Here is a 52,388-nt window from a genome sequence, read left to right as displayed (position 1 = left end):
TTGAGATAATGCTGGCTCACCGGTCGAAATGACGATGAGCCTTTAACTGCCCTGCACACAAAAAAACTGACAGGCCCTCGTAGGGTGTTTTACGCAATAGATTCCAAATTTGCCGACCACTTTTTGATTCACTTTTATGCCAGCATTTTGCTGCTCTGCGCGAGCGTTCCTCCTCTGGGAAATAGCAATTCCGGCCACGTCGCATCACTGCGCGACGTGGTCTTTCTTTCGGTTCGACGAGGAACTCCAGGGAAGGTAACCTTGACCTTCAGGTAGAAGTATTCCTCGTCGCAGCAGCCGCAGGTCCCCACACTTGATCACTTTGATGGCCTAATGACGCGCACAGATTCATGCTAATGTAGCGTGCAGCATTCCTAGCCGACTCTAAACTTTGGAGGTCAAATTGCTTCGCCGCAGTTTTGTTGCCCTTGCCGCAGCCGCTCTTGCCGCTTGCGCCGCGTCCTCCATTGATCCACAGACGAAGGCCTCGATCGGCTCCGTCTACGTGGAACCTGTTCAGCTATCCAAGGCTACGGTCTTCGGCCCAAATGCACGCGAGGTGGATACAGTTTCTGGAAAGGTGCCCGCAACGGCGTCGGAGGCCATCTCCCGTATCCAGCACGTACTGGACACGCAAGCCAACCTTTCTCAGTTGATTGAACGTCAGGCAAAGCAAGACCTGGCTATCAGGGGATATCGCCTAACGGATGATGCCTCGCATGCCACGGCCAAGCTGAAGATCACAGTGCGTCATGCGTTGAGCGTCCCTGTCGGCGCCAACGATGTCAGAGGGATAGCAATGAGCGTCGGTACCGAGATGGTGCGGGTATCGGATGGCAAGCAACTGTTTCTAGCCGGGGCAAGTCAGATTAAGGATCCTGGAACGAAGGGTGTTCGTCTGATGCCCTACGCGGAATGGTTCACGAACGAGGGTTTCCTCGTCGAACAGTACCGCTTGGTCGCATGGCTACTCACGGCCCAGACGCTTGAGGGCCTTTAAGGTATTTCCTTATGCAGAAATCACGCTCTTCCCGTAGCGCTTGAATGGTGAGCGCGGCGTCCATGGTTCGCTGCATGCCGATCCAGATCGTCTTGGCGCCGGGCTCGCCATCGCTCTTACGCCCAAGGAACCCTACTGCGCAGTAGCTTCCTTGTAAATAGTGGAATTGTCCGCCCACTCTTTAGAGCTCTCACAATTTCAAGCTTCCATTCGAAAGCGACCTTTCTCTGATTATCGACAGACAAGGGGCACCCCGCGTCATTATGCGGGGCGTTTCGCGATCGCTCAGGTCGATTGCGCCTTCCAGTCCGTTCCGTTCGTGAAGGCCGATGAGTGCTCTATGGATCTCCGAGGCAACCGTCGCTTCCCGGCAATTCTGAGTCTATTGCCTCCAGATCCTCGATTACCGAAGTGGCCGAGCGGATGACTGTTGTATCTGGGAAGCTGCCGTTGGCGATGCGCACGGCCCAGTGGCAACATTGGGTCGAGGGTGTGTGAAAACGTCTCGATCACCTAGACTGGATCAACGCATTCAGATTGGGGGACCGGATGAAGCGATTCATAGAGGGAGAAGGCCGCAAGCAAGCTACGCTGCTTCCAGAATGCCTCGATGATTTCATCGCCGAGGATAACCCCGCTAGGATCATCGACGCGTTTGTTGAAGAGTTGGATCTCGAGTCGCTCGGGTTCGAAGGTGCCAATCCTTCGATTACAGGTCGCCCCTCATATCATCCTGCCGTCCTGTTGAAGATATACATTTATGGCTACCTCAACCGGGTCCAGTCCAGCCGCCGTCTAGAACGCGAATGCCAACGCAATATAGAGCTGATGTGGCTGACCGGCCGACTGGCGCCGGACTTCAAGACGATTGCAGACTTCCGCAGGGATAACAGCACGGGCATTCGCAATGTCTGCCGTCGTTTCGTAGTTCTGTGCGGCGATTTAAAGTTGTTCTCGCAGGCCTTGGTCGCCATCGACGGTAGCAAGTTCAAGGCAGTCAATACTCGGGACCGCAATTTCACTGCTGGCAAGGTCGACAAGCGCCAGCAGCAAATCGAGGAAAGCATCCAGCGGTATCTGAGCGCGCTGGAGACTGCGGATCGCACGCAGCCGGCGGAGATAGAACTCAAGACAACTCGACTGCGCGAGAAGATTGCGCAACTGCGTCAGCAGGTGCATAGCCTTGACCAGATAAAGCAAGAGCTCAAGACGCTGCCAGATGGTCAGATCTCGATGACCGATCCAGGATGCGCGCTCGATGGCGACAAGTGGCAAGGGCTCTGGAATGGTCGGCTACAACGTACAGATGGCCGTAGATGCAAAGCACCATCTGATCGTCGCTCATGAGGTCACCAATATTGGCAATGATCGGGCGCAACTCAGCTCGATGGCTCGAGCCGCTCGCGATGCGATGGGTAAGACCAGGCTTAAAGCCATAGCTGATCGTGGCTACTTCAGTGCGCAGGAGATCAGGGCGTGCGCGGATACGGGCATTGCTGCCATCTTGCCCAAGCCAACGACGTCCAGCGCGAAGGCGGGAGGTCGATTTGATAGGGCGGACTTCATCTACATTGCCCGAGACGACGAATATCAATGTCCCGCCGGCGAACGTGCGATATACCGCTTCACCAGAGAAGAGCATGGACTGCAGTTACGCCGCTATTGGAGTAGTGCTTGTCCTCAGTGCACCATGCGGTCTCAATGCACGCCGAGTCCGTACCGGCGCATCTCCAGATGGGAGCATGAGGCAGTGCTGGAGGCCGTCCAGCCGCCGGCTCGACAAGACGCCGGATGCAATGAAGGTTCGCAGGCGAACCGTCGAGCATGTCTTCGGAACCTTCAAGCATTGGATGGGCTACACGCACTTCTTGACGCGCACGCTACCGAATGTAGGAACTGAAATGAGCCTGCATGTTCTGGCGTACAACCTGAAGCGCGTCCTTCGAATTCTCGGGTTCTCGAAAACAATGAAGGCCATGCGCCTGGTGGGTGCGTAAGCACCCAATTGCGCCCAAAAAATGGGGCTGACGACCACGCTCAGGGGCCCATTAGCGCTGTTCGCACCCGTTCCGACGCCGCCCACGACCGGATTAGCCGAAAATTCGCTAAGACAGGCTACGCCCCGGAGGGGACGCGCATTGGTGCGATTCGAGAGACGTTTCCACCGGCCTCGGTCGGGAAGAGACGCCCCTATAGCCCAGGCCAAGGCCCCTTCTTGGGCCAGAAGCGCCCGTGCCGGCGCTCTCACCACCGCCGCTACCGAAGAGCAAGCCGCCGGATGCTTGCATGTGGGCGCCGGGACTCGTTCGCCGATGGTCTCCACCCGCGGGCCGGCACCGTCCGGACCCGCGCGGACGCAACTGGCAACGTGGCTCGGGAAGTACTATCCTCCCATGGGCTAAGGTAAGGAGGCCAAATGTCGCAAGGTTCTCGGCATTTTCGCAAAGCGAATCTTACTGTACTCTGCATGGCAGGCGTGCTCGTTTCGTGTACCACACCGAGGATATCGGCTCCGCCCGAACTCCAACCCACCGACGCGCGTGGAACGATCGCGGTGCTGCACGCATCCGGTGTACAGATTTATCAGTGCAAGCGTGCGAACGACGGCCGGTTGTTATGGAGCTTTTTGGCCCCGGAAGCAACCCTGAAGGATGACACCGGACAACTCGTCGTCAAACACTACGCTGGGCCAACCTGGGAAGCGCCTGACGGCAGCAAGGTGACCGGCAAGGTATTACGACAGACGCCCAATGCTCAGGAGCCGGACAGTATTCCACTCTTGCTATTGCAGGCAACGAGCACCGGCGGAACTGGCCTGCTTGCGAGGACGCGTTACGTGCAACGGCTGAATACGCTAGGCGGACAAGCCCTCCCTCAGGCCTGCACACAGGAGGGACTGGAGAATCGCATGCCGTATCGGGCGGACTACGTCTTCCTGGAATAGCCAAGGTGACGCTGGCAGATACCGTGCCGGTTTAATACTTCCCGCTGGCGGTGGCCTGCTGGTTGTAAGGAAAGGCACTCCCCACTCTGGCACAGCGATGCCGTTTCATGATGAGGGGGCACGCCTATCTGCCTCGCTTCCCAGATCTGAATGGAACCGCTCCCGCTTCGTGGGGGCGGGGGCGCGTTCATTCCATCTTTTTCTCCCTCTCAAGTAAGCGGACGATCGGGTAAGTCAGTGGATGCTTGGGCAGCCATCGGAAGGCGGATTTCGTACAACATCGTGTGCCACGAAACTTGGAGAAATGAGCGTGCACACGGTTGTGAAATTTGACTCCGACGGGCTTCGCCTGGCCGGAGCCCTGCATTTACCCCCCGATCTTGCCGCAGGCGAGCGACGTCCCGCTATCGCCGTGCTCCATGGGTTCGGCAGCAACAAGGACGACGGCATGGTGCAGTTGGCAACGCGCCTGTTTTCGTCGCTGGGCTATGTGGTCCTGCGCTTCGACATGCGGGGCTGCGGTAACAGCGAAGGTGCGCGCGGCAAGGTACTATGCGAGGACCAGGTGAGCGACACCCGCAACGCGGTCAGCTACTTGCAGAGCCTGCCCGAAGTGGAGCCCGCGAAGATTGCTGTGATGGGTCACAGCTTCGGTGCGGCCGTGGCGGTCTATGCGGCTGGCGTTGACCCTCGCATCGTGGCCTGCATCTCATCGGCCGGATGGGGCGATGGGGAAGTAAAGCTGCGTCAGCAGCATGCCGGTTCGGCCGCCTGGCAGCGCTTCGAGGCAATGGTGGAAGAAGGCCGTGCCCGGTTGGCCACGGGCCAGTCGATGCAGGTCTCGCGCTTTGACATCGTGCCCATTCCCCCCGAGATGCGCAGCAGTCTGCCTGCGGGAAGCTTCATGGAGTTCCCGTTCGAGGTGGTCGAAAGCATGCTGCGCTTTCGGCCGAACGCAGTGGTCGGCAACATTGCCCCGCGTCCGCTCCTGCTGCTGCATCCGGCGGACGACTCGGTCACCCCTACAGACCAGTCGATCGGGCTGTTCCGCAACGCCAGGATGCCGGCCGAACTGCATCTGTTCTCGGAGATCGATCATTTCATCTTCTCCGATGACAACCGGGCCGTCCTGAACCTGGTCACGGACTGGCTGCACAAGTTCTTCCCGGCCCGCCAGGCGTCTTTGGGGGCCGCATGACTGCGCGCCCCTCGACCATGATCAGCGCAGCCGGGCTGCAAGCCTTCGCACAGGCACTACTTGCATCGGCCGGGCTGCACGAACCTGGCGCCTCACTGGTGGCGGAGAGCCTGGTATGGGCTGACCTGCGCGGTTCGCCCGGACATGGGGTTTCGCGCATCCCGCAGTACACTGCGTGGCTGGCCTCGGGCGACATGAATGGCCAGGCACAACCGCGCCCGGGGCTAAGCCTGCCAGCCCTGACCGTGGTCGAGGGCGATCGCTGCGCCGGTGCGCTGGGCATGCGCATTGCCGCCGGGCAAGCTATCGCCGGGGCGCGCCAGGCCGGGGCGAGCCTGGTGCTCTTGCGGGAGACAACGCATACCGGCGCGCTCGGCTTTCACACCGCGCATGTGGCCAGTGCAGGAATGTTTGCCATGGCAATGGCCGCTTCGTCACCGCTGATGGCCTACCATGGCGCCTCGGTGGCGGGCGTCTCAACTGCTCCGCTGTCCATGGCCTGCCCGGGGCTAGGCGAGCCGATCGTGTTCGACATGGCTTCGGGAGCCGTTGCCTTCGGCAAGCTGATGCAGGCTCGGGCCACCGGCCGGCCGCTCGAGCCGGGCTGGGCCATCGATGCCATGGGTAATCCCACCACGGACGCGCGCCAGGCGACAACGCCGCTGCCACTGGGCGGCCCGAAAGGGTCGGGCCTCGCGCTGATGGCCGAGATCGCCTGCAGCCTGCTGACCAACCATCCGATCCTGGCACCCACGCTGCTGGCCCCCGCTGCCGGTCATCGCCACACGCAGAACGCGTGGTTGCTCGTGATCGATATCGCCCAGGTGGTGGACCCTTCCCTGTTTCAAGCGCAGTTGGCCGAGCTCGCTGGGGCCATCCACAACCTGCCGGCCTCTGTCGAAGGTCCTCCGCGGCTGCCGGGAGAACGCGGCTACGCCGAAGCCCGGGAGCGCGGCGCGAACGGGATTGCCTTGGCGCCTGTGACTGCTGACGCGCTGGAGGCACTTGCCAGCCAGGCTGGCATCCGCGCCCCCTGGGCGTAGCGTGGCCGGAAAGTCACCTGCAGGCGCGCCGAGGAATCGTTAGCAACGCCCTGCCCGTTCCCCTTCCCGTGTGGACCTTGTTTCACGTTCGGCCGAATCGACGGGACTGCACTGTCTTTCCCTTGACGGCTGCCACACACATGACATAATCCTGACCGAATGCAAACGTTTGCACTTTTTTGGGGGTTATCGAGTGATTCGCCGAAGCGTGTGGAACTGACGGGTCCTCTGTCTCCTGTACGACTTCTTCGGCATCGATTGGTCGGGCGCCGGTTGACTGAGAGTGAAATCGCGCTCCGCCACCTGCAGCGCATCGGCACGATTCCCCCTTGGCTTGCTTGAGGAGACAACTTGCATGGCAAAGGACCGCCAGATACGCATCGTCCACGGCAGCTTCGGCCGTGCCACCCTCCATCGGATATCGGGGCCGCTCGTCGCGCATGCGCATGCGGAGTTCCATCTGATCTTCAAGATCGGCGGCACAGATGCGACATTCAAGATCGACGGCCAACCGGCGACACTGACCGACGGCTGCGCGCTGCTGATCAATCCCTGGTCGACGCATGCGAAGAGCGCTAAGGAGGGCTCGCCTTCGCTGCTGCTCGCCTTGCTGCTGGAGCCGGAATGGCTCGGGCGCACGCTCGGCGTCGACAATCCTGCCGGCGGCCTGCACTTCAGTAAAGCGCTGGTGCGCATGGATGCGGATACCGTCACATCGCTGACGGCGCTGGGTACCTGCCTGGCTCGGGATCTGGCCGACGATTCGGCAATTGGCTCGGCAGATTGCGAGGCCGCCGTCGCGAATCTGGCGCGCAGGGTGTCGGCCTGCCATCTTCAGCGGCGGTCGATGACCGAAGTGCTGGCAAACACCAGGCCGCTGGACTACCGGATCAAGCGCGCGACCGAGTACATACGCAGCCACGCCGGGGAAAACCCCAACGTTAAAACGGTCGCCAGCGCGGTGGGCATGTCCCGCAGCCGGCTCTTCCACCAGTTCAAGGCCTGCATGGGCATCTCGCCGCAGCAATACCTCGACTGGATCCGAATCGGCATCGCCACACGCCTGCTGGCGGAACGGCATGCCAGCATCGGGGACGTGGCACACCAACTCGGATTCAGCGCGCAAGGACACTTCACGCGCTTTTTCGTCCAGCACCTGGGGCTTAGCCCGTCGGAGTTCCGCCGCACCGGCATGCCGGGCGGCGCGCACGGCGACTGAGGCGCCCCACGCCGCCCGGCATCCGCTGCCGGTCAGCCGCGCAGCGAGCGCGACAGCTTGTCCTGGATGACCGCGTCGAATACCGCCTTGGGCAGCATGCCGTGCACGGTCTTGGCCGGAATCGACGTGTAGTTGCTAGCCGTCTGGTTGGAGTACTGCGTGATGCGGAAGTCCGAGGTGATACTAGCGAGCGAGTACACGTCATGCGGATCCATGCCGGTCGCCGCGCTCACCCAGTTGAGCATCTGCCGCAGGCAGGCGACCAGCGCCTCGTCGAGATTCTTGCCGAAGCCGAGAATGATCCAGTGGCTGGGCGTCTCCGCCATCGGCAGGGCCAAGGGCCGCTGCTTGTGCAGGAAATACTGGATCTGCATGTCCTCCATCGCGGTTTCGATGGCGGTCTGATTGACCACGCCGTCGCCTTGGGCGGCATGCGAGTCGCCGGTCCAGATCATCGCGCCCGGCCGCTGCACCGGTAGGAACAGTGACGTACCCTCAACCAGCTCGCGCAACACGAGATTGCCGCCATACGGACCGCTGAGGATGCCACTGACCGGTTCGTCGCCGGCGGGCTGCACCGCCATCACGCCCTGGAATGGCGCCAGCTTGATGCGGATACCCGGCGCGAACTCGGTGTACTGCCGGCTCTCGTCAAACTTGAAATAGCGCAGGTACGGCTTCGCAAAGTCGTTCGGCAGTGCACCGACCCCTTTTGGTGCCGAGTTCCATCCCCAGCCGATCGGGCGCAGCTTGACCATGCGGCACTCCACCACGTCGCCGGGCATCGACCCGCGCAGTTCCACTGGCCCGACGTTCGAGTACGGCCCTTGCGGAAATCGCTTGCGCACGGGTTCGCGATCCTCGTAGCTCATGCCGTACGAGGCGCCGTTGGCCCAGTTGACCCAGGTATTGGGATACATCACTAGGTCGCCCGACTCGATGCTGGCGACCGGCGCCGCCTTGGGGTCGAGAATGCCGACGCGCACGGTCTCGGTGGCGGACTCGATCCGGTGGATCTTGCCCGGTTTGACTATGGGGAGCGAAGCGGCGTCCGATGCAGCAAGCGGCGTGTTCCGCCCCGCCGTCACCTGCGCCGCCGCCTTCAGCGACGCGGCTCCCAGGCCGAGGGCGCCGGCAGCCTTCAGCCAATGTCTCCTGTCGATCATCATCGTTTTGGTTCCTTTCGATTGGGCCGTCCGCGGCACCACCCCGCTGGACGGCGAAATGCAGCACATCAGTTCAGTGCAGTTGCGCCACATACTGCGCAACTGCGACGATCTCCTCGTCTGTCATCAACGGCACCAGAAGGCTCATCAACTTGCCGGGACCGCCACGCGTGCCGGATCTCCACGCGTGGAGTTGCCTGACCACGTATTCCGGCTGCTGGCCGGCAATGCGCGGAAAGTCGGGCGCGATGCCTTCCCCTTTCGGCCGATGGCATGAAATACAGGCCGGCAGCCGATTGGACGGATTGCCCTTCCAGTAGATGGCCTTGCCCGCCTCGACCAGGTGCGGCAAGGCGGCCTGTCCGCGCGCGGGTGGCTGGCGACTAAAGTAGCGCGCCACCTCGCGCATCTCCGTCTCGCTCATGCTCTGCACCACGGCGGCCATCCTGGCGTCCTGGCGCAGTGCTGGCTCGCCGGCACCGGCCTTGAACTGCCGCAGTTGCTTGAACAGGTAGTCTGCGTTCTGGCCCGCCAGGCTGGGATATTCCTTCTGCGTGCTCTGGCCAGTGTTGCCGTGGCATGCCGCGCAGACCTGCTCCACCATCAGCCGCGCGGGCCGTGATTCGCCTGCCTCCGGTGCCGGTTGCGCCAGCGAAGGCACGGCCAGCGCGCACAACGCGAGCATGCAGGCAGACAGCCGGCGGCGCTCCATGGGATGTTTCACGTCGGAATTCTCACAACAAGGCATTGCCCGACCTAGTTCAGGTAGCCACCGGTCTTGGCGACGATCTGGCGCGCGCGCTGCGTTTCGCTGGTCAGACGGGTGCTCAGGCCGGTCACGCCGGTCTGGCTGAAGGCGGTGTCAACACTCAGGCCGGTCAGCTTGGCGCGGATCCCGGCATCGCTCATGATGGCGTGGATCTCGCCGCGCAGCCGCTCGACCACGGGCGCCGGCGTGCCCTTGGGGGCAAACACGCCATACCAGACGGTAGTGTCGTAGCCGGGAATACTCTCGGCCACAGTGGGCACGTTGGGCAGAGCCTTGAGCCGGCTCGCGGTGCCGACGGCCAGTAGCTTCAGCTTGCCGGAGTTCACATGAGGCATGTACTCCAGCAGCGGTCCCGTCGCCAGGTCGATGTGGCCGGCGATCATGTCGTTGATCGTCGGGCCGCTGCCCTTGTAAGGAATATTGGTGATGTCGACACCGGCCATCGTCTTGATCATTTCGAGCGGATAGCTGGTCGGGCCGCCATAGTTGATCTTGCCGGGATTCGCCTTGGCATAGGCGATCAGTTCGGGGACGGACTTGTATGGCGTGTGCGGGTTCGTAACCAGCACCAGCGGTGACTCGCCCAGCGGCGCCACAGGTACCAGGTCGCGCGTCACATCGTAGGGCAGCTTGCGGTAGAAGGCAGCGTTGACCGCGTGGATGCTGTTCAGGATGCCGATCGTGTGACCGTCCGGCGCCGCGCGCACGAGCGCCTCCGCGCCAATATTGCCGCTGGCGCCCGGCCGGTTCTCCACCACGACTGGTTGTCCCAGCGCGTTCGACAGGCGCTGCGCCAAGGCCCTGGCCAGCACGTCGTTGATGCCTGCCGGCGGAAACGGCACGATGAAGACGATAGGCTTCGAAGGCTTCCAGCTGGCCTGTATATTCGTGTCCGCTGCCGCTGCGTTGGCGGCGACGGGCCGCAGGCCTGCGACAGCCACGGCGAGTGTGGCGGTGATGGCCGCAGTGATGGCGGCAAGCGTGGCCACGCGCCGAGGGGCGGTCAGGAATGACGGAGGCTTCCGGCTTTGCATTGACTCTTGTCTCCTTGTGAATCGCGATGCGTGGGCGACAGGGTCAGCCCGGGCTCATACTCTACTGATTCGGACACAAGGCGCTTCCCCATTTGGGGAGCCGTTTACCAAAACGTCCTCCGTTCTGCGGTATTGCGGTACGCTGGCCGACGATCGCAGACGCCGCACGGCGCCTGCTTACCGGATTGTCCAAGAACTTGACAGGCACTCCGCTCGCGCCGCAGCTCCTCATGCAATATGGAGCGCCACATCGACGACCGGAGGAAACGCAATGCATTACAACCAAGACGGCGCCGTGGTCACCATCGGCAACGGCCCGAACCATGTCATCGCCTTGCACGGCTGGTTCGGCCATGCACGCGGATGGGGGCCCTTTGTGGACGTGCTCGACGGCGACCGCTTCACCTACGCCTTCATCGACTATCGAGGCTATGGTTCCCGGCGAGGGATCCAGGGCAGATTCGACATGCGGGAGATCGCCGCCGACGTGCTGGCGCTTGGTGACGAACTGGGATGGCAGCGCTTCTCGCTGATCGGGCACTCCATGGGAGGCAAGGCCATGCAGGCCGTCGCCATGCTGGCCCCTGCACGCGTCACGGCCATGGTCGGCGTCACACCAGTACCGCCTACGCCTGTGCCGTTCGACAAGCCAGCACGCGCTCTGTTCGAACGTGCCGCCGGCGAGCTCGCGGCAAGAATCGCGGTCCTCGACAATTCGACGGGCAAACGCCTGAGCCGGCATTGGGTGGAAAAGATGGTCCGGGCCTCGACGCAGCATGCCGATGCCGACGCGTTTGCCGCCTACTTCCGGGCATGGGCCGACACCGACTTCTCTGCTGAAGTTGCCGGCACCAGCGTTCCCACGCTGCTGCTGGTCGGTGAGCACGACCCGTCGCTGACTGCTGACATCATGGAGCAGACGTACGGCAAAGCATTCCTCGATCTGGCCATCGACGTTATCCGCAACGCAGGACACTATCCGATGGACGAGACGCCGGTGGACCTCGCCACGCGGATCGAGCGCTTCCTGTCGGACATCCAGAGCCGTAGTGAGCCCTGACGCCCTGGCGTGCCCCCACAGCGCGCCTGCCGGTGTCATACGCCGGCAGGCGCGACCATGACGCAAGCATGAACGATGCGCCCAGGCGCATGCACCACTCAGGGTGCCTCAGTCGCACCGATCGCGGCCACGCCGCGGCGCCCGATCTCCTCGTCCACGTCCGATGGCCCCCCGCTGACGCCGACGGCCCCGACCAGCCGGCCACCGACGTAGATGCCCAGGGAACCTTGCGACGGAAAGACCGGCCCGCCATAGACCAGCGAACTCATCTGGCCGAAGACGATGGGATTGGCCTGATAGCGCTTCACGAGCTCGGCGCCGGAGGCGCCTCCCGTTGCCGCCGAGGCGATGGCTTTGCCGCGCGCGACGTCAAAGGTCGCAAACGGGGCGCCATCCATTCTCACGCCGCTGAGAAAGTGGCCGGAGACGTCGACCACGACGATGCTGACGGCAAGTTTTCGGTCCTCGGCAAACCGTTTGGCGGCATCAGTAAGCCGGACCGCGGCGTCCGCGCCCAGGGTCTGCAGCTGGGTTACGCCTGCCGCAGATGCGATCGGCGCGCAGAACAGATGCAGCCCGAAGGCCACGGCGAGAGTAAAGCGCTTCATGGATTCTCCTATGCTTGACGGGATCGCGGCGCGCCGGCACCTGGCCGGCAACGGCGACCGGCCGGTGCGCACGTCCGTGCGCACATCAGAAGAGATGGCGCATGCCCATCATGACCCCGCGCGGGTCGGACACGCTGCTTGCCGTGACCTCATTGGGGATGTTCGAGAATGTGTAGTTGGCCTTGTTCGTGTTCCAGATCTTGCTGGCGTTGGCATAGAGCGTTGTGCGCTTGGACATCGAGTACTGGTAGCCGATCGAAGCCTGCTGGCCGCGGTTCGGCGTGCCGACCGATTGCTGCATGCCGTATGCCAGCAGTACCAGTCCAGCGCCTCCCACGGGAATGGTCGTGCCGACGTGGAAACCGCGGTCCTTAAGAGTCGCCTGCCCTGGCACCCATCGCGTGGCCTGGCGTACGTTGGCGAACAACTTCACCCAAGGGAATTCGTAGGTGGCGCCGATCGCGCGCTCGTCGCGGTCGGCATCCGTTACCGCGCCGATGCTGTAGGTGCGTTCGTAGGCAAGGCCCAGCCACAGCGGACCGCGAGCATAAGTTAGCCCGCCGGCCGCCAGCCGGTCGGCGTCGCGTGGCGCGCTGGTCCGCTCGGCGCCGAATGAATAGATTACGCTGCCCTGCAGCCCGGCAAGTTCGGGACTTTCGTACCTGATGGAATTGTCTGCGCGCGCGGTCAGGCTGCTGCCTGCGGGGCCGCCGTTCTGCAGGCGACCGAGCGGGCCATACGGCGAGAAGCCGAAGGCCGACGCCTGCCCTTCGATGTAGTAGATCGGCGTGTTCTGCCGGCCAAGCGTCAGCGCACCCCAGTCCTTGCTGCTCAGGCCGACCCAGGCCTGGCGGCCAAACAGGCGTCCTCCCTGCTGGGCGGTGCCGCTGTCCAGTGCAAGGCCGGTCTCCAGTGTAAATACCGTGGACAGTCCCGGCGCCAGTTCCTCCTTGCCCCGCAAGCCCCAGCGCGATTGATACAGCCCGCCGTCCTCGACCCGCGCGACATGATTTGCCCCGGACTTGACATACTCGGTGTAGAGATCGGCTACGCCAAAAATGGTCACCCCCGATTGTGCCGCCGCTATGCCCGGCACCGCTGCCACCGCCACTACCAAGAGCGCTCCCATTCTTTTCATGCGTTTCTCCTCGCTGTTCCGTCCTGTTTGACGATATGGTTCTTGCACGGTCTTGCACCGGCGCAGCAAGGGTATGGGTTCGCGCTGGGAAAGCGCTAACCCAATCGTCCCGCCAATTGGAAAGGTGTCCGGAATGCGGAACCGGGGCGGGTCAGGAGGGCAGGTTCACGCGCAGGGTGCGGGGGGGACAGGCCTGGAAGTCCGCGGGGAGCGCTGGCGGATTCGGCAAGCCGATGGAGAGGCGCAGCGGGAAGGTGGTAGGAACGCAGTAGGCTGGCCGGGCTGAACCCGGCCTCGCATGAAATCGCCCTCCCCCAGCGGGCGCCAACCGTCCTGGCAAGTGTCGCGGCCGGCTGGCGGCTGGGACGCCGCGCCGGAAACGCGCTACAGGTTTCGACTGAACTCGTAGTTGTAGGGATCGCTGTTGAAACGATGCGTATTGTCGGCACCCATCTGCGGGCCGGCGCAACCGAACATGCTTAGCGTTAATCCGCAGAGTATTGCGGCAGCCAGGAATCGGATCATGATGCACCTCGCGTCGAAATCGTCCGCCAGGGTACGGCGGAAGCGTGAGTTGAGTCTATACCACCCCACGAAGGTGCCTTTCTGAATCGAACGGGCCATTGCCGGCAAGCGTGGGCGTGGCAGCTTTTCCCGACATGGCGCGTTTCCAGCAGGAAGCCTTGACCGGGGGCACGGTGCTGCTAACGCTGTTTCCAGCGATTCTGGCTCCGCCTTTTCGTCGCGAAGCTCACGATGCTTAGCGGCTGCGAACGTGTAGTTCGCAGCCGCTAATATCGCGCACGCTAGCTCATGATCGGTGCCATCGCAGTTTCGATTCTGAATAGCTGGCTCCCGGTGATCATGCTACCGAGAGCCTGACTGAAGCGGGGCTCCTGCACTCCGGAAATGATGTATTGCCACCTGTAAGCGGCAAGCAGGCCGATGCGCACGGAATCTTTGTCAGCCATCGACAGCGATCGTGGGCAGATCATCGCAAAGTAGTCTGCGTCCGCATTAGCCTGAGTTTGCAGAATGCCGTCCACGGCGGCGACCAATTCGATCAGATCGTTGACAGCTGCGTCACGTTCTTCAGGCGAAAGCCTCGCATCTTCGCGTTGCCATTCGATTTCATCGAGAATCGCGTGCTGTGATTCCTCGCGCCAGTGATAGAGAAAGACGTCTTTCCATAGTTCAGAGGAATTCATGTCGCCGTCGATGCTGCCTCGATAGTGCGCGAGCACGAAGAGTTCGATGTGACAGGTTAGAGCGAGCACTGCCCAGGTGGACTTTGCGAGGACGAACGAGGCCACACTATTTGCGTCCGGCAAGAACGAATAACCAGCTGGCATGCCTTCGGCGCACATGCGCTCGATGCGGCGAAATAGCTCCTGATGCTTGATTTCCTCATCACTGAACCGGACAAGTGCTTCAAGCGCGCTCTGATCGCCGAGTCGGTATGGGCCGCTCATCTCCAGTACCTTCGCCGCGATGAAGCGTTCGACGAGACCGAACATGTTCGCGTACGTACGGCCCTGAATCTGGCTGAGCAGACGCTGCTCGTCGTGACCGAGAAAGGCGAGAGAATCGACCTTTGATAGAGCGTCTGGCAAAAACTTCTTCGTGAAATCGAAGCTTCGGCCGCGAATTACGTCGCGGTCGATGTCCCAGCGGACGCGCTTGGATGCAGCGATGCACTTGGCGTAGCGGTTGGTAGTAGTCACCCTATGCCCATCAGTCATGATTTCCATTGAAACGCTCCTTCAATACGTCACACGTCCCGTGGCCGCCGCGAGCGACGACTATCCTTCCACCTTGCACGGTTCGAACGCCGGGCGGCGGTTTGAGGCACTGGGTACGTGATCTGCCGCCTGGCATACGTGTTGGTGCCGCCCGGATTTCCCATCCTTTCGAACGGGTAAGCCACGTTTGGAGTACGGCAACATCACGATTCCAACTATCGTTGCCTGACGTCATCAATCCGTGAACTGCGGGCGGGGTCGCGTAAAAACGCCGTAAAAAAAATTCTCATGAAAGCGGCCGCATCTTGCCGGGTAGCCTGCACATGAGGCCGGATTCGAGTCGGCAACCAAGCCTATGCCTACCCCGACCCATTTCAGGACGAGGTGAACCTGAAGAAGTGACCTGCAAAAGACCGGTGGGAGGGCAGTCTTCATTGATGCGTGAAAGTCGCGCCGGGCGGACTAGACTTTTTGAGAGCGACGCTTCACCTCACGCACGACATGGCCCGGCTCAAGATAGAAGTCCTCGGAGGCTTGCAAGTCCGGCTTGCCGGACAGCATGGATCGCTCGCTTTTCCCACCAGGAAAAGCAAGGCCATCCTGGCCTACCTTGCCCTGTCGCCGGGGATGCTGCGGTCGCGAGAGCAACTGGCAAGCGTGCTTTGGGAGCGCAGTGCGGAAGAGCAGGCAAGGGCCAGTTTGCGGCAGACTCTGTCGAGCTTGCGCCGGGTCCTGCCGAACGCGCCCCCAATCTTGAACGCGGAGCCGGATGCCATATGGCTTGACGGACAGTTCGTGGAAGTCGACGCGCTGCAATTCACGAGCCTCGCGACTGAACGATCTCCTGACTCCCTGTCGAAAGCTGTTGCACTCTATCGGGGCGCCCTACTCGATGGTTTCAGCCTTCGTGAAGAACCGTTCGAGCAGTGGATGATCATCGAGCGTCGCTGGTTTCATGAACGCGCCGTGGAAGTGTTCACCGAACTCGTCGGCCATTACGAACAATCTGGCGAATTTGATCGTGCAATTGCGACGGCAAGCAGAGTATTGGCCTTGGACCCGTCACTCGAATGGGCCCATGCGCTGCTTATGAGGCTGTATGCGAGGACGGGACGCCGGAACGCTGCTGTCCGCCAGTACCAGGAATGCGTCCGAGTGCTCAATACCGAACTCGGCATTGCCCCGGCCGAGAGCACTCAACGTCTGGCTGCTCAAATCCAGCAGGATTCAGGCGGAGCTAGAGAGCCTGCAGGTCCGGCCGTGGCTGTCGGGGAACCGGCTAAGCAGTCCGGGATTGCGTCGCGCGCTGGCTACGCAGCGGATAGCGCAACGGCATTCCCGGCGGAGCGCAAGCACCTGAGTGTGCTCTGCGCCCGCGTGCGCGAACCCATCAGCGTCATCGATCAGGAGACGGCACTTGAGCGCGTCGACGCTGTATTGAAGGCAATGGTCGACTCCGTTCAGCGATTCGGCGGCCTCGTCACCCAACTCAGAAGCGATGGTGTCACAGCACTATTTGGAGCGCCCGTCGCACACGAAGAGCATGCGGTGGAAGCCTGTTATGCAGCGCTCGCGATGCGCGCACGCATTTCGGCACTCATTGAGCGATCCCTGGATGTGCGAATTGGCGTACATTCCGGCGAGGCTGTCGTCCGGACGATTGGCGACGAGGGGTCGCAGCACTATGACGCGCTCGGCTCCGTACCGCAGATCGCGAATCAGATCGATGTCGCGCTCGCGGCCGGAGAGATCGGCGTGAGCGCGGACACGGCGAGATGTGCCGAAGGGTTCATCGAACTTTCGGATCTTCGCGCGAGATCGCTTCCTGGTGCGACGCCCCCCCTCGAGATCTTCACGCTGGGGACAAAGTCCGAGTTGCGTCTTCGCTGGAACGCTCGTACCGTACGCGGCCTCACGCATTTTGTCGGCCGCGACACAGAGATGGCCAGTTTGCAGGGGATGCTTGCGCGTGCCGGACACAGCGCTGGCCAGGTATGCGCCGTCGTCGGGGAACCGGGCGTGGGAAAGTCTCGCCTCGTGCATGAGTTTGTCAACTCGGAACAGGCGGCCGGGTGGACAAAATTCGAAACGGGCGCGACATCGCGCGACACGAGCGCGATCTATCTTCCCCTGGCCAATCTGCTCCGGACGTGGTTCGGCATCGGGACGCATGACACACTGGATGGGGCCGCCGAGAAGCTTCGTCGCGGCGTCGACGCGGTCGACCCGGCGCTCGCCTGGACGTGTCCTGCGCTGGCTGCAATGCTGGACCTACCGCCGGATGATCCGCAGTGGGACATGGCGACTCCGCCGCAAAGGCGCAAGCGCACACTCGAAGCGATTGCCTCTCTCATGATCCGAGCGAGTGAGCACCGCCCATCGATCCTCGTTGTCGAGGATCTGCACTGGATCGATGACGGCACGCAGGCCGTGCTCGATCATCTCGTCGACTTCATCGGTGCGTCACGCGTGATGCTTCTCGTGACCCATCGACCCGAGTATCGGCACACATGGTCTGGCAAGAGCTATTTTGCCCAGCTGCACGTGGACAGTCTCGGCACCGAAGGCGCGAAGCAGCTGCTGCAGTCGCTGCTCGGCGACGGCAGCGAGCTTTCCGCCCTTAGGCGTCACCTGATCGAGCGCACGGGATGCACACCGTTTTTCCTGGAAGAATCCGTTCGTGCGCTCGCAGATTCGGGCGCACTGGTTGGCCAAAAAGGCGCATACCAGATGGCGCGAACGATAGACACGTTCGATATTCCATCAACCGTGCATGCAGTTCTCGCTTCGCGGATCGATCGCCTGTCCGCGCAGCAGAAGGCCCTTCTGCAGATGGCGGCCGTGATCGGCCATGAATTTCCCGTCGATCTTCTTGAGCCGATAGCCAATCTCGATCGCGAGCGGCTACTCGATCTGCTCGCCGATCTGCAAGCGGCTGAATTCCTCTATCAGACCCGCTTGTTGCCGCATCAGCAATATACCTTCAAGCATGCGCTCACGCATCGAGTCGCATATGCAAGCGTACTCAAGGAGCGAAGACGCCCTATTCACGTGCAGCTTGTGGGCGTCATCGAGCAACTTTACACGCAACGTCTTGACGAGCATGTCGAACTCCTCGCGCATCACGCGCTTGCTGGCGAACTTTGGGACAAGGCTGTTCACTATCTGTACCAATCCGCGGGCAAGGCGCTGCAGCGGTTCGCGTATCAGCAGGCCGTTGATCACCTGAACAGAGGGCTCGAGATCATCCGGATGTTGCCTCGTTCTCCTGCGCTGCTCAGGCAAGAGCTCGAGTATCAAAAGGTCCTTGGCGTGACCATGATGGCAGCGAAGGGTTGGGCGGCAAAAGAAGTCCTTGACGCGTATACGCGAGCAAGGGCGCTCTGCGAGGAGCTTGGAGACGAGAGCGAACTGTTCACCGTACTGCGGGGAGAAGGACAGTATCGGATGATCCGTGGTGAGTCAGAAATCGCCCGCGAACTTGGTAACCGGTGCACAGCTCTGACCGCGGGCTCGCATGATCCCGGGATGCAAATCGAGACGCATCATCTTTTCTGGACGAACAGCTTTTTCATGGGGGAATATGCTGCTTCAGAGTTTCATAGCAGAAGCGGAATGGTCCTTTACGAGCGAGAGCGAGACCACCCGCTGACATTCAAATACTCTGGACATGATCCTGGTGTGTGCTGCCGGTGCTTCACCGCGCTGGTTCAGTGCCTGCGTGGATACCCGGACAAATCACTGGCGATCTGCGACGAGGCGCTGGGGCTCGCGCAAGAACTCCGTCATCCACTGACGACCGCTTTGACCTATTGGGCATGCAGCTTCGCGCATATCTTGCGGGGCGAGCCTGAACTGGCGAAGCAGTGGGCTGCACGGGAAATTGCAGTTTGCGATGAGTACATGCTGCCCTTGCTGCTGTCGCAAGGTAAGTTTCAGCTGGGTTGGTCGCTGGCGCAAATGGGCGATCTCGACGAAGGCATAGAAAGGATGCGGGAGGGAATTTCAGCAATCAGCGCAACCGGTGCGGAAATGGGGCTGCCATACTTCAATGCGCTGCTTGGCGAGGCGCTTGGCTGCGCGGGCAAACCAGAGGCAGGGCTCGTCGAGATCGATCGGGCGCTCGCCGCTGTCAATCGTCACGGCGGACGCTTCCAGCTATCGGAAATGCTGCGCCTGAAAGGCGAATTGCTTGCGACTCGGCACCCCATGCAACGAAACGAAGCACTAGCGACCCTTCACGAGGCAATCGCCGTTGCACAAAGACAGGGCGCGGGTCTTCCCGGGCTTCGGGCGGCGATCAGCCTTGCCCGTCAGTTGGCAGCAGCGGGCGACATTCAGCATGCATGCGCCGTGCTACAGCCCGCCTGCGACAGCATTAGGGAAGGAAGTGACCTCACCGATGTGCGCACCGCGCAGACGCTCCTGGCTGAACTGAAGAATCGCTAGCGCAAGACACTAAACTTCGCTACACCGGCTGAACGATTCCATCAAGCTGTTGCATCGACCGGTTGAATCTGCAGTGGGGAAGCGCCACCCAAACCGAAGATGCAAAGGCCGCTCCCCGCCCAAAGCAGCATTCGCCTACGAAGTGGAACGCTTCAATCGCATCAACACTGAAAAGCTGTCCGCCGGATGCACCGTCGCCGTAACCTCGAAGGTCTGCCCGTCGGCGTCCAGATAGCGCCGGACGATTTTCAATACCGACGCACCCGGTTCGAGCCTCAGCGCCTTCGCCACGGTTTCGTCGGCGAGGGTCGACGCGCTTACGTCCTGCTCGATCTCGGCGATCTGCCGCCCGTAGCGCGACTCGATCAGCGTGCTGACAAGTGTGTCCGGCGACGCGCGCACCATGTCGCCAATGTCCGTGTAGGCAGGATCGATATAGACATCTGTCCAGGCTATCGGCATATCGGCGCGGCCATCGCGACCATCGTTCAGGCGCACGCTCGAGACACTCCATTCCTGCGATTCCCGCCGCCAGCACCGTTGTCGACTCCGCCCTCTTCCGCGATGCCTTTGGCACGAAGAAGATGCGCCAGATCTTCTCCGACGGTGCGCTGGTGCAGCGCTATATCGACGTCGAGGTCGCGCTGGCCAAGGCCGAGGCCCGGGCAGGCGTGATCCCGGCGGAGGCGGCCGAGGCCATTGCCCGCGAATCGCGCATCGAGCGCATCGAGCGCATCGACTTCGACCACATGCGCGAGGAAACCGACATCGTCGGCTACCCGATCCTGCCGCTCGTGCACCAGCTCGTGGCAATGTGCGGGGAGGCCGGACGCTACGTGCACTGGGGCGCCACCACGCAGGACATCATGGACACCGCCGTGGCACTCCAGGTGCGCGACGCGCTCGACAGCATCGACGCCGACATCCGCGAGCTGCGCGCCATTCTCGCCGATCTCTCGGCCAGGCACCGCAACACGCCGATGGCCTGCCGCACCCACCTGCAGCAGGCGCTGCCGGTGACGTTCGGCTACAAGACCGCCATCTGGCTGGCCATGTTCGACCGCCACCAGCAGCGTATCGCCGAACTGCGCCCGCGCGTGGCGGTGGTGGAGTTCGCCGGCGCGGCCGGCACGCTGGCGTCGCTGGGCGGACAAGGCGACAACAAGGGCTTCGCGGTGCAAGAGGCGCTGGCTGTCGAGCTGGGCCTGGGGGTGCCCGCCACCACCTGGCACGTGGCGCGCGATGGCTTCGCCGAGGCGGTCAACCTGCTGGCGCTGGTCACCGGCTCGCTGGGCAAGATCGCGCTCGACATCATGATCATGGCCTCGACGGAATTCGCCGAAGTCTACGAGCCCTTCGTCAAGGGCCGCGGCGCGAGCAGCACCATGCCGCAGAAGCGCAACCCGATCTCGAGCGAACTGATGCTCGCAGCCTCGAAGGCGGTGCGCCAGCACGCGGGCCTGATGGTCGACGCGATGGTGCAGGACTTCGAGCGTGCCACCGGTCCCTGGCACGCCGAATGGATCGCCATTCCGGAGAGCTTCATCCTCACCTCGGGCGCGCTGCACCAGGCGAAGTTCGCGCTGGGCGGGCTGATCGTCGACGAAGCCCGCATGCAGCACAACCTCGGCATCTCGCGCGGCCTGATCGTGGCCGAGGCCGTGATGATGGGCATGGCCCCGTACATCGGCCGTCAGCAGGCCCACGATGTGGTCTACGACGCCTGCCGCGCCGTCAACGAGAGCGGCGGCAGGCTGGCCGACGCGCTCGCCGCGCTGCCGGAAGTCACGAAGCACTTCGACCGCGCCGCCATCGAGCGCATGACCGACCCGGCGAACTATCTCGGTCTCGCGCCGCAAATGGTCGACCGCGCCCTCGAATTGTCCCGCAAGGTAGCCTGACACAGGCCCACGGTGGAGGAAGACATCATGCACAACGAAACCATCCAGACTCCCGCTGTTCCGCCCGCACCGCCTGTGGCCCCGCGACTACCCTGGTACCGCAAGCTCGGCATGCAGGTGCTCGTCTCACTGATCCTCGGCATCGCCGTCGGCTTCGCGTTTCCGAAGTTCGCCTCGCAGCTCAAGCTGCTGGGTGACATGTTCCTGTCGCTGATCAAGGCCGGCGTGGCGCCGCTGGTGTTCCTTACCATCGTCCACGGCATCGCCTCGGCGGGCGACGTGAAGAGCGCCGGGCGCGTAGGCTGGCGGTCAATCCTGTACTTCGAGGTGATCTCCACCATTGCGCTGGTGGTCGGCATGTTCGCCGGCAACCTGCTGGAGATCGGCACGGGCATGTCGCACGTCGCCGGCACGCCGCCACGCCGGTCACGGCCAAGACCGCCGCACCGCAGGGTTTCCTCGAGTTCATGATGCACATCGTGCCCGACAACTTCGTCGGCGCCTTCGCCAAGGGCGAACTGCTGCAGGTGGTGGTGCTCGAGGTGATGGTGGGCATCGGCATCCTCGCCATTCCCGAGGCACGCCGCGCGAAGATCAACGACGGCCTCGCCTCCATCTCGGAAGTTCTCTTTTCATTCATCAACCTGGTGATGAAGCTGGCGCCGATCGGCACCTTCGGCGCGGTGGCGTACTCGGTGGGCAGCAACGGCGCCGCCGTGCTGGTCGCGCTGGCGCAGTTCGTGGTGAGCTTCTATGCGGTGGTGGTGCTGTTCATCGCCGTGGTACTCGGCATCGTCGCGAAGGTGGCGGGCTTCAGCCTGTGGCGCTTCCTGCGCTACATCAAGGACGAGATCCTGATCGTGCTGGGCACAGCGTCGTCGGAAAGCGCGCTGCCGCGCCTGCTGATCAAGCTCCAGCGCCTGGGCTGCGCCAAGCAGACCGTCGGCCTGGTGCTGCCGACCGGCTATGCGTTCAACCTCGACGGCACCTCGATCTTCATGGCGATGGGCGTGATGTTCATCTCGCATGCTTACGGGGTGCCGGGTCGTTCGTGGTGTTTGCGGCCACGGTGACGTCCACCGGGATGCTGCCGGTGGAAGGGCTGGCGGTGATCTTCGGGCGTATACCGCTTCCTGTCGATGGCCATCGCCACTTGCAACACCATGAGGGCTCGCTGTGCTGTCGCTCGCGGCCGCGGCCGCTTCATTCTACGTGCTGCGCCACGAAGTCGATCGGATGTCGGACAGTGCGTTGCAAGAAACGGCGCAGCGCCTGTTGCCGCTCGCTATCATGGATATCGTCGGGCGCGATGCGGATGGCGATGACGATGGCAGCCGCCGTATCGCAGCCGTTCGCCCGCACGACGAATTGCTGACCTACGCGGTTCGCGATGACAGGGGCAGGCTTCTGCTGCGATCGCACGACGCCGATATCGCCATCTTCCCGCCTGACCTGAAAGCGGGCTTCACTTCTACGGCGTCGCACCGGATTTACGCCGAACCGGGCTTGCAGGGCACGATCTCCCTGATCATCGCCGAGCCGCTCGCCACGCGCCGGCATGCAGTGATTGAAGCCGCGCTCGCGGTCGCCAGGGTCCTCATCCTGTTTCTGCCGGTGGGCCTGTGTGGCATCTGGCTGATTGTCCGCACCGGGCTACGGCCAATCCGGCGTTTCTGCGGCAGCATCGCTGCACGCGGCCAGAACGACCTGACACCGCTCGAAAAGAAGGAACTGCCGACGGAGGTCGCTCCGGTTGCCGACGCGGTCAATGACCTGATGGCTCGCCTGGAGCGCGCGCTGGCTGCGGAGCGTAGCTTCACTGCCAATAGCGCACACGAGTTGCGCACCCCGATTGCCGCAGCCCTCGCGCAGACGCAGCGCCTCATGGCCGAAATGCCTTCCGCCGCCATGCGGGAACGCGTGCAGAATGTCAAGAGAGCCCTGCACGCCCTGTCGCGGGTCAGCGAAAGGCTCATGCAACTCGCGAAGGCCGAAAATGGACGCGTGCCCGGGGACGCGCCGCAGGATCTGCGCCCGGTACTGGAGCTTGTCGTCGAGGATTTTCGGCGCGTTGCATCTGCGAAGCCGATCCAGCTCGACCTGCCCGACCAGCCCGTGCCGTCGTGGATCGATCCGGACGCATTCGCCATAGTCGTGCGCAATCTGGTTGAAAATGCGCTCAAGCACGGTGCGCCCGGGAGACCGGTGGGGATTGTGCTGTCGGTCACCGGTACGCTCAGTGTAAGGAATCAAGGACCAGTGCTGCCGGACGATGAACTTGAGCGCCTGACGAAACCGTTCGAGCGCGGCGCGACTACAGCCAAAGGCAGCGGGCTTGGCCTGGCGATCGTCGAAGCGATTGTCCGCGGCGCGGGTTCGGTCCTTACGCTGCGCTCACCGGTTCCCGGCTGGCAGGACGGCCTGCAGGTGACCATCGATGGTTTGCCGCTTGCGCCCGCGAGGCCGATGCGCGAGAAGGCCGGTCCAGCGTAATCAGTTGGGATGATCTGCATCGAACTTCGGTCGTTCGCAGATGGGTCCGCGAATGACCGTGACGGGTCGAATACGGAAGCTGGCCGTGGGATCGCCAGCATGGCCGGCACCCGGCTTCAAGCTTCCGGGCTCGGCCAGTCTCTGTCGCTTACCCGTACGCGCTGCACGCGGCGGCCATCGGCCAAAACGGTCAGTAGAGGTGACATGCCCATGTGGCGAAAATTCCGCCAGAAGTGAAAGGCTCTAGGGATAGAAGGCCTCACCGCGATACAGCATGTTGACGAACTCTTCGATTTTGCGCGCCCGGGTTTCTGGCATTTTGGCATTCTGTACGCGAAACAGGATGGCATAGCGGTTGCGGCTATCCAATGTTGCAAAGAACTTCTTGGCTCTCGGATTTGCGTCCAACGCTACCTGTAAGTCGTCCGGCACTATCGACTTACTTGCTGACGCGTAAGCTGCCTCCCAGCGGCCGTCCTTCTTAGCTCTCTCGATCTGCGTCATGCCAGGCGGGCGCATCCTCCCTGCGGCGATCAGCGCTTCAGCCCTGTCTTTGTTTAGCTTTGACCAGATGCTTTTTGCCGAGCGTGGCGTGAAGCGTTGCAACCAGTATTTCTCGCTCTCGGCCTGTTTTTTACCATCAATCCAGCCATAACATAGAGCGCCTTCTAACGCCTGTTCGTACGTTACGGTTGGCTGTTCGGCTCCTTTCTTCGCCAGGCGCAGCCATGCTCCGGTCGAAGTGCCGCCGTTTTGCGCCAACCAGCTTTCCCATTCGATCTGGCTGATAAACGTTAGAGGGAATTCAGTCATGTCACTATACCGGACGGTTGAATTCTGAGCGAGGGGCTTCGTCCGAAGTCTAGCAGCGTTTATATGGACCTCAGCATCCAGGTCGGCCGAAGGCCGGTCGCCTTTGGCCCGGACGTGACAAGCTTCTAGCGGCGGGCATCGGTCCGTTCAAGGCCACAAGCCGCCATTCACATGCGTCGTCATTCGGACGTTCACGCGTCGGCTCCGCCCCGTAACCGGTCATCCGATTGTTAGAAGCGCCTCCCTTCATTGGCCTGCCCGATCACCCGGGCGCGGCATGCCGATAGCGGGTCGTGGAGGGCGATGTCGGAAGCGGGCATGGGACCCCCTGGGGTAACCCGAGCACCTGTCGGTCCAGTCAGGGTCAATGACGGTGCGCTCAGGCGGGGAAGAAGAGAGGCTGAAACATGGGTAGACCGCCCGCTATGGCGCGGACGTCGCCCATGCCATCACCAATCCGGGCAAGACGGTGGCGACGGCGCTGCTGGTGGTCAATCATGCTGCGCGCCTCGCGCGGCTACCGGAGCTTTGGCGTCGGCTTGTCCCGACGTTCGGGAAGCAGACGGCGCTGTCTTGAGCGCCGCCTGCGGTAGCTCCCGGCGGCGTGGCCGGGAGCGCTTATGAAGCGCCGACCGTACTGGATTCCGCCACGCCGAGGGCAATGTGCCTCAGATCGTCATCGGTAATCGCGGCCTTCGTATCCGCCAGTCCCTTGAAGCGGGCGAAGGCAGCGGACAGCCCTTCGTCGTCGGGAAAATGCAGCCCGAGTTCCTGAACCCTGTGCTTGAAAGCATTCCGGCCGGAAAGCTTGCCGAGCACGAGCGCGCCCTTGTCCCATCCAACATCTTCCGGCCGCATGATTTCATAGGTCTCACGGGCTTTCAGGATGCCATCCTGGTGGATGCCTGACGCATGTGCGAAGGCATTGGCACCGACCACCGCCTTGTTCGCCGGAACGATGAACCCCGTGGCCTCGGCAACGGCCCTGGAGGCAGCGACCAGATGCGTGGTGTTCACGCCAACGTCAAGTCCGAACAGGTCACGCCTGGTCTTTACCGCCATGACGACCTCTTCCAGGGACGCGTTGCCTGCGCGTTCGCCAAGCCCGTTGATGGTGCACTCGATCTGCCGGGCGCCACCGTACTTGACGGCCGCCAGCGAATTGGCAACCGCCAGGCCGAGGTCATTGTGGCAATGCACCGACCATATGGCCTTGTCGGAGTTGGGAATGCGCTCGCGAAGCTTCCGCAGTCCCTCGGCAAATTCGACGGGCATGGCATAGCCAACGGTATCGGGGACGTTGATCGTGGTCGCCCCTTCCTTGATGACCCCTTCGATCACGCGACAGAGGAAATCGGGGTCCGATCGACTCCCATCCTCGGGGCTGAATTCCACGTCGTCCGTAAACTGGCGCGCGAAGCGGACGGCAGTGCACGCCCGCAGATACACCTCCTCCGGGGTCATGCGCAGCTTCTTCTCCATGTGCAACGCCGACGTGGCGATAAAGGTGTGGATGCGGGATCTTCTCGCGCTCCTCAACGCATTGGCGGCTCGCTCGATATCGCGCTCATTGGCACGGGCGAGCGAGCAAATCACGCTGCCCTTCACTTGCCCGGAAATCTCCCGGATGGCGTCATGGTCCCCATCCGAGCTGGCTGCAAAGCCAGCTTCGATGACATCGACGTTCAGGGCATCGAGATATTCCGCGACCGCGATCTTCTGCCTGACGGTCATTGCCGCGCCAGGCGACTGTTCGCCATCGCGCAGGGTGGTATCAAGGATGACGAGCTTGTCGCTGGCGCTGGTCGAACTGTGGGGCTTCGGGAATTCGTTCATCGGCTTCCTCCTGGTCGACGTGACGCTCAGTTCGGCCCGATGCCACGCGACAACACCTCGTGCGCCCATGTCACCGCCGCGCGCGCCGGCGCCTGGCCGGTCGACTCCACGCGTTGCGCCAGCCTGAGCACCCGTTCGCGGATGCCTGCCACTTCGTCGCGCAGGGCCGATTCGTCGACACCGCCGAGGTATTCCCGGGCGCAACTCACGATGCCGCCGGCATTGATGAGGAAGTCGGGGGCATAGAAGATCCCGCGCTGGTGCAGGGTGTCGCCTTCGGCGAGCGAAGCGAGTTGATTGTTTGCCCCGCCGGCGACGACCCGGAAGCGGCAGCTTTCGGCCACGGCCGGGGTGATGACGGCACCCAGCGCGCAAGGCGCGAATACATCGGCGTCGACGGCTGTGATGGCTTCCGGCGATACGACGCGGGCGCCAAACTGCTGTTGCGCCTGCGTCGTGCGGCCGGCGTCGATATCGGCCACGGTCAGGGTGGCGCCCGCTTCATGGAGACGGCGGCAAAGCTCCCAGCCCACCGAACCCAGTCCCTGGACGGCCACGGACAAGCCGGCGAGCGACTTGCGGTCCAGGCGATACAGCGCCGCCGCCTCGATGCCGACGAACACGCCGTATGCCGTCCACGGCGAGGGATTGCCGCCGAAGCCGCCGTCGCGCGGCATGCCGCTGACGTAGCGGGTCTCGGCCTGGACGGCACGCATGTCGTCCACCGTCGTGCCGACGTCCTCGGCCGTAATATAGCTGCCTTGCAGCGACTCGACCATGCGGCCGAAGGCGCGGAAGAGTTGCTGGCGGTCGGTCTGCGCCGGGGAACGCAGGATCACCGCCTTGCCGCCACCGAACGGCAGCCCGGCGAGGGCGTTCTTGTAGGCCATGCCCTGTGACAGGCGCAGCGCATCGGACAGCGCGTCGACTTCGGCGGGATAGGCCCAGTACCGGCAGCCGCCGAAGGCGGGGCCCAGTCTGGTGTTGTAGATGGCGATGATGGCCTGCAGGCCGGATTCCGGATCAGTCGCGAGCGTCACGCGCTCGTGGGACAGGCCTTCGCAGGTGCCGAAAAGGCGGACAGCGGCCGCCGCGTGGGTACGGTCGTTCAACTTCTTCTCCATGACGTGGGGAATGCAAAGCTGTAGCTCTGCCTTCCTTGACACACCGCCTGGGTTACAGTGCGGTGCGGCGTTGATGGGGCGGGGAGCCCCAATCCCGTTCGGCTGCGGGCGATCTTGTCGCGCCGGCGCCGGGTTGGCATCTTACCCAGTTTCTCGGTGCGGGCGGGGCTGGGGTTTTCGCTTACTCCAAGGTCGGCTTCCACATCCGCTTACCGTGTCTCGGGACTCTTACGGCCAGCACCGCGTGCTACCTGGTGCCACCGTGCAGCACCGCGTTGCGGCGCGCGTACAGGAAGTAGATCGACAGGCCGATCCCCAGCCAAATGAGGAAAGCGATCCAGGTCAGCGCTTGAAGGTGCGCCATCAGGAACAGGCAGAAGCCCACCGATAGCAGCGGAACCACCGGCACGCCGGGACAGCGGAAAGCTCTCGGCAGCTCGGGACGGGTCCGGCGCAGCACCAGCACCGCGATCGAGATCAGCGTGAAGGCGGAGAGCGTGCCGATATTGATCAACTCGGCCAGCACATTGAGCGGCACGAATGCGGCGATCATCGCGAACACGATGCCGACGGTCCAGGTGGCAAAGAATGGGGTGGCGTGCACCGGGTGGACCGACGACAGCTTGGCGGGCAGCAGGCCGTCGCGAGACATGGCAAAGATGACGCGAGTCTGGCCAAAGGTCATTACCAGGATCACCGTGGTCATGCCGAGAATGGCGCCCAGGTCGACAAAGCCAGCCACCCAGTTCTGTCCCGCGTACTGCAACACCAGCGACACGGGATGGTCGATGCCGGCGAACTTGGCGAAGGGAACGACGCCAGTCATGATGGCCGCGACTATCACGTATAGCACTGTGCAGACCGTCAGCGAGCCGATGATGCCGACCGGCAGGTCGCGGTGCGGATTGCGCACTTCCTCGGCGGCTGAGGTCACCGCATCGAAGCCGATAAAGGCGAAGAACACCAGCGCCGCCGCATTGAAGATGCCGGATACCCCGAACGGCGCGAATGGCTGCCAGTTGGCCGGCTTGACATGCCAGACGCCGACCGCGATGAACAGCACCACCACCGAAATCTTGATTGCCACCATCAGGTTGTTGAGACGGACCGACTCGCGCACGCCGCACGACACCACCCAAGTGGTGATCAGCATGATTAGGAAGGCCGGCAGGTTGAACAAGGTGTGCACGCCCGGCACAGCCCCCGGAGCCGCCGTCAGCGCCGCCGGCAAATGCAGACCGAAACCCGCCGCCAGCGACTGGAAGTATCCCGACCAGCCCACCGACACCGCCGAGGTAGCCAGGCCGTATTCGAGCAGAAGGTCCCAGCCGATCATCCAGGCAATGATCTCGCCCAGAGTCGCGTAGCTATAGGTATAGATCGATCCCGACACCGGGATGGCGGAGGCGAACTCGGCATAGCACAGCGCGGCGAAGCCGCAGGCCATGGCCGCGATGACGAAAGACACGGTCAGCGCCGGGCCGGCGGTCAAAGCGCCGGTGCCGGTCAGCACGAAGATGCCGGTGCCGATGATGGCGCCGATGCCCATCAGCACGAGGTCCACCGGACCCAGCACCTTCTTCAGGCTGCAAACGCGTCTGTCCACCAGCATGGCGTCAATGTCTTTGGTTCGGAACAAGCTCATATAGGTGTCTCCTGCATGTGCTGCCGAGCGATCGCACGGGCCCGCGCCGGAGATGGCGACGAGTCATGCGGGCGCGAAGGCATCCGGGCAGCGTGCTGCCGGGGTCGACGGCACGGCTTGCCGGCACGCAGGTCGCGCCCCGGTCCCGGTATTTGTTGGAATTACCCGGACCGCCCAGGCCACGGGGACAGACGTCAAACCGAATCAACGCGGCGCGCACGGCCCTCCGATTCCTTGCACGCCGCTGATGTCAAACACGCCGGTCTCAATCGACGTGATGAACCCATCCGAACGGGTCGGCGATCTTGCCGCGCTGGATGCCGGTCAACAACGAACGGAGGCGTTGCGTAACTTCGCCTTCCCCACCATTGCCGATCGTGAACTCCCCACCAGCGTGACGTACCTGCCCGATGGCGGTGACGACCGCGGCCGTGCCACAGGCAAAAGTTTCCTTAACCCTGCCACTGGCTGCATCTGTGCGCCACGTCTCGAAGTCGTATGCTGTTTCATTGACCGGAATACCCTCGTGCCTGGCCAGTTCGATGATCGAAGCGCGCGTAATGCCCGGCAGGATTGTCCCTGTTAATGGGGGCGTGCGCAGAGAGCCGTCATCCATCACGAAAAAAACATTCATGCCCCCGAGCTCCTCGATCCAGCGGTGCTCCGCAGCGTCAAGGAACACGACCTGGTCGCAGCCATTGGCCGAGCCCTCGGTCTGCGCGATCAGGCTGGCTGCGTAGTTGCCGCCGCACTTGGCCGCGCCGGTGCCGCCTGGGGCCGCTCGGGTGTAGCGATCCGAAACCCATACGGTCACCGCCGACTTGCCGGCCTTGAAATACGGGCCGACCGGGCAAGCAATCACGCAAAATACAAATTCGGCCGACGCGCGCACGCCGAGAAAATTCTCCGAGGCGAACATGAATGGACGCAGGTAGAGGCTTCCATCGCCACCTGGAATCCAGGCGCGGTCAATATCGACGAGCGCTTCCACGGCTTGCAGAAATGTGGCCTCGGGCAGGTCGGCCATCGACATGCGGGCAGCAGAGGCGCGAAAACGCCTTGCGTTCTCCTGTGGTCGGAACAGCGAGATCTTGCCGTCCTCGCCACGGTATGCCTTCATGCCCTCGAAGATTTCCTGCGCGTAGTGCAGTACTGCGCAGGCGGGATCGATTTGGAAAGGACGGCGTGCTTCGACCTTGGCGTCATGCCAGCCGCGACCGTCGGTCCAACGGATCGTGACCATGTGATCTGTGAAAATGCGTCCGAACGTCGGATTTGCCAACTTGGCAGCGATCTCATCGGCGGGGGTGGGCCCGGGATGAGGCTCTACAACGAACTGTAGTTGATTTTCCGTACTCATTTTTCAGTGTTCCGAGGATGTTGGGCCATACGGCCCTGGCCGCCGCGGTAGTGTCGCCGGGGCGGGTGCCTTACAAGGGTGGAGTGCTACTTGCCAAAGAGCGGCGCGCCTTCGCAAGCCCCACCACCGCCAAGCCGGACGCGCTCGATCCTGCCACAGGAAACTGTTCTGCTGCGGCCGGAGTCAGGCAGCAGCACTCAACGCGCCACTGCGAAATTGGCCCAGCAACGCCGTCCGCCGCTGCGCCGTCTTCTGCATATTGACCTCCTTCACATGGCCGAAACTGCGAATATCGTCTGGTAGTGAAGCCATTGCGACAGCAGTGTCAAGTTTGGCGTCGCTCAGGGACTGCGCAAGCTCCTCCACCGTGGCGAGATACTCGGCAATCAGTTGCCGCTCTGCGCGCCGTTCGGTAGGCCTGCCGAATATACCGAAGGCGGTGTCGCGCAAGCCCTTCAGCCGCGCCAGACGGCCGTCATGGAGCCCGCCCAGCGGCGAGCTCCGGTACCCGGAATAAAGCCGGCGGTATTCAATCCCGCGGCCCGGTCGCGGGCCTATTGCCGCAGTGGCAGTCGCCCCAGCGCCTGGGTGCCGCTCAAGTAGACGCGGCCTCTTTTGAGGGTGTCCTTGTCGTCCAGGCTGGCCGCGGCCAGGGATTCGCGCAGGTTGGCGATAGTGGGGTATTCACGATGTCTGTCTCCGCATGCTTCTTTTGTCCGGAGGAGTGTAGGAAGCGCCCGCGCCATCGTAAAATCAAAAATTCCAAAACCTGATATCCACAAAACATATAGCGGAGGGATGGACATGGCCAGGTCTCGCGAGGCACCGGAAAGGATCGCCGACGAGACTACGCTGCTGCAGTTCCGCTACTTCGCCGCAGCCGCCGAGACCATTTCTACCAGCACGCACCTGCCCAGCCTGCTGGCGCGCTTTCGCACCAAATACCCGGACAGGGCGTGAATCTGAAATGACGAGTCGTGGACGAAGATGGGGCTGCTGATCGACGCCCCGATGCCAGACCGTCATGGACGAGGACCACTTGGGCAATTGGTCGCTGTTCACCAGTATGTGGCAGCCGAACAGGGTAAGAGCAGAGTTCCGCCGCATCGACTAACGCGTCCCCGCTTGAACGGCGGCTAGGCTATGAAAGCGGACTTTGCCGTCACGGAGGCCTGAGCGGCGGCAACGGGTCGAAAAGCGACGACCGGCTCGCGACTGACAGAGGTCATCTACGATTTCTATCGGCTCTTCATGCCCCACATCTGCAATATCAAGGGTGCCAGGTCGACGGCCTTTCAATTTGCATCGCAGGCCGTTGACTGCCTGCCATGGCATACGAAAGCTTGTTCGCCGCGTCGACGACTGTCTGTGCCAGCTCCAGCAAACGCTCTTCGCTTAGCCGGGAAGTCGGTCCTGAAATACACATGGAGCCAAGCAGCCGCCAGTGCAATCCGAACACCGGTGCAGACACACTCGAGACTTCGGCCTCGCGCTCGCCAAGCGACAGATGAAATCCACGGCGGCGGATCATTTCATAAAGCTCGCCCGGCTCGCCTGAGAACGCCAGGATGACGCGGCCTGGCGAACCGCTGTCCAGCGGCAGTGCCGCCCCGATCCTGACGTGATGCCGGATGGCCTGCGGTCCTTCGACCCGGACGAGGCAGGTTCGCTGTTGTCCCTCCCGGACGTAGAACGAAGCGCTTTCGCCGGTCTTGATCGTCAGCTCCCGCAGCACCGGCTCCACCACTTCCTGAACGTTGAAGGTTGCCTGGTAGCACGCGCCCAGCCACCCTGCTGCGCGGCCGAGCCGCCAGTTGCCGTCTTCCTTCTGCACCAGATAGTTGTCCGCCGCCAGCGTGCGCGCCAGCCGCAGCACGGTGGTCTTGTGGATGCCGGTCCGCCGGCTCAGTTCGGCAAGTGAGAGCTGGGGGTCGTTCACCCCGAACGCTTCGAGTACGCGCAGGGCGCGGGTGACCGCAATGACGCCCCCAGCGCCATCGTCGCCCCTTGAAGCGCCCTTTGGGTCACTATTCGCATTCATAGAACGAAACGGGGTGCACAGTATGAAACGCCATTGTATGCCGTGAAACGGTCGATCACAATCGGAATCACAACGAAACCGAGATTCGGAGACAGTAATGAAGGCAATTTCCCGTCGCTGCATATTCGTGCTTGCAACAGGTCTGGTTCTGGCGTCCGCCACGACCCAAGCCGCGCCGCAGTACCCCACCAAGCCCATCCGGGTCATCGTGCCTTTTCCCGCCGGCGGGGGCACGGACATCATTTCGCGAGAAGTCACCAATACGGTTGCCAAGTCGACCGGCTGGGTCTTTGTGGTGGAGAACAAGCCAGGGTCCGGTGGCAACCTCGGGGTGGACGCGGCAGCCAAGGCGCCGGCCGATGGCTACACCATCGTCATGGGGCAGACCAGCAACCTTGCCATCAATCCCTCGCTGTATGAACGGTTGCCATATGACCCACTGAAGGATCTGACACCCATCAGCCTGGTGGCATCCGCGCCGCTCGTGCTGGTGACCCATGTCAATTCGCCTTACAAGACGCTGAAGGACGTGATCCAGGCGGGCAAGGCAAAGCCCGGCGCCATCAACTTCGCCTCTCCGGGCAACGGAACGGTGGCGCACCTTGGCGGTGAGCTGCTTCAAACGACCGCAAAGGTGAAGTTCACCCATGTCCCTTACAAGGGCGCAGCGCAGGCGGTCAACGACCTGATGGGCGGACAAGTCGATCTCTACATGGCCTCGGTGCCTACGTTGCTCGGGCATATCAAGAACAACCGGATGCGGCCGCTCGCGGTGACGTCTCCCAAGCGTTTGCAGGACCTGCCTCAGGTGCCGACCGTGGCCGAGTTGGGCTATCCCGGCTTTGATACCGCGACTTGGTTCGGCTTCGTCGCGCCTGCCGCGACACCGAAGGACATCGTGGTGCGCCTGAATACCGAGTTCAACAAGGCGCTCAAGTCTCCGGCGCTTGCCACCAAGCTGGACGAGCAAGGTGCATCGGTGCTGACTGGCACGCCTGAGGCGTTCAGTGCGCTGATCAAGCAGGACATCGGACGCTGGGCATCGGTCATCAAGGCCTCCGGCACGAAGCTGGATTGACGCCCTTATCTACCCATCTATTTCATATTGCCTGGAGTCCATCATGACCTTGCCCAACATCATCAAATCGTTTGAGCGCGTGCCTGCCGAGATCGTGGCGCGGGCTGCCAAGTTCCAACCGGCGATCCTCTCCGATGTCGGCGGACGCCGCGGTGCGTTGCATGGCCGGATCAGGGCCTTGCGCCCGAGCATGAAAGTCGCCGGGCCCGCCTTCACTGTCGAGGTTCGCCCCGGTGATAATCTGATGATCCACGCAGCGCTGGCGCTGGCGCAGCCGGGCGATGTTCTGGTCGTCGACGGCAAAGGTGACCAGACCTCTGCGCTGATGGGAACGATCATGATGCATGCCGCTCGCCAGCGCGGCCTTGCTGGTGTCGTCATCGACGGCGCGGTCCGCGACAGCCTCGAGCTGGAGGAAATGCAGTTCCCGGTCTTTTCGGTGGGCACGAACCCTAACGGCCCCACCAAGGAAGTTGGCGGGCGCATTGGACACCCCATTTCTGTTGGTGGCGTCACGGTGAACCCCGGCGACTACATCTGCGGCGATGCCGATGGCCTGGTAGTGGTGGAGCGCGAGAAGATTGAAGCCTTGCTCGATGCCGCGGCAAAGAAGGAAGACGCGGAAGCCCAGCGCATTGCCCAGATCAAGGAAGGCAATACCACCGCGCCCTGGCTGCTGGCATCGCTGGTGACGGCGGGCGTCCTGAAGCAGGGAGAAGCACTGTGACGAACAAGCAAGTCATTATCGTCACGGGTGCCGACCTCGCGCCGGAAGCCCTCGCGCTGTTGGATGACCATGAGATCGTATTCGCGGGGAAAACGCCCAAGACCGCCGATATTGCAGCACTGGCAAAGGAGCACAACCCGGTCGGCATTATCGTGCGCTACGGCAGCATAACCGCTGAAGTCATGGACGCCGCACCAGCCTTGAAAGTGATTTCGAAACACGGCACTGGAACTGACACCATCGATAAAGCCGCCGCGCAGGCGCGCGGCATCAAGGTGGCCGCCGCGGCCGGGGCCAATGCCGCCGCCGTGGCTGAACATGCCTGGGCGCTGATCCTTGCGTGCGCCAAAGCTGTTCCACATCTCAACGATCGCATGCGCCAATGTCATTGGGACAAAGCAACTTACAAGGCCGTCGAACTGAACGGTTGCACGCTCGGTATCGTGGGGCTCGGAGAGATCGGCCGCCGCGCCGCCGTGATTGGTGTGGCGATGGGCATGCATGTCACCGCTTTCGATCCTTATGCGACGACGGTCCCGGAAGGCGTAACGCTTGTCGACCTGCCTCGGCTGTTCAGGGAATCGGACGTGGTGTCGCTGCACTGCCCATTGACGGAAGAGAACCGTGGCATGCTGAACCGTGAAACACTGGCGACGTTCAAGGACGGCGCGATCCTCGTCAATACGGCACGAGGCGGACTCATCGACGAGCCTGCACTGGCCGAAGCCCTGCAGAGCGGCAAACTGTATGCCGCTGGCCTGGACAGCTTTGCCGTGGAACCGATGCCCGTGCCGCATCCGTTCCGCGACATTCCCAACCTGATCCTGTCGCCGCACATCGGCGGCGTCAGCAACGCGGCGTACGTGAACATGGGCGTTGGGGCAGCAAAGAACGTCCTGGCGGTGCTGCAAGGCGTGGCTACGCCGGCCTGACCGACGCACGGCTGCGTCATCAACTAGAACAGAAGTGTCGCGGGAGGACCCGACGGACAGTTAGGTCTCTCCCGCAGCACAAGGAGACAAAGGTGTTTTCTCGAACAATTGGCTGCCTGGTGGCAGCAACGACGCTGCTTGTCAGCCTGTCCGCCGTGGCGGCGTACCCGGACAAACCGGTCCGCATCATCGTGCCGAATCCTCCCGGCGGCGCCGTCGACGTCGTGACGCGCAAGGTCGCACAGAAGCTCACCGTGCAGACGGGGCAGAGCTTCGTCGTGGAGAACAAGCCGGGCGCGTCCGGCACGATCGGCACGTCCCAGGTTGTCAACGCACCCGCCGATGGCTACACGCTTCTGGCGAACGACAACTCCTATACCACGCTCCCCTATGTCTTCAAGAAGCTGAACTGGGACCATCAAACAGCTCTGGTCCCTATCGCGCCGTTCGCATTTTCGCCGGTGGTGCTTGGCGTCAAGGCCGATTCGCGCTTCAAGGACCTGGCTTCCCTCGTCAGCTATGCCAAGGCGCATCCGGGAGAGGTGACGTTTGGCACCGGCGGCCCCGGTAGTTCGCCGCATTTTGCTGCCGAGGCGTTCCAACAGGCCGCAGGTATCAAGCTGATGCATGTGCCGTACAAGGGGGCTGGTGAGGCCATGGTCGGGCTGCTGTCCGGTAGCGTGGATCTGCTGGTCGTGTCGACCCCGACCGCGCTGGCGCCGGTCAAGGGTAATCAGATGCGTCTGCTGGGCATCAGTGGAAAGACCAGGGTGGATGTGTTCCCGAGCGTCCCTACGTTCGCTGAAGCTGGTGTACCCAACTTCAGCCTGTTCAACTGGTCAGGCCTTGCCGCGCCAAAGGGCACGCCGAACGATGTCATTACGCGCCTGCAAACGGAAATCCAGAAGGCGCTCCAGGCGCCCGACATGAAGACGTTCCTTGCGCAGATGGGGTCGCAGCCAGGCAACCTGGACAGCCCCGCGTTCGCGCAGTTGATTCAGCGCGAAACCGCACAATGGGCAACGGTTGCGCAAAAGGCGCATATTGAGAAGCAATAACCAGGAGCGGCGATGTTCCTACTTCAGCAACCGGCCGTACGCGATGCACAGGTGCTCACGCGGCTTCCGGAGTCGTTCCGTCGGCACGACCCCGACAACGCGTGGGCGCATGCCAATCGCGGCGGGGCGACGATCGACTCATTCCTGGAGGGGCCGGTCTGGGCCGATGGTAATCTCTGGGTGACGGACATCCCCTACGGTCGCATTTTCCGTGTTTCGATGCAGGGCGACTGGGAGCTTGTTGCCGAGTACGACGGTGAACCGAATGGCATGAAGCGCCTGGTCAGCGGTGATTTCCTGATCACTGACTATCGCAACGGCCTGGTGCGTCTGTATGCAAAGTCGGGAACCGTAACCCCGTTTCTTGAGCGTAGGAATTCGGAACGCTTCCGAGGCGTCAACGACCTGACCTTCGATTCGCAGGGCAATCTCTACTTCACTGACCAGGGCCAGACCGGCTTGCACGATCCGACCGGCCGCGTCTATCGGCTGACGCCCGACGGCAAGCTGGACGTCCTGCTGGACAACGCACCGAGCCCGAACGGTGTCGTCCTCTCGCCTGACGAGAAGGTGCTGTTCGTCGCGATGACCCGCGGGAACAGCGTATGGCGCGTGCCGTTGCAGGCCGACGGTTCGGTCAGCAAGGTCGGGCAGTTCTTTACCTCTTACGGCCCGAGCGGCCCCGACGGTCTGGCAATGAGATCGGATGGCCATCTGCTGGTGGCGAATCCTGGACTTGGTTATGTCTGGGTGCTCAACCATCGCGCCGAGCCTGTGGAGGTGATTCGTAGCCCCGGCGGCACATCGCTGACCAATCTGTGCTTTGGCGGCACCGAGGGCACCACGCTATTCATGACCGAGTCGACCACCGGGACGATTCTGTGCGCCGACATGTCGGTGGGCGGTGCACCGGTGCACGGAGGACGGCTGGCATGAACGGAATATCGGGCGTTCTCGCCATGCCGGACACCTCCGCCAGAGCGCCGCGGCCGAGCAGCAAGAACGCGGCCTCACCCACGCCGCGTGCCGCGGGACTATCGCGCCTCGGTCGATTCGCGCTCGAACTCACGGATCACCGGGTTGCCAAGGATGGCATCCCTTCCCGCCTCGATCAGGCGATCGACGTCCTTCTCGGGCAGACGAAGTCTGGTCGGCAGATCGTTCAGACTTGCAGCACGCTCCTTGTCGAGGGCCTCAAACGAGATCCGCGTGACGAAGAATTCGACTTCATCGCACCGCCAGCCTGGGCGGCGTGCAGCGATCTCCTGCTGCCGGGAATGCGGCATCCCACACCGATACGCCACGAGGTCGTCGCGCCACTGCCGCATCATGGGAACGAAGGCGTCATAGCTCATTCGAACGTTGGTCGCCATTGCCGCGTCGATGGCCGCGCTGGCGACTTCGATTCCGGATGGGCCACCCTGGCTTCGGTTCCAATCGCCGCGCGGGCCCTGACCGGCGTCAACAACGATGAAAAGCAGCCGCCGCACATTGATCGCGTCGTTCTCGCTCATGGGACCGTAAGCCGTGCCCAGCAGCAGACGCGTTTGCAAAATGGTGGCCAGGCCGTAGTTGTCGGTCACCCCGCCGTCGACCAGCTTGATGTACTTTCCCTTTGAAGTGTCCCGGTGACCGCGAACGGCGGTTGCCAACGCGCCAAGCAGCAGCGATTGCCCAGGCCTCTGGACGTGGTCAAGGCTCGGCAGCGGTGCACTACAAGCCTCGGGATATTTTTGAAGGACGATCGGTGCGAAGAAGAGCGGGACCGCCATGGATGCGGCGACGGCCTCGGAAACGGGAAAGCTCGCGAGATCACTGCATAGCGCATCGAATGCCAGCTGGCTGAACGGGAACGCGACCCGGTAGTAGACGTTTGTGGCGTTGATCCAAACGATTGGCTTGCCGCGGCGGAACATGTCGGCGTACGTCGCGCCCTTGAACACGTCTTCGTCGAGCCATGTCCGGAGATCTTCCCGATCGTTGAGGCCCCCCGCGAAGAGGCGCGCAAGGTTGACCGGATTCAGCAGACTGAAGCGAAGTCCCGCCTCTCCGTCCTTCAAGAGCACTGATCGAAAGGTCGCCAGGCTGTCCTTGCCGTGCAGACCGTAGTACGCCGCGGTGATGGAGCCTCCGGACACGCTGCTGATGAACGCGATGTCGTCGAGCAGGGACGCGCCCCCAGGACTTCTCATGGCGTCGAGCCCCTGCAGAGCGCCGAAGGCGAAGGCTGCGGCTCGCGTGCCACCGCCAGAGAACGACATGGCGACGGTTGTCTGGCCGGCGATGTCGGTGGGTTCGCGCAAGGCCGCGGATGCGCTGCCAGCCGCGGCCTGAGGCAGATTGCGCGGAGCATTGTGAGGAAGCGACCCGCAGGCACTGAGTCCCGCAAGTAGAAGCAGCATCAGAGTGCGGTAGGCCCTGCCGCAGGCGTGTCGCTCTCTCCCTGCCCCCCCCACTCGCCAAGGCAGGCCGCTCTTGCGGCGAAGAGTGTGGTCATGTCGAAACTTGCACATTGGACTAGGTCAGGAACGGGTTCGGCGTGGTGGCGGCCCGCAGGAAGGGAAGGTCGAGTTTCGTTGCCGCCAGGACCCAGTGTGTCCGGGTCCCTCGGAATATTACGGCATCTCCATGGGGGGCCGCACGACCCGCAGATGGCGCCTGAGTAGCTTCGGAAGAAGGTTGGAGGGCGGGCGAAGATCAATCCGGTACCGAATGCTAACTTGACCGACTTTGATTGGTTCGTTTGGTGCCACGCCGCTAGCGGTCATCTTCAATCGACTCCAAGTTATCGGAGCCGCCACGCTCGCGAGTTCCAGGAATCAAACCGCTCACCGGAGCCAGGATCTCACTCCACAGATCATCAAATTTTTTGAACTATATTTACAATTCAGGCTGGCTGTTTCCGCACTTTCCTTCGTTATAGTTCTTCACATTGATGGCGCGACAACGCAACAGAGCGGACAAAGCGTCGCCACGCAAAGAACCCAGAATCATTGAATAAATTTCATCTGAGAGAGCACCATGTCGAACGCCAAACTGGAAGTCCTGACCCCGCGCAACAGCCAACTGATCATCATCGACCACCAACCCCAGATGGCTTTTGGTGTGCAGTCGATGGACCGCCAGACCATGAAGAACAACGTCGTGGGCCTGGCCAAGGCAGCGAAGATCTTCGATGTGCCGACCACCATTACCACGGTCGAAAGCGATTCATTCTCCGGCTATACCTACCCCGAACTGCTCGACGTCTTCCCCGGCAAGAAAACGCTCGAACGCACCTCGATGAACTCCTGGGACGACCAGAAGGTGCGCGACGCGCTGGCCGCCAATGGCCGCAAGAAGATCGTCGTGGCCGGCCTGTGGACCGAGGTCTGCAACACTACCTTCGCGTTGTGCGCGATGCTTGAGGGCGACTACGAGATCTATATGGTGGCCGACGCATCGGGCGGCACGACCAAGGAAGCCCATGACTACGCCATGCAGCGCATGGTCCAGGCAGGCGTGGTGCCCGTGACCTGGCAACAGGTCATGCTGGAATGGCAACGCGACTGGAAGAACCGCGAAACGTACGACGATGTGATGGCCGTGGCCAAGGAACACTCGGGCGCCTATGGCATGGGGGTCGACTATGCCTATACGATGGTCCACAAGGCCGCGCCACGCACGGCAACCACGCACGAATCGCTGGCTCCCGTGCACGCGCCGGTCGTCGAGCGCTGATGCATGTCTGCCACCAGTCATCCCTCGGAGCGCACAAGATGATTCCAGGTCGAAGCGTAGCCAACGGCGCCCTCCTGCTGGGATGCTGGCTGGCCATCAGCACGTCCAGAGTAGCGGCGGCAGCGATCGTCGCCAACGCACTGATCGCATGATCGCCCCCTCCGCGGGGGCCTTCCCCCGCGGGCATGCCCCTGCTACAGGATGGATCTCAACCATGAGCGCAAACGTCAACGCATCAGACAATACAGAAACAAACGAAAACCCCAGTCTCTGGGAAATATGCAAAGCACCAATCCTTCTTACTATTGTGGGCGGCGCCATCGACACGATTGGCTTTATTGCGCTGCTGGGCTTCTTCACCGCACACGTCACCGGAAACCTCGTGCTCGCGGGAGCGGCATTCGTCAAAGGTGGGGCCGGCTTATGGATTAAGCTCGGCGCCATACCACTCTTCATTGTCACTGTCATCATCAGCAAAATGCTGATTGACCGCAACCAGCGGACCCACCAGACCCACCAGACCTTAGGTTGGCTGTTTATTGCTGAAGCGACCTTCTTGCTGGGTTTCATGGTCGCCGGCCTGTATCTCGAACCGTTCGATAATCCGGATGGCGCGGGCCTTGCTTTGACTGGAGGCCTCGGCCTTGTCGCGCTTGCCGTCCGAAATACTGCCAGCAAGACACTGATCAAGTACATCAGCCCCAGCACCATGATGACCGGGAACACCACCCAGTTGGGTATCGATCTGTCGAATTACCTGCGTGCCAGGACACGCACCAATTTCCAGGATCTTCTCAAAAGCGCAAGTGTTGTGATCGGCTTTGTGATCGGGGCTTTCCTGGGTGCATCCCTCTATGTGACGATCGGATTCTGGAGTGTCCTTCCATTTATACTTCCCGTCGCATATATGGCGCGCATGGCATTTCGCAACCAATTCAGATGAGTGAATGACATCATGAGCATCAGCACAAACAGGCTTGAATCATTCAGCGATGGTGTCATTTCCGTAAGCTTGACACTCATGTTGTTTCAACTACAGGTTCCGGAAGGCTTTTCGCTTAAAGACATCCTTAATAATTCCTCTAATTTTTTCGGCTATGTACTAAGTTTTGTTTACGTCGGAATATACTGGAACAACCATCATCACCTGTTTAAAGTTGCCCGTGGAATTAACGGCAAAATTATGTGGGCGAACCTCCACTTGCTGTTTTGGCTAAGCATGATTCCATTCACCACCACCTGGACCGGAAAGTCTGCCTTCGCGCAGACACCGACGGCAATGTATGCATTTGTCCTGTTCATGTGCGCCGTCTCTTACTCACTGCTCACGAGACTCATCATCAAGTATGACGGCGAACATTCCGCACTTGGGCAAGCCATCGGAAACGACCTCAAAGGGAAGCTCTCCATCCCTATCTACGCATTAGCGATCCTGGCCAGTTTTTTCAGCAGCGTAGCTTCGTTTTTCATACTGACCTTGATGGCTGGTATATGGTTTTTTCCCGATTCTCGCATTGAAAAATATCTGCTCGGTAGCAATACCCATGAACTCTGACGGTATGGGGCTCAGGATTGAGCCAGATGTACGGGCACCAGAATACGGAGCATGCCACGCTCCGTTGGCACATCTGGAACACAAAGCAGCCATGGGCTTCGTGACCCGTAACGGTGTGGAACTGCGGACCAACGACGATTTCCACATCCATCACGACAAGACGACTATCGTCGACGGCAACACGGTCGAAACGGGCTCCTTCAATTTCGCGCCGTCCGCCGAGACCGCCAACTCCGAGAATGTGGTCGTCATTCGAGACATGCCGGAAGTTTCACGCCAGTACATCGAGCATTGGCAATCACGCTGGGATCTCGGGAAGGCATATCCCACATACTGACTGGCGCCAGCTTGTAGGATCGCCGCGACAATCGGGCTCTTCCCGGCCAGTTGCTGCCGGTGATGTTCGCGCTGCCAGCGGCAGCAATACACGGGAAGAAGCCGCTCGCCGCCATTTGTCAAAGTGGCTAGGCGGTTTACTTTGTTGGCGCAGCAGGTGCTGGTACTGCGGACGAGTGATGATCCACAATCAGCCATCGCCCGTTGCGATACCGATAGACAAAACTGAATCGCGCAGGACGACTCACCGGCTTACCAGCCGCGTCGACGGCCGGTCCAACGAAGGTATATGTGCCGGTGTTGATGGCCATGTCATCATGCACACGGATACGTTGCTCACCAAGGATTCCCTTGTAATAGGGAGGCGCCGTACGCAGGAAATTGAAATACTCGCGAACGCTCTCAGGATTGTCACGAATCGTAGGAGACGTGGTGCCCCACAGCACGGCCTCGGGGTCGTACAGTGCGAGAACTTGTTCCTGATTGTGGCTGCTCATCGCGTCGATCCAGGCGCGCGTCGCCGCGGCAACCTGCTCTTTTGCGACATTGTCATCAGTTGTGGTCGTTGCACAAGCCGACAGTACTGTGCTGAGGACAAAAACAATGCTTAACGATGCTGAGCGAGCGGACATGCTGGGTCCCTTTTTGTACGTTACCAATCGATCCGTATCGTGCCGTAAGCTCGCACTACCAGCTTCGGTTTGTACGGAACGTATTTCGTACGGTTGTACACGTCGAAGTTACCCGCCCTTTTGCAGCGCGTCAATTAAACCAAGCAGACGAAATAACGCTATCGCGCGAGGGACTTCTTCGTTTTAACGTCCGCAATCGCGGCATTGCTGCCGTCGGAAGTTCGAAGCTTAACGGCAGCAACGGGTCGAGTACGGCCTTGGGCTAGCTCGCTAGCACCACGGCAAAGAGCAGCACGCCCTTCCCCACGCGCAATCCGATATTCAGGTTGACCAGGAACGACGACGCGGAACGGACGCCGCTGATCTCGCGCGGGAGGCAAAGCCGCTGCTCCTTTGCCTTCGGGCCGCGGTTCAGCCCCGCTGGAATCGCAGGCGCGGTCCTGACACGGGCGCATCCATGGATGTCGGTTCGAAAGTGAACGGAAGCGGGCGAGAGGCCGATGCAGACTTATCTCCCTACTGTGCCGCTGGGGAATCCTGATGTGCACCCACCTCCCTTTGCTTCCAGCTTTCGCCGCGCTGATCGTTGCCGGGTGTAACACGGCGCCAATTCCGCCAGGCAAACCGGTTGATATCCCCACCGCCCTGCAACAAGTCGCCGCCGGACTGTGCGCATTCAAGAAAGATGCTGAGGCAAGAAAGCAGGGCTCCTTTGACTCGGTCACCGTGGAGCTCGACCTGACCATCGATGGCGCGAAGGACCCGCCGGTGGCTGTGGCACCTGACATTCAGTTCATGCCGACAGTCAGCTATGGACAGACCATTTCTGTAACCAAGGGAAGCAAGCTGACCCTGACGCTGAAGAATGTCGATGTCTGCGACATGTCCAAGTGAGCTAGCAAATTCTAAGTCGGCGACTTCATCCGAGCTCTATGGGTTGGCTTAGATGCCACTAACCGAATTCCAATAGAGCGCCGTTTCTACCCAGCACGGAACGGTGACCGCTGGCGCAACGAGTTTAGTGGGTATCTTCTTCAACCTCCCAACCACCGCCCGCAGCAGCGAAAATTCGCACGAGGTTCGTCCGCAGGCTCGCATCGGACGTAGCCCGTCGCGACTCTGCGTCGAGAAGATCACGTTCGGCCACCAACACGTCCAGCAAGCCCACATAACCGAAACGGTACTGCGCTCGCGCCAGTTCGGCCGCGCGCCGATTCTGGGCCACGCCCGCTGCGAGCAACGTGTTTCTCGACTGCTCGTTCAGGTAGGCCGACATCGCGCTTTCCATGTCCTCCAGTGCATCGAGCACTGCCTGCTGGTATGCCAGGAAGGCTTGCGTCTGCCGCGCATCGGCAGCGTCAATCTGTGAGCGGATGCGACCGAAATTCAGCACCGGCTGCACCAGCCCGATGCCGATCCCCCACGGCGTTGACGAGAACGGCGTGGCGTCCTGCACGCCGAACAGCGCGCTTAGCGAAATCTTCGGGAACAGTTCTGCGACCGCCGCCTTTCGTGCGGAGATCGAAGCGGCGAAGCGTCGCTCCGCCACCCGCACATCCGGCCGCGTGGCGATCACTGAGGCCGGGGCCGAAACCACGATACGCCCGTCGAGCGGCGGCTGCGGCGCTGCGGCCACCTCCTTCAGGTTGCCCGGCGTCCGACCGAGTAGCGCGGACAGCCGGTTAGCCGCGGCGTCCCGCGCAGCCCGGAGCGACGGCACGCGTGACTCGGTCGTCGAAGTCTGCGCGGCCGCGCGCTGCACGTCCAAGTTGCTCACCAGCGCGCCGCGCAGCTGGGCTTCCACCAGCTTCAGCGTCCTGCGCTGCGTCTCCAGGTTGCTGGTCGTCAGTTCGATCTGCCGGTCCAGGTTGCGCAACTCGAAGTAGGTGCGCGCCACCTCCGCCAGCAGCGCCACGCGCACGGCCTGCTCGCTGGCTTCGGTCGATTGGAGGATCGCTGTCGCTTGTGCCGTGCGGGCCTGGTTGCGGCCAAACAGGTCCAGTTCCCATGCCGCCGATAGGGCCACCTGGTTCACCGTGACCGACTTGTCGTAGGTCAGCAGCCCGCGATTTCCGCGCTCGCTGCTCGCCACGGCGGTTACCTCCGGGGCCAGCGCAGATTGCGCCTGCAGCCGCGCTGCCCGCGCCTCTTCTACCCGTGCCCGCGCAATTCCCAGCGACTTGTTTCCGGCAATCGCCTCACGGATCAGCGCCTCCAGCGCGGCGTCGTGGAAATGCGACCACCATTGCTGGTCGACCTGTGCATCGTCGTGGCTGACGACTAGGTCGGCGTCCGCCTGCGCGGGCGCCAGTGTCTGCCAGCGCGGCGCGACGTCGACACCGGAGCTTTGCGGCCCTACCGGGCTCGTGCAACCGGCTACGACAGCCGCAGCGGCAGCAAGGACCGAGGCAGCCAATCGCTCAAGCTTCAACATGCTTCTGCACCATTTCCTTCCGCGTGATGCGCTTTTCCAGGTTCCGGATCAGGACATAGAAGACCGGCGTCAAGAACAAGCCAAAGAACGTGACGCCGATCATGCCGAAGAACACGGCCACTCCCATGGCGTGGCGCATCTCGGCGCCGGCACCATGTGACAGCACCAGCGGCAGCACCCCCATGATGAAGGCGATCGACGTCATCAGGATCGGCCGCAGGCGCAGGTGCGCAGCCTCGATGGCTGCCGCAAGCGTGTCCTTGCCCTGCATTTCCAGTTCTCGGGCAAACTCGCATATCAGGATCGCGTTCTTGCAGGCCAGTCCTATCAGCACAAAGCACCCTATCTGCGTGAAGAGGTTGTTCTCCCCGCCGGTCAGCCAGACCCCCGCGATGGCCGAGAACAGGCACATCGGGACGATCAGGATGATGGCCAGCGGCACGAACGGGCTTTCGTACTGCGCGGTCAGCACAAGGAACACCAGCAGAATGCAGATGGGGAACACGATCAGCGCAGTGTTGCCGGCCAGGATCTGCTGGTAGGCCAACTCGGTCCATTCAAAGGCCATGTCGCCCGGCAGCGTGTCATTCAGGATGCGCGTGATTGCCGCCTGCGCCTGTCCGGTGGAGTAGGCGGGTGCCCCGCGCGCCAGGTCTGCAGGAAGACAATCACCACCAGCACGATGGCTTCGAGCAGCGTATGGATAACCGCCTTGATCGAATCGTGTACGAACGTCGTCGGGTCATAGGCAATGCGGTACTCCAGGCCATCGGGGAAGTGCTTGTTCAGTTCGGCCATCTTGGCGCGGACGTTGTTCGAGATGTCGATAGCGTTCGCGCCCGGGGTCTGGAAGATCACCAGCGCCAGCGCCTGCTGGTTGCCGAGGAGCGCGCGCAGGGCGTACTCGCTCGCGCACATCTCCACGCGCGCTACGTCCCTGAGGTAAGTGACCACGCCCCCCTCGCGCTTGACGATGATGTTCTCGAACTGGTCCAGGTCGGCCAGGCGGCCCTGCACGTTCACGGGCAACTGGATCTCGACGTTGTCCTTGTACGGCGGCCCGCCCACTACGCCAGCCGCCACCTGGATGTTCTGCTTGCGGATCGCGGCCACTACCTCGTCGGGGTTCATGTTGCGCGCGGCGATCTTCTGCGGATTGAGCCAGACGCGCATCGCATAGTTGCCCGAACCGTACAGCTTGATCTGGCCGATGCCGGGAATCCTGGACAGTTCGTCCTTGACGTTCAGCAACGCGTAGTTGCGCAGGTAAAGATTGTCATAGCGGTCCGACGGCGAGATGAGGTGGACGACCATCGTCAGGTCCGGCGAACTCTTGACCGTGCTGACGCCGAGCTGCCGGGTCACCTCGGGCAGGCGCGGGAGCGCTTCGTTGACGCGGTTCTGCACCAGTCGCGCGGCGAGGTCGGGGTCCGTGCCAAGCTTGAACGTGACCGTCAGCGTCAGCACGCCGTCGCTGGCAGCCTGCGAGGACATGTACAGCATGTTCTCGACGCCGTTGATCTGCTCCTCCAGCGGCGTGGCCACGGTTTCGGCGATGACCTTGGGATTTGCGCCGGGGAACTGCGCGCGCACGACCACCGACGGCGGCACGACTTCCGGGTATTCGGAAATCGGCAGCTTCGGAATGGCCAGCACACCGGCAAGGAAGATAAGGATTGAGATGACCGCCGCGAAGTTGGGCCGGTCGACAAAGAACTTAGACAAATTCATGCGACTACTCCGCCCCGCGTGGTGCCGTCGACGCGGCGGTCTTCACTTCGTCTTCAGCCAGTTCCTTCGGCGTAACTGTCGCATCGGGCTTCGCGAACTGCAGCCCGCGCGCGATCACGCGCTCGCCTGGCTTGAGGCCGCTCGCGACCACATGCCTGCCGTCGAGCCCCGCGCCGAGCGCGACTTCCCGATAGGCCACCTTGTTGTCCTGGCCAACCACGTACACGAACTTCTTGCTCTGGTCGCTGCCGACGGCCACGTCCGGCACCACCAGGGCCGACGTGTCGCCACTGCCGGCCAGCCCGATCGAGACGAACATGCCCGGGACGAGCGCCCGGTCGCGGTTCTCGAACTTCGCCCGCGCGCGGATCGTGCCGCTGCGGGTGTCGATCTTGTTGTCGAACGTGTAGATCACGCCCTGGTAGATGCGCTCCGTATCGCCCTGCACGCGGGATGTGCTACTCCTTATTCTGGGTCTCGGCATGGCGGCGGATAGACTGGACGTAGGCCTGTTCGTCGACGTCGAAGTCGGCATAGATGCCGTCATTCGACACGATGCGGGTCAGCACGGGCGCATTCGCGCCGGGCTGGACCAGGTTGCCGAGGGTGACTTCCGCCCGGCTGATGCGGCCGGCAATTGGCGCCTTGACGTAGGCATAGTCGAGATTGATCTCGGCCTGGCGCAACGCGGCTTCGGCCGCCAGGACGGCCGCCTTGGCCATGCGGTCTTCGTTGGTGCGCTGGTCGTGCAGGCTCAGCGGGATCGCCTCGGCGTCGATCAAGCCCTTGGCACGCTCACGCTCGGCGGCTGCGAATTCGGCACGCGCTCGGGTCGACGCCAGTTCGGCGCGGGCACGGGCCACGGCGGCCTCGTAGGGACGCGGGTCAATGACGAACATCACATCGCCCGCCTTCACCGTTTTCCCGTCGCGCACGCGGACTTCCACGATTTTTCCGCCCACTTCGGGCCGGACCAGCGCTTCGTCCACCGCATTGAGGCGGCCAGAGAAGTTGGCCCAGACGCGCACGTTCTCGGGCGCCAGTGTCTTCACCAAGACCTCGGGCGCGGACGCCGCCGGGGCTGTTGCCGCACGCGTGTCCTTCAATGCCATCGTTGCGACCAGCGTGCCAGTCGTCACGACCAGTACCGCACCTGCCAATAGCCACCGCCGCCTAGCGGCCCGGCTTTTCTGTCTGCCATGCTCTGCTGCCCAATCCATCGATTGATTCATCCGTGATTCGATCCACTCACGCGCCGCGCGCCTGTCGGGGTTCGCTCCTCAGCTTCAGCGCGCCGAACCGGACGTGGCGCCGCCCACGCCGGTCGGTCGCACTTCCGGCCGGGCGATCCGCTGTCGCGCCCATTCGGCGACAAACAGCGCCACTACCAGAAAGACCGCACCCACGAGGCCGAGGGCATGACGGTCGAACCAGGCGATAGCCGCGCCGCCGATGACGCCTGACATCGATACGCCGATGTAGATTGCCGCCGAATTCAGCCCCAACAACAGCGGCGCGGCAGCCGGCGTGATACTGATGAGCCGGTGCTGCTGCGGGACCAGCACACCCCAGCCGCACACGCCCCAAACAATGAGTGCGGGAACGGCGCTCGCCAGAGATGCCGACGTCAGGGGCAACAGCGCGAAGTCGATGACCAGGGCGGCGATGGCAACGTTGATGATGCGGCGGCTGCCGTAGCGATCGGTCAGGCGGCCGGCGGCGAGATTGCCGGCGGTCGCCGCCACACCCCACAGCAGCAATAAGGCCGCCAGCACGCGTGAGTCGCCACCAGTGGCGCGGTCGAAGCTCAGGGCGATGTAGGTGTAGACGAGGAAGAGGCCCGCATAGACCATCCAGGTGGTCAGCAGCGTCAGCAGCACGCGAGTGTCCGCCAGCGGTGCGAGCCGGCGCGACAGACTGATGGCCGGCGGCGTCGGGATCTCCGGCAGGCGCCAGGCCACGCCCAGCCCGGCCAACGTGCCGACGGCGGCCACGAACCACATCGTCGCCCGCCAGTCCAGCGCACCGCCGATGAAGGTGCCCAGCGGCGCGCCTAAAGCCGTCGCGCTGGACAGCCCACCGATCACGATGGCAAGCGCCCGTCCACGCTGCTCTGGCGGCACCAACGACGCCCCTGTGGCGGTCGCGGTCGGACTGAACATCGCCGCGCCGAGGCCCGCGATCAGCCGGCTGGCCAGCACCAATTCGATGTTCGGCGCCAGGGCGGTCACCACATTGCCCACCACGAACACGGCGAGCCCGGCGAGCAGCAACCGCTTGCGCGGCCAGTGGGCTGCCGCCGCGGCGATCACGGGCGACAGCAGCGCATAGCTCATCGCATACAGCGTGACCATCTGCCCGGCCAGCGCCACGGATACGCCGAGCGAGGCCGAGACCTGCGACAGAACGCCGGCAACAACGAAGCTGTCCGTGCCAATCGCGAACATGCCGCTGGCGAGGACGATAAGACGTCTATCCATGTGAGAGTCCTTCGCGGCACACCCGGCCGCCTATTGAGGGAATTGCAGGACCACAGCCCGCGTAAGTTTCTTGATGAAACTTACGATAGCGCATTAAGTTGCATGATGCAACTTAATCATCTATGATTGCGCTTATGCACCGTAAAACTTTCACAGGAATGAACTGCTCCGTGGCAGGCGCCCTCGAGCAAATCGGCGAATGGTGGAGCCTGCTCATCGTGCGTGAGTGCACGTTGGGGACGACTCGTTTTGACGACTTCCAGCAACGCCTCGGGATCGCGCGAAACGTGCTGACCACGCGACTGAACACGCTGCTCGAGCATGGAGTGCTGGTGAAGGTGGTGGCGGAGGGCAGCGAACGGCGCACCGAGTACCGACTGACGGAAAAGGGAGAGGCCCTTTATCCGATCATCGTGGGGCTAATGCAATGGGGCGACGAATGGTGCAGCTCGCGAAAGCCCATCCGCCTCGTCGAGGACAGCACCGGCAAGCCGGTCGAACCGGTCAGCCTGCGCGTGGGTCCGCGCACGCTTGGCTTGCGCGACGTGCGTCTGGAAGCCGGCGAGGGTGCGACGGCGCAAACGGCCGAGATCATCGACGCCCGCAATAAGGCCATACTCGGCAAATAATCATCCAGTCACTCACATCTTGGCAAGGCCTCCGCGTCGCGCGGGCCCGGCGGCCGCCGCACACCAGCGGCGCGTTTCGCCATGCGGTCCGGGGTTGTGGTACTTCGCGCGCCCGCTGCCCTCCCCCTACTTGCCAGGCACGACGAGTGGGGCGCCCTTCGTGACGATATAGGTCGCGAGTTCTGACGCCTGCCCTGTGCCGACGTTCCTAGCTGAATGTGGCGTGCCTGCGGGAATGAATAACGACTCGCCCGCGTTGAGCCTGACCGGCTGTTGGTCGGCAAGCTGGTACTCAAGTGTCCCCTGCAGCACGTGGGCGATCTCTTCGCCGGGGTGCGAGTGTTTCGGTGCGAACGCGCCGCGGTCGAAATCCACGCGGACCTGAATGCCTTCCCGACCCGGGACGCTAAGGTCGTGGCTGGCCAGATCGGTTCGATGGACTTCAGGCGTCTGTGCCTGCGCGCTGTGGAGATGCGCGGCAAGGCTGGCGACGACCAGGGCACCCATCGTGATTCGGACGATATTCATTTCACTTTCCTTGATTGTCTTTCGAAGCGAGCAAGCGATTCGTGCGGGGCCGGCTGGCTGCATCCGCAACGATTCATCGCGTGTGAGAGATGCTGGAGCGGCCTCGCCTACTCCGCGTCGAATGCGGCGCGCACCTCTGAAATTGTCGCGGCCTTGTCCTGGAGATGCGGGTAATGGCCGATGCCGGGCAACAGCTTCAGATTCAGATGCGCGCGGCTTGCCAGCTCCTCGCCCATCTCCTTGCGAATGTAGATGTCCTTCTCGCCCCAGATCACCATGACGTGCGTTTTCAACTTGGCCAGGTTCGCTTCGAAATCGTCCTGGTCGCGTGTGAACCGGGTGTAGTACTGATAGAACGCGTCAGCAGAGGTCAGTTCACCGTTCTGCCATCCACGGGCCATGTCTGCCTTGAACTCCGGCGAGACTTCATAGTGTGAGGACTCGGGAAGCCCACGCGTGAATGCGTTCTGCAGGATCTCGTCGCGGGTCCGGTTGAACGCCGCATGCACAGCATCCGCGGTGGCGGGATCCTTGAGCCCCTGCAGTCGCTCCTGCATGAACTGCGGACGGTTGAACGGTGCAAAGTCGCCAACAATGATCCGTCTGGCGATGGCTGGCTCATTGACGGCAGCCATCAGGGCGGGCAGCGCCCCGATATCGGTCGCGTAGATCACCAGCCGCTGCTTATCGATTCCGGTCGTGGAGATGTAATCCACCAGCACCTTGGCATAGTCCCTGGGCGCATAGGAAAACTTGTCCACGCCGGGACGAGACGATTCGCCATAGCCGGGCCAGTCGAAAGCGTGAACCTCATAGTCCTGGCCCAGGGAAGACGCCACGTCTTTCCACGCGTAGAGCGTTTCAGGAAATCCGTGCAGAAACAAGACCGTGCCTTTAGCGCGCGCATTGTGCACAACCAGACGCCTTAGCTTGATATCGGGATTGACTTGCACGAACCCGATCTCGGGCGTCGTGTTCGGCGTTGCCGCGTGTGCGTTGCCAATGAGCAATGTGGCAACCAGGGCGGCTGCAGGACCGGCGGCACCTGTGAACCGAAGCGCGCTGCGAACCGTGGTTTTCATCGTCATGTCTTTCACCATTTTGCTTGACCTGCAAGCACCCAAACCGACGCGGCGGGTTTCTGTTGCATATGCAGCATTGAAGAATGGATTTGTATTCCTACTGTAGTGAATCGCCGGGGCCAACGTATTTGTTCGTACCTGCCGCTGCCATCGATACGTTGGCATACAAAAATCCCTCAGTGTGCAGTTCTACGTCTGCTCAAATGCAAATGCCCATCGTCAAGTTGCACGCGAAGTGGTCGGCCTCATAGTACGCAGCTGAAGGCCTCAGGATCCATCTCGGGCATTGAGGCGATTTGTCCGGCGCTGACACGTTCCGTGACAAATCAGGACAGACCGCAATACAGACGGGACACAAGCCCTGTCTTAAATGGGTTTTGATGCAATTAGCTATGTTGACCGCCAGAATGGCTGCATATGCAACTCAATCACCATGAAGACTTCTGACTCCAGCACCGCAAAAAAGGACAGCGCAGGCAGTGAAATCCTGCGGAGCTGCCTGCTTACCCGTACCCGTCAGATTTCCCGTGTGCTGACAGCAATCTATGGCCGCCCTGCGCAAACATCGGCATGTCCCGCAGGATATGTTCGAGCAACTTGAGCGCCGCCGCCGGTAGCGGCCGTCCGGCCTTGGCCAGCAAGCGCGCCTGGGTGCCCCTGAACAGCGGATGATCGATCGGCACTACCGTGAGCGTGCCGGCAGCGATTTCGCGATACGCGGCGAACTCGCCGCCGATCAGCGTCATGTAGTTTTCGTAGGCTACAAACTGCTTGAGCGCCGTCAGTGAATTGGTGACCAGCGTCGCCCGGATCCTGATGTTCTCCGCGAATTCGAGCATCTTGGCGGCGTGCCCGACGCCGAAGGACGCCGGCATCATGGCCA

Annotated in this window: 44 protein-coding genes and 6 pseudogenes; 24 read left to right on the top strand and 26 right to left on the bottom strand. The window is 62.2% G+C overall.

The window, feature by feature from the left end:
• Positions 1-391: 391 nt before the first annotated feature.
• On the top strand, positions 392-1,000 hold the full coding sequence (locus AC3WL8_RS33655; RefSeq protein ID WP_041228546.1) for a hypothetical protein: 609 nt from the start codon (positions 392-394) through the stop codon (positions 998-1,000).
• On the opposite strand, the gene AC3WL8_RS33650 is transcribed toward AC3WL8_RS33655, so the two are convergent.
• Positions 972-1,178 carry an IS4 family transposase gene (locus tag AC3WL8_RS33650; protein WP_080569582.1) on the bottom strand — a complete coding sequence of 69 codons (207 nt, stop codon included), beginning with the start codon at positions 1,176-1,178 and terminating at the stop codon, positions 972-974. The two genes, AC3WL8_RS33655 and AC3WL8_RS33650, sit on opposite strands and share 29 nt — an antisense overlap.
• Before the next feature lie 371 nt (positions 1,179-1,549).
• Here AC3WL8_RS33650 and AC3WL8_RS33645 point away from each other — a divergent pair.
• From AC3WL8_RS33645 to AC3WL8_RS33625, 5 genes and pseudogenes are all read left to right on the top strand, one after another.
• A pseudogene (locus AC3WL8_RS33645) lies at positions 1,550-2,997 on the top strand (IS1182 family transposase).
• A gap of 419 nt (positions 2,998-3,416) precedes the next feature.
• Positions 3,417-3,944, top strand: a complete 528-nt coding sequence (locus AC3WL8_RS33640) for a DUF3455 domain-containing protein (protein WP_041228545.1) — start codon at positions 3,417-3,419, stop codon at positions 3,942-3,944.
• Between the two features lie 304 nt (positions 3,945-4,248).
• The gene (locus tag AC3WL8_RS33635) at positions 4,249-5,142 is read left to right on the top strand and encodes an alpha/beta hydrolase (protein ID WP_041228544.1); all 894 of its coding nucleotides are present in this window, start codon (positions 4,249-4,251) and stop codon (positions 5,140-5,142) included.
• Entirely contained in the window at positions 5,139-6,185 is a 1,047-nt protein-coding gene (locus tag AC3WL8_RS33630; protein ID WP_013952122.1) for an Ldh family oxidoreductase, read from the top strand. Before AC3WL8_RS33635 ends, AC3WL8_RS33630 begins: the two co-directional genes overlap by 4 nt.
• 355 nt (positions 6,186-6,540) lie before the next feature.
• Positions 6,541-7,404, top strand: a complete 864-nt coding sequence (locus AC3WL8_RS33625; protein WP_211979647.1) for an AraC family transcriptional regulator — start codon at positions 6,541-6,543, stop codon at positions 7,402-7,404.
• Positions 7,405-7,436: 32 nt separating this feature from the next.
• Here the strand turns inward: AC3WL8_RS33625 and AC3WL8_RS33620 are convergent, their stop codons facing one another.
• From AC3WL8_RS33620 to AC3WL8_RS33610, 3 genes are all read right to left on the bottom strand, one after another.
• A complete protein-coding gene (locus AC3WL8_RS33620) occupies positions 7,437-8,573 on the bottom strand; it encodes an acetamidase/formamidase family protein (RefSeq protein ID WP_013952120.1) in 1,137 nt (378 codons plus the stop codon).
• Positions 8,574-8,643: 70 nt separating this feature from the next.
• Entirely contained in the window at positions 8,644-9,294 is a 651-nt protein-coding gene (locus AC3WL8_RS33615) for a c-type cytochrome (RefSeq protein ID WP_249221167.1), read from the bottom strand.
• A gap of 32 nt (positions 9,295-9,326) precedes the next feature.
• Positions 9,327-10,373 (bottom strand): Bug family tripartite tricarboxylate transporter substrate binding protein, encoded by a 1,047-nt coding sequence (locus tag AC3WL8_RS33610; protein WP_211979645.1) that lies wholly within the window; start codon positions 10,371-10,373, stop codon positions 9,327-9,329.
• A 271-nt stretch (positions 10,374-10,644) separates the two neighbouring features.
• On the opposite strand from AC3WL8_RS33610, the gene AC3WL8_RS33605 reads away from it, so the two are divergent.
• Positions 10,645-11,433, top strand: coding sequence for an alpha/beta fold hydrolase (locus AC3WL8_RS33605; protein WP_211979644.1), 789 nt, complete (start codon positions 10,645-10,647; stop codon positions 11,431-11,433).
• 98 nt (positions 11,434-11,531) lie between these two features.
• On the opposite strand, the gene AC3WL8_RS33600 is transcribed toward AC3WL8_RS33605, so the two are convergent.
• The 3 genes from AC3WL8_RS33600 to AC3WL8_RS33590 form a co-directional block, all read right to left on the bottom strand.
• Positions 11,532-12,041, bottom strand: a complete 510-nt coding sequence (locus tag AC3WL8_RS33600; RefSeq protein WP_211979643.1) for a GlcG/HbpS family heme-binding protein — start codon at positions 12,039-12,041, stop codon at positions 11,532-11,534.
• 85 nt (positions 12,042-12,126) lie between these two features.
• Positions 12,127-13,179, bottom strand: coding sequence for a porin (locus AC3WL8_RS33595; protein WP_042883042.1), 1,053 nt, complete (start codon positions 13,177-13,179; stop codon positions 12,127-12,129).
• 806 nt (positions 13,180-13,985) lie between these two features.
• Positions 13,986-14,930 carry a hypothetical protein gene (locus tag AC3WL8_RS33590; protein WP_211979642.1) on the bottom strand — a complete coding sequence of 315 codons (945 nt, stop codon included), beginning with the start codon at positions 14,928-14,930 and terminating at the stop codon, positions 13,986-13,988.
• A gap of 432 nt (positions 14,931-15,362) precedes the next feature.
• Between AC3WL8_RS33590 and AC3WL8_RS33585 the strand changes: the two genes are divergently transcribed.
• Positions 15,363-19,370: an ATP-binding protein gene (locus AC3WL8_RS33585; protein ID WP_492379725.1), complete on the top strand. Its 4,008-nt coding sequence runs from the start codon at positions 15,363-15,365 to the stop codon at positions 19,368-19,370.
• A 135-nt stretch (positions 19,371-19,505) separates the two neighbouring features.
• Here AC3WL8_RS33585 and AC3WL8_RS33580 read toward each other — a convergent pair whose 3' ends face one another.
• Positions 19,506-19,868 carry a UTRA domain-containing protein gene (locus tag AC3WL8_RS33580; protein ID WP_249221165.1) on the bottom strand — a complete coding sequence of 121 codons (363 nt, stop codon included), beginning with the start codon at positions 19,866-19,868 and terminating at the stop codon, positions 19,506-19,508.
• 86 nt (positions 19,869-19,954) lie between these two features.
• Here AC3WL8_RS33580 and AC3WL8_RS33575 point away from each other — a divergent pair, with 86 nt between their 5' ends.
• The 3 genes and pseudogenes from AC3WL8_RS33575 (at position 19,955) to AC3WL8_RS33565 (ending at position 23,764) form a co-directional block, all read left to right on the top strand.
• Positions 19,955-21,271 carry a class-II fumarase/aspartase family protein gene (locus tag AC3WL8_RS33575; RefSeq protein ID WP_249221164.1) on the top strand — a complete coding sequence of 439 codons (1,317 nt, stop codon included), beginning with the start codon at positions 19,955-19,957 and terminating at the stop codon, positions 21,269-21,271.
• Positions 21,272-21,298: 27 nt separating this feature from the next.
• Positions 21,299-22,491, top strand: a pseudogene (locus tag AC3WL8_RS33570) (cation:dicarboxylate symporter family transporter); the annotation flags it as partial.
• A complete protein-coding gene (locus tag AC3WL8_RS33565) occupies positions 22,448-23,764 on the top strand; it encodes a sensor histidine kinase (RefSeq protein ID WP_492379724.1) in 1,317 nt (438 codons plus the stop codon). The pseudogene AC3WL8_RS33570 and the gene AC3WL8_RS33565, both read left to right, overlap by 44 nt.
• 243 nt (positions 23,765-24,007) lie before the next feature.
• On the opposite strand, the gene AC3WL8_RS33560 is transcribed toward AC3WL8_RS33565, so the two are convergent.
• Positions 24,008-24,577 (bottom strand): YdeI/OmpD-associated family protein, encoded by a 570-nt coding sequence (locus AC3WL8_RS33560; RefSeq protein WP_492379723.1) that lies wholly within the window; start codon positions 24,575-24,577, stop codon positions 24,008-24,010.
• A 340-nt stretch (positions 24,578-24,917) separates the two neighbouring features.
• On the opposite strand from AC3WL8_RS33560, the pseudogene AC3WL8_RS33555 reads away from it, so the two are divergent.
• Positions 24,918-25,076, top strand: a pseudogene (locus AC3WL8_RS33555) (cupin domain-containing protein); the annotation flags it as partial.
• Positions 25,077-25,210: 134 nt separating this feature from the next.
• On the opposite strand, the pseudogene AC3WL8_RS33550 reads toward AC3WL8_RS33555, so the two are convergent.
• The 6 genes and pseudogenes from AC3WL8_RS33550 to AC3WL8_RS33525 all read right to left on the bottom strand — a co-directional run.
• Positions 25,211-26,413, bottom strand: a pseudogene (locus AC3WL8_RS33550) (2-isopropylmalate synthase); the annotation flags it as partial.
• 26 nt (positions 26,414-26,439) lie between these two features.
• Positions 26,440-27,537, bottom strand: a complete 1,098-nt coding sequence (locus AC3WL8_RS33545; protein WP_013952106.1) for a Leu/Phe/Val dehydrogenase — start codon at positions 27,535-27,537, stop codon at positions 26,440-26,442.
• A 247-nt stretch (positions 27,538-27,784) separates the two neighbouring features.
• The gene (gene bcaP, locus AC3WL8_RS33540) at positions 27,785-29,182 is read right to left on the bottom strand and encodes a branched-chain amino acid transporter BcaP (protein ID WP_211979639.1); all 1,398 of its coding nucleotides are present in this window, start codon (positions 29,180-29,182) and stop codon (positions 27,785-27,787) included.
• Positions 29,183-29,447: 265 nt separating this feature from the next.
• Positions 29,448-30,542 carry a branched-chain amino acid aminotransferase gene (locus AC3WL8_RS33535; protein ID WP_211979638.1) on the bottom strand — a complete coding sequence of 365 codons (1,095 nt, stop codon included), beginning with the start codon at positions 30,540-30,542 and terminating at the stop codon, positions 29,448-29,450.
• A gap of 183 nt (positions 30,543-30,725) precedes the next feature.
• Positions 30,726-30,992, bottom strand: coding sequence for a DUF6537 domain-containing protein (locus AC3WL8_RS33530; RefSeq protein ID WP_492379726.1), 267 nt, complete (start codon positions 30,990-30,992; stop codon positions 30,726-30,728).
• A gap of 30 nt (positions 30,993-31,022) precedes the next feature.
• Positions 31,023-31,230: pseudogene (locus AC3WL8_RS33525) on the bottom strand (hypothetical protein); the annotation flags it as partial.
• A 116-nt stretch (positions 31,231-31,346) separates the two neighbouring features.
• On the opposite strand from AC3WL8_RS33525, the gene AC3WL8_RS33520 reads away from it, so the two are divergent.
• Positions 31,347-31,502, top strand: coding sequence for a hypothetical protein (locus AC3WL8_RS33520; RefSeq protein ID WP_211979637.1), 156 nt, complete (start codon positions 31,347-31,349; stop codon positions 31,500-31,502).
• Between the two features lie 310 nt (positions 31,503-31,812).
• Here AC3WL8_RS33520 and AC3WL8_RS33515 read toward each other — a convergent pair whose 3' ends face one another.
• Positions 31,813-32,583: an IclR family transcriptional regulator gene (locus AC3WL8_RS33515; RefSeq protein ID WP_013952100.1), complete on the bottom strand. Its 771-nt coding sequence runs from the start codon at positions 32,581-32,583 to the stop codon at positions 31,813-31,815.
• A 97-nt stretch (positions 32,584-32,680) separates the two neighbouring features.
• Between AC3WL8_RS33515 and AC3WL8_RS33510 the strand changes: the two genes are divergently transcribed.
• From AC3WL8_RS33510 to AC3WL8_RS33490, 5 genes are all read left to right on the top strand, one after another.
• Entirely contained in the window at positions 32,681-33,661 is a 981-nt protein-coding gene (locus AC3WL8_RS33510; RefSeq protein ID WP_211979635.1) for a Bug family tripartite tricarboxylate transporter substrate binding protein, read from the top strand.
• Between the two features lie 43 nt (positions 33,662-33,704).
• Positions 33,705-34,388 carry an RraA family protein gene (locus tag AC3WL8_RS33505; RefSeq protein WP_013952098.1) on the top strand — a complete coding sequence of 228 codons (684 nt, stop codon included), beginning with the start codon at positions 33,705-33,707 and terminating at the stop codon, positions 34,386-34,388.
• Positions 34,385-35,320: a hydroxyacid dehydrogenase gene (locus AC3WL8_RS33500; RefSeq protein WP_492379722.1), complete on the top strand. Its 936-nt coding sequence runs from the start codon at positions 34,385-34,387 to the stop codon at positions 35,318-35,320. The genes AC3WL8_RS33505 and AC3WL8_RS33500 overlap by 4 nt, the downstream gene beginning before the upstream one ends.
• 92 nt (positions 35,321-35,412) lie before the next feature.
• Positions 35,413-36,378: a Bug family tripartite tricarboxylate transporter substrate binding protein gene (locus tag AC3WL8_RS33495; protein WP_211979633.1), complete on the top strand. Its 966-nt coding sequence runs from the start codon at positions 35,413-35,415 to the stop codon at positions 36,376-36,378.
• 12 nt (positions 36,379-36,390) lie between these two features.
• Positions 36,391-37,314 (top strand): SMP-30/gluconolactonase/LRE family protein, encoded by a 924-nt coding sequence (locus tag AC3WL8_RS33490; protein WP_013952095.1) that lies wholly within the window; start codon positions 36,391-36,393, stop codon positions 37,312-37,314.
• A 98-nt stretch (positions 37,315-37,412) separates the two neighbouring features.
• On the opposite strand, the gene AC3WL8_RS33485 is transcribed toward AC3WL8_RS33490, so the two are convergent.
• Positions 37,413-38,681, bottom strand: coding sequence for a patatin-like phospholipase family protein (locus AC3WL8_RS33485; RefSeq protein ID WP_049800632.1), 1,269 nt, complete (start codon positions 38,679-38,681; stop codon positions 37,413-37,415).
• 718 nt (positions 38,682-39,399) lie between these two features.
• Here AC3WL8_RS33485 and AC3WL8_RS33480 point away from each other — a divergent pair.
• The 4 genes from AC3WL8_RS33480 to AC3WL8_RS33465 all read left to right on the top strand — a co-directional run bounded on the left by AC3WL8_RS33480 (position 39,400) and on the right by AC3WL8_RS33465 (position 41,990).
• Positions 39,400-40,098, top strand: coding sequence for a hydrolase (locus AC3WL8_RS33480; RefSeq protein ID WP_013952093.1), 699 nt, complete (start codon positions 39,400-39,402; stop codon positions 40,096-40,098).
• Positions 40,099-40,312: 214 nt separating this feature from the next.
• The gene (locus AC3WL8_RS33475; protein WP_013952092.1) at positions 40,313-41,041 is read left to right on the top strand and encodes a YoaK family protein; all 729 of its coding nucleotides are present in this window, start codon (positions 40,313-40,315) and stop codon (positions 41,039-41,041) included.
• A 12-nt stretch (positions 41,042-41,053) separates the two neighbouring features.
• Positions 41,054-41,653, top strand: coding sequence for a TMEM175 family protein (locus tag AC3WL8_RS33470; protein ID WP_013952091.1), 600 nt, complete (start codon positions 41,054-41,056; stop codon positions 41,651-41,653).
• Positions 41,643-41,990 (top strand): phospholipase D-like domain-containing protein, encoded by a 348-nt coding sequence (locus AC3WL8_RS33465; RefSeq protein WP_249221163.1) that lies wholly within the window; start codon positions 41,643-41,645, stop codon positions 41,988-41,990. The genes AC3WL8_RS33470 and AC3WL8_RS33465 overlap by 11 nt, the downstream gene beginning before the upstream one ends.
• Before the next feature lie 136 nt (positions 41,991-42,126).
• Here AC3WL8_RS33465 and AC3WL8_RS33460 read toward each other — a convergent pair whose 3' ends face one another.
• Entirely contained in the window at positions 42,127-42,621 is a 495-nt protein-coding gene (locus AC3WL8_RS33460; protein WP_013952089.1) for an SgcJ/EcaC family oxidoreductase, read from the bottom strand.
• A 540-nt stretch (positions 42,622-43,161) separates the two neighbouring features.
• Between AC3WL8_RS33460 and AC3WL8_RS33455 the strand changes: the two genes are divergently transcribed.
• Complete coding sequence (locus tag AC3WL8_RS33455; protein WP_211979632.1) at positions 43,162-43,515, top strand: hypothetical protein; 354 nt, start codon at positions 43,162-43,164, stop codon at positions 43,513-43,515.
• A 124-nt stretch (positions 43,516-43,639) separates the two neighbouring features.
• Here AC3WL8_RS33455 and AC3WL8_RS33450 read toward each other — a convergent pair whose 3' ends face one another.
• The 5 genes and pseudogenes from AC3WL8_RS33450 to AC3WL8_RS33430 all read right to left on the bottom strand — a co-directional run bounded on the left by AC3WL8_RS33450 (position 43,640) and on the right by AC3WL8_RS33430 (position 49,266).
• Positions 43,640-45,055, bottom strand: a complete 1,416-nt coding sequence (locus AC3WL8_RS33450; protein ID WP_492379721.1) for an efflux transporter outer membrane subunit — start codon at positions 45,053-45,055, stop codon at positions 43,640-43,642.
• Positions 45,042-46,786 (bottom strand): annotated as a pseudogene (locus AC3WL8_RS33445) (efflux RND transporter permease subunit). The gene AC3WL8_RS33450 and the pseudogene AC3WL8_RS33445 overlap by 14 nt, the downstream one beginning before the upstream one ends.
• 4 nt (positions 46,787-46,790) lie before the next feature.
• Positions 46,791-47,234, bottom strand: coding sequence for an efflux RND transporter periplasmic adaptor subunit (locus AC3WL8_RS33440; RefSeq protein WP_492379720.1), 444 nt, complete (start codon positions 47,232-47,234; stop codon positions 46,791-46,793).
• A 10-nt stretch (positions 47,235-47,244) separates the two neighbouring features.
• Positions 47,245-48,018 (bottom strand): efflux RND transporter periplasmic adaptor subunit, encoded by a 774-nt coding sequence (locus tag AC3WL8_RS33435; protein ID WP_492379719.1) that lies wholly within the window; start codon positions 48,016-48,018, stop codon positions 47,245-47,247.
• A 54-nt stretch (positions 48,019-48,072) separates the two neighbouring features.
• Positions 48,073-49,266 (bottom strand): MFS transporter, encoded by a 1,194-nt coding sequence (locus AC3WL8_RS33430; RefSeq protein WP_013952082.1) that lies wholly within the window; start codon positions 49,264-49,266, stop codon positions 48,073-48,075.
• Between the two features lie 170 nt (positions 49,267-49,436).
• Here AC3WL8_RS33430 and AC3WL8_RS33425 point away from each other — a divergent pair, with 170 nt between their 5' ends.
• Positions 49,437-49,895 (top strand): winged helix-turn-helix transcriptional regulator, encoded by a 459-nt coding sequence (locus AC3WL8_RS33425; protein ID WP_238553114.1) that lies wholly within the window; start codon positions 49,437-49,439, stop codon positions 49,893-49,895.
• A gap of 126 nt (positions 49,896-50,021) precedes the next feature.
• Here the strand turns inward: AC3WL8_RS33425 and AC3WL8_RS33420 are convergent, their stop codons facing one another.
• From AC3WL8_RS33420 to AC3WL8_RS33410, 3 genes are all read right to left on the bottom strand, one after another.
• Positions 50,022-50,423, bottom strand: coding sequence for a cupin domain-containing protein (locus AC3WL8_RS33420; protein WP_211979629.1), 402 nt, complete (start codon positions 50,421-50,423; stop codon positions 50,022-50,024).
• Positions 50,424-50,530: 107 nt separating this feature from the next.
• A complete protein-coding gene (locus AC3WL8_RS33415) occupies positions 50,531-51,511 on the bottom strand; it encodes an alpha/beta fold hydrolase (protein ID WP_249221162.1) in 981 nt (326 codons plus the stop codon).
• Positions 51,512-52,008: 497 nt separating this feature from the next.
• On the bottom strand, positions 52,009-52,388 hold a 380-nt coding region (locus tag AC3WL8_RS33410; protein ID WP_492379718.1), incomplete at its 5' end, for a LysR substrate-binding domain-containing protein.

It is taken from the genome of Cupriavidus sp. FW305-F7 (assembly GCF_058782875.1).
The sequence above is the reverse complement of the archived record's forward strand: the minus strand, read 5'-3'. Positions and strand labels throughout refer to the sequence as shown.

Bases quoted from the DNA above. Each gene is read 5' to 3' on its own strand.
- AC3WL8_RS33640 (WP_041228545.1), top strand. From the start codon at position 3,417: ATGTCGCAAGGTTCTCGGCATTTTCGCAAAGCGAATCTTACTGTACTC.
- AC3WL8_RS33635 (WP_041228544.1), top strand. From the start codon at position 4,249: ATGAGCGTGCACACGGTTGTGAAATTTGACTCCGACGGGCTTCGCCTG.
- AC3WL8_RS33630 (WP_013952122.1), top strand. From the start codon at position 5,139: ATGACTGCGCGCCCCTCGACCATGATCAGCGCAGCCGGGCTGCAAGCC.
- AC3WL8_RS33625 (WP_211979647.1), top strand. From the start codon at position 6,541: ATGGCAAAGGACCGCCAGATACGCATCGTCCACGGCAGCTTCGGCCGT.
- AC3WL8_RS33620 (WP_013952120.1), bottom strand. From the start codon at position 8,573: ATGATGATCGACAGGAGACATTGGCTGAAGGCTGCCGGCGCCCTCGGC.
- AC3WL8_RS33610 (WP_211979645.1), bottom strand. From the start codon at position 10,373: ATGCAAAGCCGGAAGCCTCCGTCATTCCTGACCGCCCCTCGGCGCGTG.
- AC3WL8_RS33605 (WP_211979644.1), top strand. From the start codon at position 10,645: ATGCATTACAACCAAGACGGCGCCGTGGTCACCATCGGCAACGGCCCG.
- AC3WL8_RS33600 (WP_211979643.1), bottom strand. From the start codon at position 12,041: ATGAAGCGCTTTACTCTCGCCGTGGCCTTCGGGCTGCATCTGTTCTGC.
- AC3WL8_RS33595 (WP_042883042.1), bottom strand. From the start codon at position 13,179: ATGAAAAGAATGGGAGCGCTCTTGGTAGTGGCGGTGGCAGCGGTGCCG.
- AC3WL8_RS33590 (WP_211979642.1), bottom strand. From the start codon at position 14,930: ATGGAAATCATGACTGATGGGCATAGGGTGACTACTACCAACCGCTAC.
- AC3WL8_RS33575 (WP_249221164.1), top strand. From the start codon at position 19,955: ATGCGCCAGATCTTCTCCGACGGTGCGCTGGTGCAGCGCTATATCGAC.
- AC3WL8_RS33560 (WP_492379723.1), bottom strand. From the start codon at position 24,577: ATGACTGAATTCCCTCTAACGTTTATCAGCCAGATCGAATGGGAAAGC.
- AC3WL8_RS33545 (WP_013952106.1), bottom strand. From the start codon at position 27,537: ATGGAGAAGAAGTTGAACGACCGTACCCACGCGGCGGCCGCTGTCCGC.
- bcaP (WP_211979639.1), bottom strand. From the start codon at position 29,182: ATGAGCTTGTTCCGAACCAAAGACATTGACGCCATGCTGGTGGACAGA.
- AC3WL8_RS33535 (WP_211979638.1), bottom strand. From the start codon at position 30,542: ATGAGTACGGAAAATCAACTACAGTTCGTTGTAGAGCCTCATCCCGGG.
- AC3WL8_RS33520 (WP_211979637.1), top strand. From the start codon at position 31,347: ATGGCCAGGTCTCGCGAGGCACCGGAAAGGATCGCCGACGAGACTACG.
- AC3WL8_RS33515 (WP_013952100.1), bottom strand. From the start codon at position 32,583: ATGAATGCGAATAGTGACCCAAAGGGCGCTTCAAGGGGCGACGATGGC.
- AC3WL8_RS33510 (WP_211979635.1), top strand. From the start codon at position 32,681: ATGAAGGCAATTTCCCGTCGCTGCATATTCGTGCTTGCAACAGGTCTG.
- AC3WL8_RS33505 (WP_013952098.1), top strand. From the start codon at position 33,705: ATGACCTTGCCCAACATCATCAAATCGTTTGAGCGCGTGCCTGCCGAG.
- AC3WL8_RS33490 (WP_013952095.1), top strand. From the start codon at position 36,391: ATGTTCCTACTTCAGCAACCGGCCGTACGCGATGCACAGGTGCTCACG.
- AC3WL8_RS33480 (WP_013952093.1), top strand. From the start codon at position 39,400: ATGTCGAACGCCAAACTGGAAGTCCTGACCCCGCGCAACAGCCAACTG.
- AC3WL8_RS33475 (WP_013952092.1), top strand. From the start codon at position 40,313: ATGAGCGCAAACGTCAACGCATCAGACAATACAGAAACAAACGAAAAC.
- AC3WL8_RS33470 (WP_013952091.1), top strand. From the start codon at position 41,054: ATGAGCATCAGCACAAACAGGCTTGAATCATTCAGCGATGGTGTCATT.
- AC3WL8_RS33465 (WP_249221163.1), top strand. From the start codon at position 41,643: ATGAACTCTGACGGTATGGGGCTCAGGATTGAGCCAGATGTACGGGCA.
- AC3WL8_RS33460 (WP_013952089.1), bottom strand. From the start codon at position 42,621: ATGTCCGCTCGCTCAGCATCGTTAAGCATTGTTTTTGTCCTCAGCACA.
- AC3WL8_RS33455 (WP_211979632.1), top strand. From the start codon at position 43,162: ATGTGCACCCACCTCCCTTTGCTTCCAGCTTTCGCCGCGCTGATCGTT.
- AC3WL8_RS33450 (WP_492379721.1), bottom strand. From the start codon at position 45,055: ATGTTGAAGCTTGAGCGATTGGCTGCCTCGGTCCTTGCTGCCGCTGCG.
- AC3WL8_RS33435 (WP_492379719.1), bottom strand. From the start codon at position 48,018: ATGAATCAATCGATGGATTGGGCAGCAGAGCATGGCAGACAGAAAAGC.
- AC3WL8_RS33430 (WP_013952082.1), bottom strand. From the start codon at position 49,266: ATGGATAGACGTCTTATCGTCCTCGCCAGCGGCATGTTCGCGATTGGC.
- AC3WL8_RS33420 (WP_211979629.1), bottom strand. From the start codon at position 50,423: ATGAATATCGTCCGAATCACGATGGGTGCCCTGGTCGTCGCCAGCCTT.
- AC3WL8_RS33415 (WP_249221162.1), bottom strand. From the start codon at position 51,511: ATGACGATGAAAACCACGGTTCGCAGCGCGCTTCGGTTCACAGGTGCC.